The organism is Haloarcula amylolytica JCM 13557 (assembly GCF_000336615.1).
Lineage (GTDB): Archaea > Halobacteriota > Halobacteria > Halobacteriales > Haloarculaceae > Haloarcula > Haloarcula amylolytica.
The window spans coordinates 285,464-343,134 of sequence record NZ_AOLW01000035.1 but is presented as its reverse complement, the minus strand read 5'-3'; the positions used below and the strand labels follow the sequence as shown (position 1 = coordinate 343,134).

At 59.2% G+C, this 57,671-nt stretch carries 43 protein-coding genes (1 of these 43 cut by a window edge); 20 read left to right on the top strand and 23 right to left on the bottom strand.

All coding sequences use genetic code 11. The features are described 5' to 3' along the window. Window positions 1–1,052: the 3' portion of a carbon-nitrogen hydrolase family protein gene (locus C442_RS15455; protein WP_008312037.1), read on the top strand. Its footprint begins 49 nt before the window's first position; the window shows 1,052 of its 1,101 coding nt (coding positions 50–1,101); its start codon lies off the left edge, out of view; the stop codon is at window positions 1,050–1,052. Window positions 1,053–1,186: 134 nt separating this feature from the next. Here the strand turns inward: C442_RS15455 and C442_RS22270 are convergent, their stop codons facing one another. Beyond that, the gene (locus tag C442_RS22270) at window positions 1,187–1,354 is read right to left on the bottom strand and encodes a hypothetical protein (RefSeq protein ID WP_008312034.1); all 168 of its coding nucleotides are present in this window, start codon (window positions 1,352–1,354) and stop codon (window positions 1,187–1,189) included. Window positions 1,355–1,763: 409 nt separating this feature from the next. Here C442_RS22270 and C442_RS15450 point away from each other — a divergent pair, with 409 nt between their 5' ends. Further along, on the top strand, window positions 1,764–2,417 hold the full coding sequence (locus tag C442_RS15450) for a DNA-binding protein (protein WP_008312033.1): 654 nt from the start codon (window positions 1,764–1,766) through the stop codon (window positions 2,415–2,417). A 172-nt stretch (window positions 2,418–2,589) separates the two neighbouring features. Here C442_RS15450 and C442_RS15445 read toward each other — a convergent pair whose 3' ends face one another. Further along, window positions 2,590–2,865: a hypothetical protein gene (locus C442_RS15445; RefSeq protein ID WP_008312031.1), complete on the bottom strand. Its 276-nt coding sequence runs from the start codon at window positions 2,863–2,865 to the stop codon at window positions 2,590–2,592. 251 nt (window positions 2,866–3,116) lie between these two features. Between C442_RS15445 and C442_RS15440 the strand changes: the two genes are divergently transcribed. Both C442_RS15440 and C442_RS15435 read left to right on the top strand, forming a co-directional pair. Next, entirely contained in the window at window positions 3,117–3,614 is a 498-nt protein-coding gene (locus C442_RS15440; RefSeq protein WP_008312029.1) for a dihydrofolate reductase, read from the top strand. Between the two features lie 237 nt (window positions 3,615–3,851). Continuing rightward, window positions 3,852–5,228, top strand: coding sequence for an aminomethyltransferase family protein (locus C442_RS15435; RefSeq protein ID WP_008312027.1), 1,377 nt, complete (start codon window positions 3,852–3,854; stop codon window positions 5,226–5,228). 293 nt (window positions 5,229–5,521) lie between these two features. On the opposite strand, the gene C442_RS15430 is transcribed toward C442_RS15435, so the two are convergent. The 3 genes from C442_RS15430 to C442_RS15420 all read right to left on the bottom strand — a co-directional run bounded on the left by C442_RS15430 (window position 5,522) and on the right by C442_RS15420 (window position 8,746). Beyond that, on the bottom strand, window positions 5,522–6,382 hold the full coding sequence (locus C442_RS15430) for a methylenetetrahydrofolate reductase (protein WP_008312026.1): 861 nt from the start codon (window positions 6,380–6,382) through the stop codon (window positions 5,522–5,524). Window positions 6,383–6,460: 78 nt separating this feature from the next. Continuing rightward, complete coding sequence (locus tag C442_RS15425) at window positions 6,461–7,651, bottom strand: hypothetical protein (RefSeq protein ID WP_008312024.1); 1,191 nt, start codon at window positions 7,649–7,651, stop codon at window positions 6,461–6,463. Window positions 7,652–7,789: 138 nt separating this feature from the next. Next, window positions 7,790–8,746 carry a succinylglutamate desuccinylase/aspartoacylase family protein gene (locus C442_RS15420; RefSeq protein ID WP_008312022.1) on the bottom strand — a complete coding sequence of 319 codons (957 nt, stop codon included), beginning with the start codon at window positions 8,744–8,746 and terminating at the stop codon, window positions 7,790–7,792. 368 nt (window positions 8,747–9,114) lie between these two features. On the opposite strand from C442_RS15420, the gene C442_RS15415 reads away from it, so the two are divergent. The 4 genes from C442_RS15415 to C442_RS15400 all read left to right on the top strand — a co-directional run bounded on the left by C442_RS15415 (window position 9,115) and on the right by C442_RS15400 (window position 16,309). Then, on the top strand, window positions 9,115–11,685 hold the full coding sequence (locus C442_RS15415) for a GcvT family protein (RefSeq protein WP_008312020.1): 2,571 nt from the start codon (window positions 9,115–9,117) through the stop codon (window positions 11,683–11,685). Between the two features lie 217 nt (window positions 11,686–11,902). Then, window positions 11,903–14,455 carry a GcvT family protein gene (locus C442_RS15410; protein WP_008312018.1) on the top strand — a complete coding sequence of 851 codons (2,553 nt, stop codon included), beginning with the start codon at window positions 11,903–11,905 and terminating at the stop codon, window positions 14,453–14,455. 56 nt (window positions 14,456–14,511) lie between these two features. Continuing rightward, window positions 14,512–15,774, top strand: coding sequence for a threonine ammonia-lyase (gene ilvA, locus C442_RS15405; protein ID WP_008312016.1), 1,263 nt, complete (start codon window positions 14,512–14,514; stop codon window positions 15,772–15,774). 91 nt (window positions 15,775–15,865) lie between these two features. Then, complete coding sequence (locus C442_RS15400) at window positions 15,866–16,309, top strand: universal stress protein (protein ID WP_008312014.1); 444 nt, start codon at window positions 15,866–15,868, stop codon at window positions 16,307–16,309. 6 nt (window positions 16,310–16,315) lie between these two features. On the opposite strand, the gene C442_RS22265 is transcribed toward C442_RS15400, so the two are convergent. Continuing rightward, on the bottom strand, window positions 16,316–16,477 hold the full coding sequence (locus C442_RS22265; RefSeq protein ID WP_005533017.1) for a hypothetical protein: 162 nt from the start codon (window positions 16,475–16,477) through the stop codon (window positions 16,316–16,318). Between the two features lie 414 nt (window positions 16,478–16,891). Between C442_RS22265 and C442_RS15395 the strand changes: the two genes are divergently transcribed. Beyond that, the gene (locus tag C442_RS15395) at window positions 16,892–18,652 is read left to right on the top strand and encodes a BCCT family transporter (RefSeq protein WP_008312011.1); all 1,761 of its coding nucleotides are present in this window, start codon (window positions 16,892–16,894) and stop codon (window positions 18,650–18,652) included. A 79-nt stretch (window positions 18,653–18,731) separates the two neighbouring features. Here the strand turns inward: C442_RS15395 and C442_RS15390 are convergent, their stop codons facing one another. Beyond that, the gene (locus tag C442_RS15390) at window positions 18,732–19,340 is read right to left on the bottom strand and encodes a hypothetical protein (protein ID WP_049943031.1); all 609 of its coding nucleotides are present in this window, start codon (window positions 19,338–19,340) and stop codon (window positions 18,732–18,734) included. Window positions 19,341–19,443: 103 nt separating this feature from the next. On the opposite strand from C442_RS15390, the gene C442_RS15385 reads away from it, so the two are divergent. Further along, window positions 19,444–19,875 carry a hypothetical protein gene (locus C442_RS15385; protein WP_239642316.1) on the top strand — a complete coding sequence of 144 codons (432 nt, stop codon included), beginning with the start codon at window positions 19,444–19,446 and terminating at the stop codon, window positions 19,873–19,875. A 117-nt stretch (window positions 19,876–19,992) separates the two neighbouring features. Here C442_RS15385 and C442_RS15380 read toward each other — a convergent pair whose 3' ends face one another. Both C442_RS15380 and folP read right to left on the bottom strand, forming a co-directional pair. Beyond that, on the bottom strand, window positions 19,993–20,226 hold the full coding sequence (locus C442_RS15380; protein WP_008312006.1) for a hypothetical protein: 234 nt from the start codon (window positions 20,224–20,226) through the stop codon (window positions 19,993–19,995). 25 nt (window positions 20,227–20,251) lie between these two features. Then, a complete protein-coding gene (gene folP, locus C442_RS15375; RefSeq protein ID WP_008312005.1) occupies window positions 20,252–22,651 on the bottom strand; it encodes a dihydropteroate synthase in 2,400 nt (799 codons plus the stop codon). Between the two features lie 324 nt (window positions 22,652–22,975). On the opposite strand from folP, the gene C442_RS15370 reads away from it, so the two are divergent. Then, window positions 22,976–24,721: a formate--tetrahydrofolate ligase gene (locus tag C442_RS15370; RefSeq protein WP_008312004.1), complete on the top strand. Its 1,746-nt coding sequence runs from the start codon at window positions 22,976–22,978 to the stop codon at window positions 24,719–24,721. A 117-nt stretch (window positions 24,722–24,838) separates the two neighbouring features. Here C442_RS15370 and C442_RS15365 read toward each other — a convergent pair whose 3' ends face one another. Beyond that, window positions 24,839–25,432 (bottom strand): cyclodeaminase/cyclohydrolase family protein, encoded by a 594-nt coding sequence (locus C442_RS15365; protein WP_008312003.1) that lies wholly within the window; start codon window positions 25,430–25,432, stop codon window positions 24,839–24,841. A gap of 150 nt (window positions 25,433–25,582) precedes the next feature. Here C442_RS15365 and C442_RS15360 point away from each other — a divergent pair, with 150 nt between their 5' ends. Further along, the gene (locus C442_RS15360) at window positions 25,583–25,963 is read left to right on the top strand and encodes a cupin domain-containing protein (RefSeq protein WP_008312002.1); all 381 of its coding nucleotides are present in this window, start codon (window positions 25,583–25,585) and stop codon (window positions 25,961–25,963) included. 48 nt (window positions 25,964–26,011) lie between these two features. Here the strand turns inward: C442_RS15360 and C442_RS15355 are convergent, their stop codons facing one another. The 5 genes from C442_RS15355 to C442_RS15330 form a co-directional block, all read right to left on the bottom strand. Beyond that, entirely contained in the window at window positions 26,012–26,980 is a 969-nt protein-coding gene (locus tag C442_RS15355; protein ID WP_008312001.1) for an electron transfer flavoprotein subunit alpha/FixB family protein, read from the bottom strand. A gap of 2 nt (window positions 26,981–26,982) precedes the next feature. Next, entirely contained in the window at window positions 26,983–27,756 is a 774-nt protein-coding gene (locus C442_RS15350; protein ID WP_008312000.1) for an electron transfer flavoprotein subunit beta/FixA family protein, read from the bottom strand. A gap of 43 nt (window positions 27,757–27,799) precedes the next feature. Continuing rightward, window positions 27,800–30,334, bottom strand: a complete 2,535-nt coding sequence (locus C442_RS15345; protein WP_008311998.1) for a GcvT family protein — start codon at window positions 30,332–30,334, stop codon at window positions 27,800–27,802. A gap of 914 nt (window positions 30,335–31,248) precedes the next feature. Further along, entirely contained in the window at window positions 31,249–32,559 is a 1,311-nt protein-coding gene (locus C442_RS15335; RefSeq protein ID WP_008311993.1) for a hypothetical protein, read from the bottom strand. Next, window positions 32,556–33,248 carry a hypothetical protein gene (locus tag C442_RS15330; RefSeq protein WP_239642315.1) on the bottom strand — a complete coding sequence of 231 codons (693 nt, stop codon included), beginning with the start codon at window positions 33,246–33,248 and terminating at the stop codon, window positions 32,556–32,558. The genes C442_RS15335 and C442_RS15330 overlap by 4 nt, the downstream gene beginning before the upstream one ends. A gap of 310 nt (window positions 33,249–33,558) precedes the next feature. Between C442_RS15330 and rdfA the strand changes: the two genes are divergently transcribed. Beyond that, a complete protein-coding gene (gene rdfA / locus C442_RS15325; protein ID WP_008311989.1) occupies window positions 33,559–34,155 on the top strand; it encodes a rod-determining factor RdfA in 597 nt (198 codons plus the stop codon). A gap of 39 nt (window positions 34,156–34,194) precedes the next feature. On the opposite strand, the gene C442_RS15320 is transcribed toward rdfA, so the two are convergent. Beyond that, window positions 34,195–36,153 carry an archaea-specific SMC-related protein gene (locus C442_RS15320; protein WP_008311988.1) on the bottom strand — a complete coding sequence of 653 codons (1,959 nt, stop codon included), beginning with the start codon at window positions 36,151–36,153 and terminating at the stop codon, window positions 34,195–34,197. Window positions 36,154–36,385: 232 nt separating this feature from the next. Between C442_RS15320 and C442_RS15315 the strand changes: the two genes are divergently transcribed. The 5 genes from C442_RS15315 to C442_RS15295 are packed head-to-tail and all read left to right on the top strand — an operon-like array spanning window position 36,386 to window position 40,418. After that, entirely contained in the window at window positions 36,386–37,537 is a 1,152-nt protein-coding gene (locus C442_RS15315; protein WP_008311986.1) for a PTS fructose transporter subunit IIC, read from the top strand. Between the two features lie 14 nt (window positions 37,538–37,551). Beyond that, complete coding sequence (locus C442_RS15310; protein ID WP_008311985.1) at window positions 37,552–38,028, top strand: PTS sugar transporter subunit IIA; 477 nt, start codon at window positions 37,552–37,554, stop codon at window positions 38,026–38,028. Further along, window positions 38,025–38,312 (top strand): HPr family phosphocarrier protein, encoded by a 288-nt coding sequence (locus tag C442_RS15305; protein ID WP_008311983.1) that lies wholly within the window; start codon window positions 38,025–38,027, stop codon window positions 38,310–38,312. Before C442_RS15310 ends, C442_RS15305 begins: the two co-directional genes overlap by 4 nt. Next, window positions 38,305–39,990: a phosphoenolpyruvate--protein phosphotransferase gene (gene ptsP, locus C442_RS15300; protein ID WP_008311981.1), complete on the top strand. Its 1,686-nt coding sequence runs from the start codon at window positions 38,305–38,307 to the stop codon at window positions 39,988–39,990. Before C442_RS15305 ends, ptsP begins: the two co-directional genes overlap by 8 nt. After that, window positions 39,987–40,418, top strand: coding sequence for a PTS fructose transporter subunit IIB (locus C442_RS15295; RefSeq protein ID WP_008311980.1), 432 nt, complete (start codon window positions 39,987–39,989; stop codon window positions 40,416–40,418). Before ptsP ends, C442_RS15295 begins: the two co-directional genes overlap by 4 nt. A gap of 181 nt (window positions 40,419–40,599) precedes the next feature. Here C442_RS15295 and C442_RS15290 read toward each other — a convergent pair whose 3' ends face one another. Beyond that, window positions 40,600–42,396 carry a heparinase II/III family protein gene (locus C442_RS15290; RefSeq protein ID WP_239642314.1) on the bottom strand — a complete coding sequence of 599 codons (1,797 nt, stop codon included), beginning with the start codon at window positions 42,394–42,396 and terminating at the stop codon, window positions 40,600–40,602. Window positions 42,397–42,475: 79 nt separating this feature from the next. Further along, window positions 42,476–43,726, bottom strand: a complete 1,251-nt coding sequence (locus C442_RS15285) for a glycosyltransferase family 4 protein (RefSeq protein ID WP_008311974.1) — start codon at window positions 43,724–43,726, stop codon at window positions 42,476–42,478. A gap of 1,232 nt (window positions 43,727–44,958) precedes the next feature. On the opposite strand from C442_RS15285, the gene C442_RS15280 reads away from it, so the two are divergent. Further along, window positions 44,959–46,446, top strand: a complete 1,488-nt coding sequence (locus tag C442_RS15280; RefSeq protein WP_239642313.1) for a chitin-binding protein — start codon at window positions 44,959–44,961, stop codon at window positions 46,444–46,446. 99 nt (window positions 46,447–46,545) lie between these two features. Here C442_RS15280 and C442_RS15275 read toward each other — a convergent pair whose 3' ends face one another. The 3 genes from C442_RS15275 to C442_RS15265 form a co-directional block, all read right to left on the bottom strand. Continuing rightward, window positions 46,546–48,354, bottom strand: coding sequence for a hypothetical protein (locus C442_RS15275; RefSeq protein ID WP_049943029.1), 1,809 nt, complete (start codon window positions 48,352–48,354; stop codon window positions 46,546–46,548). Between the two features lie 257 nt (window positions 48,355–48,611). Beyond that, window positions 48,612–51,479 (bottom strand): Ig-like domain-containing protein, encoded by a 2,868-nt coding sequence (locus tag C442_RS15270; protein WP_049943028.1) that lies wholly within the window; start codon window positions 51,477–51,479, stop codon window positions 48,612–48,614. Between the two features lie 445 nt (window positions 51,480–51,924). Beyond that, entirely contained in the window at window positions 51,925–52,917 is a 993-nt protein-coding gene (locus C442_RS15265) for an alkaline phosphatase family protein (protein ID WP_008311966.1), read from the bottom strand. A gap of 219 nt (window positions 52,918–53,136) precedes the next feature. Between C442_RS15265 and C442_RS15260 the strand changes: the two genes are divergently transcribed. Beyond that, the gene (locus C442_RS15260) at window positions 53,137–54,354 is read left to right on the top strand and encodes a glycosyltransferase family 4 protein (protein ID WP_049943027.1); all 1,218 of its coding nucleotides are present in this window, start codon (window positions 53,137–53,139) and stop codon (window positions 54,352–54,354) included. A 16-nt stretch (window positions 54,355–54,370) separates the two neighbouring features. Here the strand turns inward: C442_RS15260 and C442_RS15255 are convergent, their stop codons facing one another. Continuing rightward, a complete protein-coding gene (locus tag C442_RS15255) occupies window positions 54,371–55,579 on the bottom strand; it encodes a glycosyltransferase (RefSeq protein WP_008311962.1) in 1,209 nt (402 codons plus the stop codon). Between the two features lie 308 nt (window positions 55,580–55,887). Continuing rightward, window positions 55,888–56,889 carry a glycosyltransferase family 2 protein gene (locus C442_RS15250; protein WP_239642312.1) on the bottom strand — a complete coding sequence of 334 codons (1,002 nt, stop codon included), beginning with the start codon at window positions 56,887–56,889 and terminating at the stop codon, window positions 55,888–55,890. Between the last annotated feature and the right edge of the window lie 782 nt (window positions 56,890–57,671).

The window sequence follows — 57,671 nt, the reverse complement described above, 5'->3', positions numbered from 1 at the left end:
ACCACGACAAGGAGGGAACGCTAGACAAGACATGCCGGTACATCGAGCAGGCGGGTCGGGACGGTGCAGACATCGTCGTCTTCCCGGAGACGTACTTCCCGGGATACCCATACTGGCGAGGCAGCGTCTCTATCTCCAGATGGACTGACCTGATGGTGGACCTCCAGAAGAACAGTCTCCACGTCGACGACGAGGCTATCGAGGTACTCGGTGAGGCAGTCGCGGAGGCGGACCTCACGCTCGTGTTGGGCACGAACGAAATCAGTGACCGGCAGGGAAGTGAGACGCTCTACAATTCGCTGTTTTACTTCGACAGTACGGGGGAGCTGATGGGTCGACACCGGAAACTGATGCCGACCCACGAGGAGCGTGCCATCTGGGGGCGCGGCGACCCATCCAGCCTGGCCACGTACGAGACGGCTGTCGGACGGCTCGGCGGCCTCATCTGCTACGAGAACCATATGACGCTCTCGAAGGCAGCGCTGACCGCAATGGGCGAGGAGATACACGCCGCCGTCTGGCCCGGCTTCTGGGAACAACACGGTCATCCAGGGGACAAGACCCGAGCGGAGACGAGCGAGGCCGTGGATACCTGCGATATCTATCCTGCCATGCGGGAGTACGCCTTCGAAACCCAGTCGTTCGTCGCCGCGTGCTCGGCGTACATGAGCGACGCTGTTCCAGACGGCTTCTCTGAGGACGAACTCGGGTTCAACGTCGCCGCAGGCGGGAGTATGCTCATCAACCCGGCAGGGATCGTCAAAGCCGGTCCGCTGGTTGGTGAGGAGGGACTCCTGACTGCCGAGTTCCAGGACGACGAACGGCGGGCGACGAAGGCGTACTTCGATGCGATGGGTCACTACACCCGCTGGGACGCAGTGAGCCTGTCTATCAACGACGAAACGTTGGCACCCTCACAGCCGCGAGAACCCAGCGAAAATGCAGTCGCCGGAACCGGTTCACTCTCGGCAGCACAGGCACAAGCGGTCGCCGACGAGTACGACGTTCCTGTCGAGGCTGTCGAAGCGGTCGCCGATAAACTGACCGACTAACCACGATTAGTTATAGTAGCCATTGAAGATCAACACACACCTGATCGCCCGATGGCAGTGCGATCAGTGTGTAAATCGTTCCAATTGTTACTATAGGTAACTCTCAAATAAACCACACATGCTACGCGGCTGAGTTACTTATTGTAACTGTCCGGAATCAGCACGACGCCGTGGAAGTCGAAGAGGTCGGAAACAGCCGCCTCGATACGACCGAAGTTCGGTGGTAGCGCGACTGCCGGTAGATAGAAATCGGCGTTTGAGAACTCGCTATCCGCGGTGGATTGGTTTTGTGGTTCACTCATATCAATATAATATACTGGGTACAGCCTTCTAAGCTCATTGTAGGATAATTACGGGTGTTTATTACGGGAAATTATAAACAATTGTTAATACAGATTCCGATATAGACGTATGCTGGTCGCCGAATTAAATGGGTCCATGACATATAACTTCTGAGTTATTTCTCGTTGCTTCGTCGCTTAGACTGCATCCATAGACTCGTTCTCATTGGCGAAAACACAGTCTCACGAACACGATAGGAGCTATTTGGGACGGCAGTCAGCTTTTTGTTTTTGCCTTCGTGTGTGCACCTGTGCATGTAAACATTGACGTGGAGACCCCGCGTACATACAGCAGTTCACAGATGATAGTGCTCCGTTGTCGAACTGACATTCATCTCTGACGCTTCGATTGTAATCTCCGCACCACAAAATGTCAATAACGACGAAAATACACATCGGACACGAACGCCTCGCTCTGGTTCCAACGTTACAGAACCTCGAAGACATAGCGATACGTGTCATCACACAGGGGAATACTGATCCGGGCTCCACCGTGTTTCCGTTCCTCATCGAGTATCGTGACAGAGACCGACTCGAAGAGATGCTCGATGCCGACCCGACAGTCCAGAGCTACGAACTCGTCGACTGGACCGACCAGACCGGCATATACTACATCGAACACACCCCCGAAACGAAACTCATCAGCTCTGTCGTCACGGATGTCAACGGATTTCTCGTCCATACCGAAACGAAGGGCAACGGATGGCTCGTCCGACTCCTCCTCCCCGACCGAGAGGCACTCAACACGATCTGGGAGTATGCCAACGAGAACGACATCTCGCTCGATATCATCGAAATCTACGGAAACACGGACACCGGCGGCGAGTCGTCGTACGGCTTGACCGATGAGCAGCGGACCGCACTGACAACCGCATACGAAAACGGTTATTTCGGAGAACCCAGGGATATCTCCTTGAACGAAGTCGCCGACGAAATCGGACTGTCCTCGACAGCGATGAGCGGCCGGCTCCGGCGGGGAATGCGGAACCTCATTGCGGCAACAATAATCGACAGAAAGGAGTGAGTCCACAGATCCGCCACTGGGAGCGCTCGGAAAGCGCTTCCAATCGTTTTACCGGTTTAAACCAACTCTCGTGATCTCGAACCGCATTTGAAACTGTATTCTGGTGTATGTACACAAAACCATCAAAAAGAGAGTCTTTGGGGCAGATACTGGACCTATCTAACCGTGGTGTTTACTCGGATCGCCCGCTCGAATCCTTTTGACGGTAGACCGGTCGCAATGCTGTCGCGTCTTTGTTGTATCCCAACCACACGCTCAACGCTGTTGCGGCGAAGACAAGATACACGGGGAACAGGAGAACGAGTGCGTATCCAGCTAACACCGGTGTCAGGACGTCTAACCAGTACAGCGTCGCGATCCCAGCGAGTCCACCGACCGCGCTCGCGATAATTCCCAGGCGAAACGCCTGAGCAGCGGCGGGACCGGGCGACAGGTGAATCGTATCCATACGGCATTTTATATGGCTGAACCCCATAAGTCGCGCGCGAGATACGCTATCAAGGTCCGGGCTAGCATTGGTGTAGCGACATCCCACTGATTCAGATCCAAACGGCAGGATTCCAGTTCCAGAATACGACTTGCTGTCACTTGAAACCGTGTCCCTAGCTCGGGCAGCGGAATTGATGCGTCGGTTTCGAGCGGTGGCCTCGCTCATCGGTGGGGCGGACTTATTACCAGCAGCCCGACAAAGGGGTACGTATGAAACTCTCGCTGATCGCCGCCGTCGCGGCTAACGGCGTGATCGGTGCCGGCGGCGACATTCCGTGGCAGTATCCCGAAGATCTGACACACTTCAAACAGACGACTATCGGTCATCCGGTGATTATGGGCCGGCGTACCTTTGAGAGCATCCGCCGTGATCTCGACGGCCCACTCCCGGAGCGATTGAACATTGTTCTGACTACGACGCCGCGTCACCTTCCTGACAGTGTCACGGCTGTCACCTCGACGACGGCGGCGTTGACCGAAGCGGCCAACAGCGGCGCATCTACGACGTACGTCATTGGCGGCGCTACTGCGTACGAGCAGTTTCTCCCACAGGCCGACGAACTAATCCTCACCGAACTAAGGGCAGCTTTCGACGGCGATACGGTCTTCCCGACGGTCGACTGGTCGCGCTGGTCCGAGACAGAACGAACGAACCACAACGACTTCGACATCGTCAAATACACCCGAGCCGGCAGTGACTCGGACTGATATCTGTCCGAACAGTCACACCAACCGCTCGGTCGTGTTCCGTGCCGGTCGTTTCGTACTACAGCTACCAGTTTCAGCCGAGTAACACGACACCGTATTCTGCTGAATATTCATGTACTGGGGCTGTTAAACAACGGTTCAGAGTATCATCAGTGCCCGCAAAGTCTCCCCCGCATATAAACCCCAGAAGCAAGTAACAATATCCTTTATTAGTATTTCACATCTTCTTTCATAGGCATGACCGGTAACGAGGAACATCCTAACCATCCCAGTGTCGACCAGTCAGATCGGACTGTCCCCCGTAACCTCCGCCAGACTGGTGACCCCAACATCGAGATGTTGGTGTCAACGCGCGTTCGAAAGTCCCCGTTCTTCCACAAGTCCTTCAACGAGGAGGGTGCCTGGCGGGCGACCGTCTACAACCGCCTCTATCATCCGCGCGGCCTCATCGAGCCCGAGGACGGCGGCGTGATGAAGGAGTACGACGCACTGACCAACACTGTCACCCTCTGGGACGTCGCCGTAGAGCGACAGATTCGGGTCAAAGGGCCCGACGCCGAGGCGCTGACGAACTACGTCGTCACCCGCGACGTGACAGGTATGGACGCCATGGACGGAAAGTACGTCATCCTCTGTAACGAGGACGGCGGGGTCCTCAACGACCCCGTTCTCCTGCGTCCCGAGGAAGACGAGTTCTGGTTCTCCATCTCGGACTCGACGCTGATGCAGTGGCTGCAGGGCGTCAACGTCGACAACGAGTTCGACGTCGAAATCGACGAAATCGACGTGGCTCCGATGCAGATTCAGGGCCCGAGGGCGCTCGACGTGATGGTCGACGTCGTCGGCGACAAGGTCAAAGACGTCCCGTACTACGGCCTGATGGACGCCGAAATCAACGGCTGTGATGTGTTGATCAGCCAGACCGGTTTCTCGGGCGAGAAAGGCTTCGAGGTCTACGTCAAAGACGCGATGGAAAACGCCGAACAGGTCTGGGACCCCGTCATGGAGTCCGTCAAAGACCACGACGGTCGCCAGATCGCACCGGGACACCACCGCCGGATCGCCGCCGGTATCATGTCCTGGGGCCAGGACCTCGACCACGAGACCTCGCCGTTCCAGGTCAACCTGGGCTACCACGTTCCCGACGACAAGGAGGCCGACTACATCGGCAAAGAGGTCCTCGAAGAGCAGAAAGACCAGATCGAGAACGGCAACTACCCGTTCGAGCACAAGCTCATCGGCCTGAAGATCGCCGGCGAGCCGATCCGTGACTACGCCCCCGACTTCTGGCTCATCTCTGACCCGGACACGGGCGAGGAATGCGGTTACCTCACCTCGCCGTGGTGGAATCCGGACCTCGAAACCAACATCGGGATGGGATTCGTCCCGGCTGAGAAGATTCAGGAAGTCACCGATACGCCGCTCAACGACGAGATCTACGACGAGGAACTGGATCTTGAGTTCCAGGTCCATCTCCCCGACGAGTACGCCGACGAACCCGGTGAGCCGGTGTTCGCGACCGCCGCGAAAGTGCCGTTCAAGGAGTCCGTCAACCCGAGCGCCCGTGAGCAGGCGAAGCTCAACGCCCGGAAAGAGGCCGAAAGCGACGACTGATCATCACTCCGTCTGTCCCAGCAGTCCGCACACCCATCTGTCGTCCGCTGCTGTTTTACCGCCCCGACTGCCGCGCCCGGTTTTCACTGATACCGTTGTAGCTCCGTCCCCCTCTCCTGCAGTTCCGAAGCGGTATAGATGCTGCCCCGAAAAGCTCACCTCACGGTTCTTGCTGGACTGCGTTGGGGATCTGTGGCCACAGTATGGCTCGCTGGCGGTCTCTGCCAGCGAGACGGTCGAAAACAGGTACTTGTAGCTGGGTGGCCCGAGTCCGGACAGTAAGTAGGTCGGTTTCAGGAGTCGAGACGGTTGTGCCGCCATTTCTCCGTGTCGGGCGTCTGATTGAACGTGTAGATGTGGACGCCGCGGATGTTGTACTCGTCGTCTCCGACGTAGGGCGCGAGTCCGTCGATGAGTTCGTCGGGTTCGTAGGTCCCGCGGGAGCCGACCAGTTGCTTGACGAACCCGAGAATACCCGTCGTCTTCCTGAGGAACTTGATCGAATCACCGACACCGACCTTTTGAGAGATTTGCATCAGGCGCTGGTAGTTCATCACGCCCGGGATACCGACTTCGACCGGGAGTTCGATACCGCGAGCACGGATGTCTTCGACCCACTCTAACACGGTCTCCGGGTCGTAACAGAGCTGGGTGACGATGTACGTCGCGTACGGCGCTTTCTGTGCCATCGACTCCGCCAGCGTCTCGTCGTCGATGAAGTCGTGGCCCTCGGGATAGCCTGTGATTCCTACTTCCGCGAATGAGTACTCGGTCTCTGCGAGCGCTTCGAGCAGGTCATGCGCCGACTCGTACTCACCGGCCGGTTCCTCGCGGTCACCTCCTGGGACGAAGATGTCCGTGATGCCTGCCTGCTCCAGTCGCTCGGCGATCGCTTCGAGTTGCGCCCGGTCTTCCACATACCGGGCCGCGATGTGTGGCACGACATCGAACCCCATATCCGCGGCTTCCTCCGTCTTTTCGACGGTTTTCTCGATGCCGAGCTGGGGCGAGGTCGTGATCGCGATTGTCGCGTCGTCGGGGAGGTGGGTGATCTCCTCGTCGAAGCTCTCGAACGGCATCAGTTCGAACCGGGCGCTCGTCAGCAGCGTCCGGACACCCTGACTGTCTGAGACAGCGCGTGTTCCGAGGGCCATGAGTTGCCAGAAATAAGGCGTACCCGTACTTTTCTCTGTGGGTGGGGCATCGAACCTATTTATAAGAGATCGCTTCTGTCACGCGCTATGAGGCGCACACTGCCGGATCCGACTGGCCACAGTCCCGTAGGAGACAGCGTGGTCCGGTTCGTCTGCGAGCCGGCACAGGACGAGATCTAGCAGATTGAGTTCCTCCAGCAGATCCCGGGTCTGGCCACGGTCGAGACTCAGGCATCGCTGGACCTCGTACACCGTGTCCGAATCGACGACCGCGTTCGCGACGTCACGCAGTTGGACATCGGCTGGGAGTCCGATCCCGTCAGTGACCAGTTGCTCGTCTGGAAGTTCCCCGACCGAACTCTCGGAACCAACTGACTCGGCCGAAACGGGGTCGGCCACACTGACCTGTTCGTCCCCGGCATCGACTTCACCCTGACTCGCGGCGTTGTCAGACTGCCCTGATTTGGCCGCTTCTTCTTCGTCGTCGCTGGAGGTATTGTACGTGTTCGGGACGTGGATGTCCGCTTCTATCATGTAGCGTCGGACCGTCTCGGAGGAGACGTCCATCTGTATCTGCTCGGCGATCTCTCTGAAGTTGTCACACTCGTCGTACAGTGCTTGCAGGTAGTCGGTGTCCTCGTACGGTGGCACGGAGTCGTCGCGGACGGCGGCGAACGGGCCGGATTCAGAGTCGTTCTCGCCACCAGACTGAGGTGCCGCTGTAGCCGCGCCGTCCGACTGTGGGCTTTCCCGTGAACCGTCGTCTCCCTCACTGACAGCTTCTGAATCCGAGATAGCAGAATCAGCGAGTGAGGTACCACCGTCAGTGCCAGCCGCACTCGCTGTGCCGACTGTCCCCGCGTCGCCAGGGCTAGCCTGGTCAGGCCCACAGTCGACGCTGGCTGCCTCGTCTTGCGCTACTGTGGTATCGATTGTCAGCTCTACCGTCAGGAGCAAGCCGTCGTCAGTAACCGTCGCCGAGGCATCACCTATCGACAGTGAGATCCCAGCGGTCGACGGAAGTTCAGTGGCCGACGGTGAGAACGTGACTTCGAGGTCACCACTGTCGGTTAGATTCGCCGTCTCCGGCGTGAGACCCTTGTCAGCGCCGCCGCCGGAACGCAGCGAGATCGGCATCGCCACCGTTACATCGAGGACTGCATCACCGGTGTCGGCCGGCGATGCTTCGACGGTCTCGATGGACCGACCGCGGGATTCGTACGCATCGATGACCTCCGCGAGCGCCGTGAAAGCGGTGTGAAGTCCCATGTCATTGAGTGACTATGACACGTTATGGTGTAGAGATAGGTGTGGAATACCGAACCCATTTATAAACTTCCCCAAAACTACGGCTAGCAACACACGTCTGAAACAGTTCCCGCGGGCGGCTCCTCGGATACGTCTCGGTTATCGCGGTGTCGCGATGCCTGCGAGACGCTCTCCTTTCACGACGACAGACTCCCTGGCAAGCGAGAATATCACTCCTCGTTCTGTCGCTGAGACGACCTGTTGTTGCTCGAACGAGGAGGGTTCGTAGACAGCCCCCAGTCGCTCCCCGGCGTTGACAGCGTCACCGACGGCGATGTCCGGCCGACATTCGAACAGTCCCGATTCCGACGCGGTGACCGGCCCCGAATCGTTTCGGAGTACCGTCTGCTCGGCCCGGGGCTCCGGGTCCGCCGGGAGGACTGCCCGCTCGCGCAGGAGATTCTGTATCCCGTCGACACCAGCCGCAACCGCGTCCTGTGCTATCCGGCGACTGTTCGATAGCTCCGCCGTGATAACCGGAATTCCGGCTGCCGCAGCCGCAGCGCGGAACGTCCCGCCCGAGCCGTCGTCGCCGGCCTCCTCGGCTTCGTCGATGAGTCTGTAGGAAGTGCCAAACGCCTCGGCGAGTCGTTCGGCGGCCGGATCGCCCGCTTGGCACCTGACGTGTTCTAACATGTCTGCCGTGCCAGTGTGGAGATCGACCGCTGCGTCGGCGTCTCTCACGAGTTCCCACAGGCGAGCGGCGAACTGTTCTTGGAGGCTTCCCGAGTCGTCTCCCGGCCACACGCGGTTCAGATTCGGATTCATCACGTCGTACTCGCCGGGGGTCATGTACGACCGGTGATCGAACGCGAGCTGGTTCACGACCGGGATGACAAGTACTGTCCCGGCGATAGCCGCGTCGGTCAGGCGGTCGTGCAGTCGCCGTAACGCGGCCGGGCCGTTGAGTTCGATGCCGTGTTGCGCCGCCTGGATATACACTGTCGGTCCGGGGCCGCCGACGTACCGGTGGACAGTCACGGACACGTCTCGTCCCGATGGGAGTCTCCCGAGCCGTCGGTCAGTCGTCGTGTGCGTGACGGCGGTGTAGTCCATATCGATGCCCGGCGGCGCGCAGGCAAAAGCGCTGGGAGTAGGAGCATCGCTGGGCCACACGGAGCGGTGCTGTGATACTCCTTCGGAACAGAACCATTGACCGGTAGAGCGGCTGTCGCCGGTGTGAAAACCCCGTATCATAAAAATCACAGAGGGCTGTTAACATATAACTTGACAGTACATTAGCTTGTTGGACACTGGTCGGAGTTTCTGCCCGGAAGCGACAATCACCACAGGGGACCCAAATCTATTAACAATGGTACTCCTGTTATTCTGAAACACTACGTGATGATACAATGTCAGTTTGCAAAGGAGGTGGACCAGGCGGTAACTATATTGCCACGCCATAGCACGTTCTACTCAGAGTTATGGAGCCTACCGATAGCCTGCCGACCCAGGCCGACACCGTCATCATCGGTGCTGGAATCGTCGGCTGCAACATCGCCTACCAGCTGACAGCGCTCGGCCGAGAAGATGTGGTCGTGGTCGACCAGGGGCCGATGCCGACCACGGGTGGATCGTCGACGCACGCCCCCGGAATCATGTTTCAGACCGCGGAACCGAAGGTCCTGAGCCAGTTTGCGGACTACAGCCGGCGGCTGTATTCGGACCTCGAAGGGGCCGACGGGCAGCAGGCATACAACGAAACAGGCGGCATCGAAGTCGCGCGCAGCGAGGAGCGCATGGACTTCCTCCAGCGCCGCGTCGAGTACGCGAAGGCCTGGGGCATCGAAGACCCGCAGTTGCTCTCGCCCGAAGAAGTCACCGAGCACCTCCCGCTGGTCGATGCCGACCAGATCAAGGGCGGCTACTACTCCCCGACTGACGGGCAAGTCTCGGGCGTCGTCGCGTGTGACGCGCTGGCTCGTGAAGCGATGGACAGAGGCGCGAAGTTCGTGCCGCACACGCGCACCGAGGACGTCGAGACCGAGAACGGCTCGGTACAGGCCGTCGTCACGGAGAACGGCACTATCGAGTGTAACGAGGTCGTCGTCGCGACCAACATCTGGGCCCGCCAACTCGGCGAGAAGCTCGACGTGCACCTGCCGGTGACGCCAGTCGAGCACCAGTACACGATGACGGAATCCCTCGACGAACTGGCCGACAGTGCAGTGGACATCACCGACCACCCGCTGTTCGAGAACTACGAGAACGTCTCCGGGGAGAAGGCAAAGCGGCTCCTCGTCGGTCCGGACCGGCCGATTCTCCGCGACCAAGACAACGCGATGTACTACCGGAACCACGGGGATTCCTACGGCATCGGCTCGTACAACCACGAGCCAATCGTGCCCGATCCACAGGACCTCGGTGGCAACGACCCCGACGGCGAACAGGGGTCAGTCCACGAGTTCACCGACTACCACATGGACAATGCGACCCATCCGGACCGACCGGACAAGGCCCCCCGCCAGGCCAGCGACGAACTCCTCCCGGCGACGGCCGGCAAGGAACTCGAACACAAGTACAACGGGATGTTCGCGGAGTCGCCGAACGGACTCCCCGTGATGGGTCCCGTTCAGGAGTACGACGGCCTCTGGACGGCGGCGGCCATCTGGGTCACGCACGCCGGCGGTGCCGGTAAGGCGCTCGCCGAGTGGATGGAACACGGCGTTCCACAGCTCCCTGACGGCCCGATTGACCTCGCCCATTGCGACGTGAACCGCTTCGACGAGCACGAGGGGAGCTGGGACTTTGCCCGGGACATCGGCGGCGAGGAGTACCGCATCGTCTACAACATCATGCACCCCAAGTGGGTCTGGACCGACAAGCAGCGGGACATCCGCCGGACCCCGATGTACCACACCCACAAGAAGTACGACGCCGAACTGTGGGCCGAGGCCGGTTGGGAGGAACCACACTGGTTCGATTCCAACGCCGACCTGCTGGCGGAGTACGGTGACCAGATCCCCGACCGCGAGGGCTGGGAAGCGAAATACTGGTCCCCCATCGAAGGCGCTGAGGCGCTGAACGTTCGGGAGAACGTCGGGCTCCACGACATGACATCCTTCAACAAGATGGAGGTCATCGGGAGCGACGCCGGCGAGTTCGTCCAGTACCTCTGTACGAACGACATGGACATCGACGTGGGCGACGTGAAGTACACGCTGATGTGCAACGAGGGCGGCGGCGTCCGGGCGGACATCACGGTCACGCGAAGCGACGAGGACCGTTACCTCCTGTTGACGACGGGTCGCGAAGTCGGGAACAACCACGTCGCGTGGGTGCGCGAGCAGTCCCCCGACGACGTGGTCGTCAACGACGTGACCTCCAGCCTGGTGGCGATGGTCTGTACCGGCCCGAACGCCCGGAAGGTCCTGTCGAAGGTCACCGACGTCGACCTCTCCGACGACGCCTTCCCGTTCTTCACGAGCCAGCAGTTCTTCGTCAAGAACGTTCCCGTGACTGCACTTCGCGTCTCGTACGCGGGCGAACTCGGCTGGGAGTTCTACACGCCCTCGGAGTACGGCGAACGCCTCTGGGAGCACATCATGGAGGCCGGCGAGGAGTACGGCATCCGACCGTACGGCAACGGTGCGCTGAATTCGCTACGAATCGAGAAAGGCTTCCGCCTCTGGGGGAAGGACCTCCACACGGAGCACAACCCGTACGAGGCCGGCCTGGGTTGGGCCGTCGACCTCGAAACCGACTTCATCGGCAAGGAAGCGGTCGCGGCGGCCGCCGACGGCGACAACATCGACCACAAGGTCGCCTGTCTGACCCTCGACGACGAGGACGCCGTCGTGCTCGACAACAAGCCAGTCCTCGACGGCGACGAGACTATCGGTTACCTCCACAGCGCCGAGTACGGCTACACCGAAGGCGCTTGTGTCGCCTACACGTACCTGCCACCCGAGTACGCTGAACCCGGTACCAGCGTCGAAATCCTCTACGAGGGCGAGCGGTACGACGCGACTGTCCGCGAGGAACCGCTGGTCTGAGAGCGGTCCGGGACCCATCGCCGGTTCTATCGGGATTGTAACACGCTGTGGTTCAGTCCCGAACCGTCATTCCTTCCCGCCGACCGACGGATAGCAGATTTTCTGGTACCGGACGAAATACCGATCTCTGGGCGCTCTAACTGGCGCTTCCTTCTCAGAGCGGTTCCGGTCACCGGTGTATTTAAGATTATGACAGAAACAGTCCCAAACGAGATACATGAGCACAGAGACTCCCCCGTCTCGGGCGGATACAGTCGTTATCGGTGCCGGGGCCGTCGGGTGTAGCGTCGCGTATCACCTGACGGAACTCGGCGCGGAGGATGTCACGGTTATCGATCAGGGTCCGCTCCCGGTCACTGGCGGCTCGTCGGTACACGCCCCTGGGATTATGTTCCAGACGTCGCCGTCCAAGATACAGACGAAGACAGCCTACTACACCAGTCGGCTCCTCTCCGATGCCGGCGTCTACGACGAGGTCGGTGGCATCGAAGTAGCCCGGAGCGAGGAGCGGATGGACTTCCTCCGTCGGCGCGTCGAGTGGGCGACTGCCTACGGGCTGCCGGAACCGCAGTTGCTCTCGCCCGAGGAAGTCACCGAGCACCTTCCGATGGTCCACGAAGACGAAATCCTCGGTGGCTACTACTCACCGACTGACGGGCGCGTCGACGGAATCGGCGCGCTCCAGTGGTATATGGAACACTCTTCGGCGTCGTTCTACGGGAACACGGAGGTCACGGACATGGACGTTTCGGGGGGCGAAATCAACGCCATCGAAACCGACCAGGGCCGCATTGACTGCGAGCGCGCGGTCATTGCGACGAACAACTGGGGTTACCAGACCGGCCAACTGGCCGGGCTGGACCTGCCAATCGCGCCGGTCGAACACCAGTACGTCGTCACTGAACCGATGGACGAACTCGCCGACGCTGAGACCTCGGTGGGCGACAACACGACCGGACTAGAGGTCCCTGGGGACCGCTCTATCGCGGAGTACATGAGCGAAGGGCCACACCAGCCGGTCGGCCGCGACCAGGACCACTCGCTGTACTTCCGGACTCACGGCGACGCGCTCGGGATGGGGTCGTACAACCACGAGACGCTCTCAGTCGATCCCGAGGCGATGGGGAAGAACTCCGAGGAGCATCAGGCGTCAGTGAGAGGGTTCACGAAGGAGCACTGGGAGACGCCGACTCACCGCGGCCGGGACAAGTCCGCGAAGCAGGCCTTTGACGAACTGCTACCGGCGACGCAGGACGTGGAATACGAGGCCACTGAGAACGGTATCTTCGTCTTTACGCCCGACGGGATGCCGGCCGTCGGCGAGACGGCCCAGGTCGACGGCCTTTGGACAGGGCTGGCTATCTGGTGGACCCACTCCGGGGGCTACGGCCGCATCCTCGCCGAGTGGATGGAGAACGGCGTTCCGCGGTTGCCGTCCGGCCCGGTCGACACCGGCGGCATCCACGTCCGACGGTTCGAACCGCACGCGGGCGAGAAGGACTACTTCGTTGACCGCGGGGCCAAGCGGTACGAGCAGGTGTACAGCATCGTCGAGCCGCGGTGGCAGCCCGACGACCACCGGGGGCTCCGGACGAGTCCGTTCTACCACCAGCAAAAAGAACTCGGCGCGGAGTTCTACCAGAGCGGCGGCTGGGAGACGCCACAGTGGTACGAGTCCAACGCCGACTTGGTCGAGAAGTACGAGGACCGGATTCCAGACCAGGACGGCTGGCAGGGCATCAACCGCTCGAAGATCGAGGCCGCCGAGCATCTCCACACCCGCGACAAGGTGTCGATGTTCGACATGACGACGTTCAGTTCGATCATGGTCGAAGGCGAAGGGAGCCAGGCGTTCCTCCAGCGGGTCTGTAGCAACGACATGGACCTCGACGTCGGCCAGGTCCGCTACTCGCTGCTGTTGAACGAGGGCGGCGGCATTCTCGCGGACATAACCGTCGTCAAACTCGACGACGAGGAGTTCATGGTGACGACCGGTGGCGGGAACTCCCCCGGCATCCACGGCGGCCATCTGGAAGACGAAGCGCCCGAGAGGGTATCAGTCCACGTCGAGGAAGGCGCGAAATCCACAATCGGCCTCTGGGGGCCGAACGCGCGGCTCCTCCTCCAGCGGTGTACCGACGCGGACGTGACCAACGGTGGCTTCCCGTACTTCCGGGCCAAGCAGATGTACGTGGGCGAGGTGCCGGTCATTGCCCTCCGGGTCTCGTACGTGGGTGAACTCGGCTGGGAGCTGTGGGCCCCGACGGAGTACGGCCAGCGGCTCTGGGAGACGCTGCAGGACGCCGGAGAGGACCTCGGCCTCCGACCGATGGGCGGCGGCGCACTCAGTTCAATGCGGTTAGAGAAAGGCTACCGCCTCTGGGGGACGGATATCGACACGGACTCGAACCCCTTCGAAGCTGGACTCCCCTTCGCTGTCGACATGGATACAGACTTCATCGGCAAGGAGGCACTGGAGACGGCCCGCAGCGAGGGAATTGACAGCAAAATCACACCGCTCACGCTCGACGACTCGACAGATATCATGCTGAGTGGGCGGCCAGTGATGAAAGACGGCGAGGCAATCGGCTACGTGCAGGCCGGAAACTACGGTTACAGTCTCGACGAATCCATCGCGTACACGTACGTTCCGATCGAATACGCCGAAGCCGGCACATCGGTCCAGATCCAGTGTGAGGGCGAGACCTACGTAGCGACGGTGTGCAACGAGCCGCTGTTCGACCCAACCCGAGAGCGCATCATCAAATGACAGGACAGCGCACTGACCCACCAACTTTGACATAAGGCCCGGGACGATACGAACACATGACACAAACCGAATCGGACACCCTGCCCGTCACATACGCGGACATCGAACGAGCCCGCGAACGACTGGACGACGACACAGTCGTCAAGCAGACGCCAGTCGAACGGAGTACGTCTCTCAGTGAATTCGTCGACGCCGAGGTCCACCTGAAGATGGAACACCTCCAGTGGACAGGCTCGTTCAAGACAAGAGGCGCGTTCAACAAGATCTCACAGGACGTCGCCGATGGCGTGGAGTCGTTCGTCGCCGCCAGCGCCGGCAATCACGCACAGGGCGTCGCCCTCGCCGCGACCAAATGCGGCGCGGAGTCGACGGTTTTCATGCCGGAGAACGCGCCACAGGCCAAGATCGACGCCACGAGAGACTACGGCGGGAGCGTCGAACTGGTGGGTAACGACTTTCAGGAGACGATGTCTCACGCCAAAGCCGTCGTCGAGGAGACCGACGCCGAGTTCGTTCACGCCTACGACGACCTTGACATAATCGCTGGCCAGGGGACCCTCGGTACCGAAATGTACCATGACTGCCCGGACGTCGACACAGTTGTCGTCCCTATCGGGGGCGGTGGGCTCATCAGCGGCGTCTCGACGGCAATCAAACACCTCTCGCCGGAGACGCGCGTCGTCGGTGTCCAGGCGACTGGCGCGGAGACGGTGCACGAGAGCCTCGACAAGGGGATTCCGGTCGTGCTCGACGAGGTCGACACAATCGCCGACGGCATCGCCACCGGCGGCATCTCGGAGACGACGCTCGACATCATCGAGGCGAACGTCGACGAGGTCGTGACTGTTTCGGACACCGACATCGCACAGGCGATTCTCCTGTTGATGGAACGGGCCAAACAGGTCGTAGAAGGTGCCGGGGCCGCCTCCGTGGCCGCTGTACTGAGCGACGGACTCGACGTGTCGGGCGAAACGGTGATGCCGCTGCTCTGTGGCGGGAACCTCGATATGACACAAATGCGTGAGGTCCTCATCCACGCGCTCACGGAGCGCCAGCAGCTCCTTCAGCTTCGGGTTCGCATCGACGACCAGCCGGGTGTGATGGAGGAGATCTCGGGGGTCATCGCCCGGCAGGGAGCTAACATCCACGACGTTCGCCACGAGCGGTCCGTCGAGAACCTCGAAATCGGGGAGGCGTACCTCGTCTTTAACGTCGAGACGAGCGGTGCCGAGCATGCACAGACCATCATTACGGCGATACGCGACGCGGGCTACCCCGTCGACAACGTCGCACGGAAGGCCCAAAACGGCGCACTGTGAGCCGGAATCGGCATTCAGATCGACGGATCGACGCCACGAGCGGGGAAACCTATAACAGGTGTGTGGGGGAATTACACATGAGTCAGGCACCATGTACGACCACATACTCGTCCCGTATGACGGCAGTGACGAGGCCCAGAGAGGGGCAGAACACGGCATCGAACTCGCCGCTGCGCTCGACGCGACAGTCCATGCATTGTACGTCATCGACCTGCCGGGCACGCCGCGTGCGCTCGCGCTCAGAGATGACGAAGAGGAGATGCGCGAGGAGTATCGAAACTACGGGGAAGAGGTTCTGGCGAATCTCGGGACCGTCGCCGAAGAGCACGGCGTCGAGTACAAGACGCATTTCAAAACCGGCGCACCCAGCGAGGAAATCGTCGAGTTCGCTGAAAACGAAGACATGGACGCGATTGTCCTGGGCTCGGCGTTCCGTGGAAAGCTCGGGAACCTGCTCGGTGGGACAACGGATAAAGTGGTCCGGACGTCGAGCATTCCAGTCATCAGTCAACGGATGAGTGTCAACGACATTTGACATCAGCTACGCGTCTATCAGTCGCGTCTCACGTATGTAGATCACCAGGCTGGCGCTGAGGAAACTGAATCCTGCGAGTCGGAAGTCTCCGACTGTCATCCCGACGAGGCCGACGCCCATCAGCAGTGCTGCCACCGCGGCTGCCCCTGTTGCCAGAAGTCGTGCCATACTGATGCTAAGTGGGAGTCCGAAATAAATACGCACCCATCAGGCGGTGAGACAATCGAAGACTCGTCGACAGCCAGCAAACCTCAATGTACTAGATAGGAGAGATGTCTGCCGAGTCACAGCCGTACAGTGCTTGAGTCCGTGATATATTGGTGTCTAAGGTGAAGTTTTATTACAGTTGCATCAGTGCATAAGTATGAGACTGTGTAGCACATAAAACACGCCGACAATAGCCCTGCGGGCACGTCGTGTCCGCCCGAGCGAGTACAGTGAGACAAACAGGATGCGAATGCTGTAGACGCGCTACGCCGGGATGTCGTTACCATGACGGTGGCAACGGACCACGACAGAGGACGACCGCGACTACGACAATGAGACACCACAGACCAGTACCGCGTTCGAGAGGGGTAACGTATGGCAAACAGTGACGATCAAACCGGGGAAATGTCTGACGGGCTTCAGGTCGAGTTGTTCCATCCGGAGTCCGACCGCGAACCCGGTGATACGAACATTCAGGCGGCTGGATTCGACATCCATCCGGTGGTATTCCCGGTGGCGCTGGTGATCATTGCACTGTTCATCGCAGTGACGATACTGCTCGGTGACACCGCAGCCTCCGCGTACACATGGCTGTTCAATACCATCGGGGACACCTTCGGCTGGTTCTACCTGCTAGCGGTGAACGTGTTCATCATCACACTGCTTTACTTCGCGTTCAGCAAGTACGGCAATATCAGAATCGGCGGCGTCGAGGCCGAGAAGGAGTTCAGCGACTTCTCCTGGATGGCGATGCTGTTCAGCGCCGGCATGGGCATCGGCCTCATGTTCTTCAGCGTCTCGGAACCGCTGTACTACTTCCAGAACCCCCCGAGCTTCTTCGGGGCCGAAGCCGGAACCGGCGCGGCGGCGTCCGCCGCGATGGCGCAAACGTTCTTCCACTGGGGCTTTCACCCGTGGGCGGTGTACGGCCTGGTGGGACTCGGCCTCGCGTTCTTCTCGTTTAACCGGGGGCTCCCGCTCACCTTCCGGTCGATATTCTGGCCCCTGCTGGGCGAGCGAATTTACGGCTGGCCGGGCCACATCATCGACCTCGTGACGGTGTTCGCGACGCTGTTCGGGCTGTCAACCTCGCTGGGCCTCGGTGTCGCACAGGTCAACACGGGGCTCTCCTACGTGGGCGGTGACATGCTCGGAGCGGTGAGTATCCCCACGGGGACCTGGCCACAGGTCGCGCTCATTGCCGGCATCACGCTCATCGCGACTCTCTCGGTCGCGGCGGGTCTCGACGGCGGCGTCAAGCGGCTGAGTACGCTCAATCTCTATCTGATGTTCGCACTGCTCGGGTTCCTCGTTATCGTGGGTCCGACGGTGTACATCTTCGGGACGTGGGCAGAGGGCCTCGGCGCGTACTTCGGGAACATCCTCGCACTCGGGTTCTTCACCGGAACGCTCAACGAAGCGGCGAACGGAACAGTCACCGCATGGACCGTGTTCTACTGGGGCTGGTGGATCGCGTGGTCGCCGTTCGTCGGGATGTTCATCGCGCGCATTTCGAAGGGCCGGTCCGTTCGGGAGTTCGTCCTGGGCGTGCTGTTCCTGCCGTCGCTGTTCTCGACGCTCTGGCTGTCGGTGTTCGGCGGCAGCGCGATGTTCAACTCACTGATGGGGAACGGACAGGCGCTCGCGACCTACAACGAGGTCGGCCAGACCGTGGCGATGTTCGCCCTGCTGGAGCAGTTCCCGCTCGGCGTGGTCAGTGGACTGATCGCGACGCTGCTGGTCATCACGTTCTTCGTCACGTCGTCGGACTCGGGGTCACTGGTCATCGACCACCTGACCTCGGGCGGAAAACACGACGTCCCGCGGACGCAGCGGGTCTTCTGGGCCCTTACCGAGGGGCTTGTCGCGTCCATCCTGCTCATCGGCGGCGGGCTGACGGCGCTCCAGACGGCCGCAATCACGACAGGACTCCCGTTCGCGTTCATCCTGTGTCTGATGTGTTACACGGTGTATCTTGGCCTCGACAACGAGTACCAGATACTCGAGTCCGAAGAGTTCGCAGAGACTATCCAGGACCTCTCCGAACGGGATGATGTCGACGTCGTGACCGCCGGCGACGAAATGGTGACAGATATCTCCGACCCGGGAGACGACACGGCGACGGGTACCGACTGAAGCGCCCTCGTTTTGGCGTTTTCCGACGCGACCGGTAGTATCAGGACGCTATCGCCAACAACGGTCGAAACCGTTCACGCTACCGGCCGCCGAGTTCTGTTTCGACCGTCCGTTCAGAGTGTATCCAGAGCCGGGCGGAGCCCCCGATTCCGAACGCGGCGATGGCGAGACTGGACACGATACTGCCGGCGGGTGAAAGCAGGACCCACGAGACAGCGCTGAGAGACGCTCCAATAAGCAGCCCCAACGTCGGTTGTCGGTTGCGCAGGATATCTGTGAGGAGCGTCCCGACGACGAGAAACCCGAAGCTCGTGAGTACCAGGACGAACGCGCTACTGATGAGAATCGCGGTACGGACGAATATCCCGCCAGCGACGCTGAGACGGGCCAGCGTCGTCGCCCCGTAGAGGGCGACGATTCCGACGATCACGTACCCAGCGACCCCGTAGAGGACGGCCGTCGCCGGGCTGTCCGAAATCGCGTCGATCGACTCGTCGACGTAGTTCCGCCGCAGCCGAAGTATCAGTGCGCCGGCCACGAGCACGAGAACGAACGAAACCACTGCCCGGAGTGGTCTGGACAGCCCGGCGGCAACGCCCGGGTCCAGCTGTCCTGTAACTGATGGCCCAACGACTGCCGCCAGTCCAGCCACGGTCGGCACGGCACTGACAACTGCATCAAAACCCATGCGTCACATACCGTGGGTCACCGTGAAAACCTGTCGGCGACATCGGCGCTCTGAGCGGGATCTGCCCGGAAATTTAAGCCATCAGAATACATACCGTGTCACAGTGTCTGGATGGCTCGCAGTTCTAATCTCGAAGCTTGTCTGGGTCGGCAAGCGGGTCGCCGGACCACTCCAGCGGAGTGACGGGCCGAACAAGTTTAGGCTGTCGAGCATGGACACGGCAACGACGACGTACGACGGTGACATTGGGTGGGTGAGACGGCCGCCAGCGACGGTCGAATGTCCGCGATGCGAGTCGGAAATCTTCCAGCACAACGCGCGTGACAGCATCGACTGTCCGCGGTGTGTCGGCGAATACAGCCACGACGAGTTCGCCGACCTGCAGCTCCTGTATCTCACCTGCCCGGTCTGTCGGAGCCGGATGGAGCACGGGCAACGCCACCCCGAGCGGTTCGACATCCCCGAATGGGCGACCTGTACGGACTGTCGGTACCACTGGGAGTTCGAACACTCCTACGAACACGGTGCCGGTTGAGCCGATAGGTACATTGATCACACTACGACCGTTCGACGGGCTGTGCGTTGCTTCGGAACGGCTACGAGATCAAGCGCAGGGTGATAACCAGTTCCAACGCGCAGTGGGATGCCGCCGTCAGTAATACTTCCAGTCGTCCTCACGGCTCCCCTGTACGACGCCGTCGTCCTCCTCACTGTCCGCTTCTTCCTGCTCATCGGGCCAGCGAATGCCGTCTCCGACGAGGCTCTTGTACGCGAAGGCACCCAGACCGACGAGCATCAGCAGGAGGACGACGGTTCCAGCGACCGCAGCCACCTGCCCGACGGATTCGAGCAGGCCCGAACCGAGCTGAACCGGAAACTGTAGCATACATACTGTTCGGGCTGGACAGGTATCACTGTTGTCGAAGCTGGGACGGTCGTGACGCCGTCGCTGAGACCGTCTTGAGCACGGCGTTGTTCTCGGAGACGTCGTGGACCCTGACGGCGTCAGCCCCGCGTTCAGCGGCCAGCGCTGTCGTGGCCAGGGTCGGTGGCAGCCTGTCTGCTCCTGCCTCGCTCATGTCGGCGAACATCGACTTCCGGGAGTGCCCGACCAGCACCGGACAGCCGAGCGCGTGGAACTCGTGGAGGCGGTCGACGAGTTCGAACGATTCGGCGGCGTCCTTCCCGAACCCACAGCCGGGGTCGACGATGACCTGCTCGCGGTCGATTCCGGCTTGCTCGGCAAGCAGTATCTGTTCCGTGAGGTCTCGAAGCACGTCATCGACGACATCGTCGTAGGTCACAGTTCGGCCTGGGTCCACTGGTGCGGACAGGCTATGCATCAGGATAACGGACGCGTCGTGGTCGGCAACCACGAACCGCATCTCGGGGTCCGACAGTCCCGACACGTCGTTGACGATGTCGGCACCGGCGTCCAGCGCCGCGTCAGCGACGGCGGCCTTGCGGGTATCTACGGAGACAGTGGTGTCGAGCGAGGACACCGCCTCGATAACGGGCACCACGCGGTCGATCTCTGTTTCGACGGACACCGGGTCAGCCCCGGGACGCGTGCTCTCACCGCCGATATCGACGATGTCCGCCCCGGACTCGATCATCTGTTCCGCGTGACTGACCGCGAGGTCGCGACGGTCGTACTCGCCGCCGTCGTAGAAACTGTCCGGCGTGACGTTGAGAATACCCATCACAGCCGCCTCGTCACTGTCGAACGGCGGCGGGAACGACCTGTCAGACAGCGCGCCTTCGAGCTGCGTGGCGAGCCGACCGAGCCCCAGCCCCGCCGAAGCCAGTCGGCCAGTGAGCCGTTGAAACTGTCGCGGCGTTCCCGACAGCGTCGTGTCGACGAGCTTCTCCGGCATTCCGACAGCTGAACGAGTACAGGTGCCGCCGCAGTCCTCGAACGCCTGTTTGACGACGCCTGCCTGTTCGCGCCGCAACGTGACCGAAAGCATCTGCTGGTGGATTTCCGATTCACTTCCGGCTTTAGCAGTCTCTCCCGTCGACGCCTGCTGGAGGTTGTCCCCGGGAACGACCAGCCGGCACCAGCGGTCCCGAGCTTCGGCGACTGCGTAGAGCGACCCGGCTACGAGCACGAAGTCGTCCGCGTCGGCCGCCGCTATCGCACGTTCGGTGGCCTCGGGAACGGACTCGACCTGCTGTACCTGGGCTGCCTGGCCCTCGAACGCGGCAGCGAGCGATTCGGTGCTCGCGGCTCGGTCGACTTCCGGTCGCGCAGGGAACGCCGTCTCGACGGCCGGAAGCGTCGCAATCATCCGTTCGTACTCCTTGTCCTGCATCGCGGCGAAGACGACGTGGAGGTCATCGTACTCGTACCGTTCGATGAGTGCTGTCAGCGTCTCCATCGCGCCGGGGTTGTGGGAACCATCGAGGACCACCATCGGGTCCGTCGACCGGATCTCGAACCGCCCCGGCAGCGTCGCGGCCCGAAGCCCCTCGGATATGGTTTCGGTGTCCACGTCGATGAGTTGTCGGGCCAGTGTCGCGGCGACGCCGGCGTTCTCCGCCTGATGCTGTCCGAGCAGCTTGAGGTTCGATTCGAGGGCCCAGTCCGGCCCAGTGAGTGCGATCCGGTTCTCGACGGCCGAACGCATGCCGTTTTCGACGGCGGTGACAGCAGCCCCCTCACCACCGACAGTGATGGTATCGGTAACCCCCTGAACCGCCTCGAGGGCAGCGCCGGTGGTTCCGGTCACGAGCGGGGCGTCCCGCGGCGCGACTTGTGCTTTGTCGCGGGCGATCTCCTCGACCGTGTCGCCGAGCAGGTCGGTGTGTTCTAAACTGATGCTGGTGACGGCGCTTGCGACGGGATCGACCGCGCTCGTGGCGTCGTACCGGCCGCCGATACCGACTTCCAGTACTGCCACATCGACGTCTTCGACATCGAAATGATAGAGCGCAAGCGCGGTGAGTACCTCGAAATGCGTCGGCTTGTCGTCCTCGGCGGCCAGGCGGTCGATACATGGCTCGATCTGTTCGACGAACTCCGTCACCCGCTCTTTGGGTATCCGGCCGCCGTTGACCGTGACTTGCTCCCGAAAGCCGTTCAATCCCGGCGAAGTGAACAGGCCGACGTCCAGCCCGGCGGCCCTGAGCACGCTCTCGGTCATCTGGGCGGTGCTTCCCTTTCCGTTCGACCCGGCGATCTGCACGCTATCGAAACTGTCGTCCGGGTCCCCGAGGTGTGAGAGCATCCGCGCCGTCGTATCGGTCCCCAACTTGGGCCGACGGCGTTGTAGCGACTGCAGGTAGTCCGCCGACTCGTGGTACTCCATACCATAATTGGGCGGCGGCGGCCTGATTAATTTATCGCCGGGGGTTCTGCGTCGATAGCGCGTACCGAGGTAGAGCAGCCCCTTCGGGCCGAAACCGACGGGAAATTCTTCAATGAGGCCCGGAGACAGTGATCGAGTCGTCTCCTAGCTCCAGACTTTGCGGCCGCTGCCGTCCGGCCTGCTGTTGGGCCACGGAACCGATCTCGTAAGCCGAGAGACATGATGTGGCTTACGCGGTCTGTAACAGCGGCTCGAACACATCCTATCCCGATAGTATCAGGTTCACTAACATTATTACGACGCTGCAGGGAAGGGCTAGTCGAGATGTCTTCACAGGATGAGCAATCCGCGGCCGAAGAGACACAGGAGCCGATTCCGACGGACTACGATATCGCCCAATCGACCGACATGGAACCGATCTGGGAACTGGTCGAGCCGTGGGGACTCGGCCTCGACGACCTCCAGTACTTCGGCGAATACACCGCGAAAGTCAAACAACACGCCATCGAGCGCCTCCGTGAACAGGCCGAGGACAAGGAGCAGAACCTCGTCCTGGTAACCGGGATGACGCCGACGCCGAAAGGCGAGGGGAAGACGGTAACGACCGTCGGTCTCGGACAGACGCTCAACCACGTCGGCGAGGAAGCGATGATCGCTATCCGGGAACCGTCGCTTGGCCCAGTGTTCGGTGTCAAAGGCGGCGCGGCAGGCGGCGGCCGGTCGCAGGTCCTTCCGATGGAGGACATCAACCTCCACTTCACCGGCGACCTCCACGCGCTCACCTCCGCGCACAACCTCATCGCCGCGATGCTCGACGCGAAGATCTCGCAGGGTGACGACCTTGACATCGACATCAACAACGTCTCCTGGCCGCGCGCTATCGACATGAACGACCGCGCGCTCCGGGAGACGGTCGTGGGCCTGGGCGGGAAAACCGGCGGGACGCCGCGGGAAGACAGCTTCCTCCTTACCGCCGCTTCAGAACTGATGGCCGTGCTGTGTCTGGCAAGTGACCTGGGCGACCTCAAAGAACGAGTCAGTCGCATCATCGTTGCCTACAACGAGGACGGTGACCCGGTCACTGTCGACGACATCGAGGCGACCGGCCCAGCAACCATGCTACTCCGGGACGCGATCAAACCGAACGTCGTCCAGACCATCGAGGGGACGCCGGCGCTGGTCCACGGCGGGCCGTTCGCGAACATCGCCCACGGGACGAACTCCCTGGTCGCCGACAAGACTGCCTTCGGCATGGGCGACTACCTCGTCACCGAGGCTGGTTTCGGCTCCGACCTCGGGGCCGAGAAGTTCATGGACGTGGTCTGTCGCAAAGGCGATATGACGCCGAACGCCGTCGTGCTAGTGGCGTCGGTCCGCGCACTCAAATACCACGGACTGGACCAGTGGCCGGTCGACTACGACGAAATCGACGAAGCCGGCGTCGAAGCCGTCGAAGCGGGCTTCTCGAACCTCGACAAGCACGCGACGAACCTCCAGAAGTTCGGCGTCCCGGTCGTCGTCTCCGTCAACCGCTTCCCTGACGACACCGACGAAGAGATCCAGGCCGTGCTGGACCACTGCCGTGAGGACCTCGGCGTCAGAGCGGCCGAGTCGAACGTGTTCTCGGACGGCAGCGAGGGCGGCGTCGACCTCGCGGAGAACGTCATCGAGGCAACCGAGGAGAGCAACGAGGAGGACTTCCGGATGCTGTACGACGACGAGGACAGCATCAAGGAGAAGATCCACACTGTCGCGACCGAGATTTACGGCGCTGACGACGTGAAATACACCGGCGGCGCGCTCGACGACATCGAGCAGATGAACGACCTCGACTTCGACGACTACCCGGTCGTCATGTCCAAGACGTTCCACTCGCTGAGCGACGACGCGAGCCAGAAGGGTGCACCCGAGGGCTGGGAGCTCGAAATCAGCGAAGTGTACCCATCTGCCGGTGCGGGCTTCCTGGTCGCTCTCACGGCCGACGCGCTCACGATGCCTGGCCTGCCGGCCCGTCCAGCCGCGGCCGACATGGACATCGACGAAGACGGCAACATTTCGGGCCTGTTCTGACAATCCGGTCCTGCGTCCCAGCTTTCGCGTTTCGCCGCCTCGACTTTTATTGGACACCGCTCAGCGTTCGATGAACGGACGACGCTCACCGCTCAGCGTTCGATGAACGGACGACGCTCACCGCTCCGCGTTTGCGACCGCTTCGTCGAGCGCCGCTTCGCCGGCCGCTTCTGCCTCGTCTGCCCGCCGCTTCATGGCTGCCACGAATGATTCGTCGTCTATCATGTCGAGATTGGCCCGAACGGTCGAGACGGACGCCTGTAGCGCCGCCGCCGCGAGCAGCGCCCCGACAGCCGCGTCCGGGACGGCGACCGGCGTCCCCTTCGCAGTTACCGTGCGGGCGTGCTCGACGACGTTGAGACAGACCTCGGCTGTCTCCAGTGGCACCTCCGTCGAGCGTTTCGAGGCCGCCTGCATCCGGGCGACGTCCCCGGATTCAAAGGCTTCCCCGACCGCGTCGACCGCTGCCGCGTCCTCGTCAGCGAGGTCGAGCAGCCGTTTCCGGTTATCGGCCAGACCGTCCGCTAGAGCCGATAGCTCACCGGACTCTGTACCGGACCCGTCTGTGCCGACAGTGTGGATACAGACCATCCCACAGAGCGCCGCGCCCATCGCGCCGCCGACGGCCGCGACCGCACCGCCGCTCGGAGTCACCTGGCCCGACGCGACATCAGCAAGGAACTCGCCGATTGGCTGGTCCGCGAAGGTCATCTGTCGGACTCAATTCCGGTCGTCTCTGGTGATTGACTGTCCATACGGCGGCACTCTCGGCCCACTCGCCTAATGATTTCCCTGGAGGTATTCGGTCCGTGTGGGCCATCCCGTCACAAAGGCTATGACTGGACTGTGTCAAGACGATATATGGCGTCTCCGTACGAAATCGTCCAGCCAGCGACGGTGCCGACGGAACAGTTCAATACCTGCGATACAGAGGTCCGGAAGCTCACGGACCCGCTCGGCTGTGAGGAGATGCGGGTGAATCAGGTCATCGTCGAACCGGACTCCGTGACGACGCCGCATACACACGACGGCCAAGAAGAGGTGTTCGTCGCAACGACCGGTGGCCAGATATCCGTCGAGGGTGACGTTCACGAGGTACCCGAGGGCGGGGTCGTCCGCGTCCATCCGGACACGGTCCGGAACCTCTGTAACCACACCGATGAAACACACGTCTGGCTCGCCTTCGGTGCGCCGCCGGTGGGAACTGTCGACAACTTCGGGGACTACGTTGTCGAGAAGTGAGACGAGTCGGCCAGTGTCCTTCTCCGTGCAACCTGAAGACCGGTCGTCTCAGCGCTCGTCAGCCAGCGCGTCGTTCAGTTCCGGCACGACCTCGTGGAGGTCGCCGACGACGGCGTAGTCGGCCTTCTGCATGATGGCCGCCTCGGGATCGGTGTTAATTGCCAGGATGTTGTCCGCACCCTTACAGCCAACCATGTGCTGCACTGCGCCGCTGATGCCACAGGCGACGTAGAGGTCCGGGCTGATCTTCGTGCCCGTCTGTCCGATCTGGTCGTCGTGTGGTCGCCAACCCTCGTTGACGGCGGCCCGTGACGCGCCGACGGTTCCGCTGAGGCTATCGGCCAGCGTCTCCAGTTTGTCGTAGTCCTCCGGATCGCCGACGCCGCGCCCGCCGCCGACCACGACGCGTGCCTCACCGAGCGACACACCGGTCTCGTCGGACTCCTCGACGCGGTCGACGGTGACCCGGAACGCGCTCTCGTCGAGCGACGGCTCGAACGGCTGGACGGACGTGTCAGTGGGTTCAGCCGCCGTCTCCGGCGAAAACTCGTGTTCCGCCACAGTCACCAGTTTCGTGTCACTATCAAGGCATGCGTGTTCGACGAGGCTACCACCCCATCGCTGGCGCGACAGTTCGTACACGTCGCCGGCCTCGACGTCGAGACAGTTGGCCGCCATCGGCAGGTCGCGCCTGGCACCGACGTGGGCCAGCACCTCCTGTCCGCGGTCAGTCCCCGGGGCGACGACTGCTTCCGGGTCTGTGGCGTCGAGCAACTGCGCGATACTCTCCGCCCAGGCCTCGGGTGCGTACGTGTCAAGCCGCTCGTCACCGACGTGGTGGAGCGTCTCTACGCCGTAGTCGCCGATTTTCTCCCCGAGCGCCGCCGATTCTGCGCCGAACGCGACGGCTTCGAGCGCCGCGTCGGTCGCCGTCGCCAGTTCACGGGCCAGCGTGAGCGCCTCTAGCGAGGTTTCTTCGGGCCTCCCGCCCGCGTGTTCGACGAGGCTCAGTATCACGGTCAGATCACCTCCAGATCATCGCGGAGCAGGTCGACGACTGCGGGTACGGCGTCCGGTCCCTCGCCGAGCACCTCGGCCGCGCCCTCCGTGCTCTCCGGCGCTTCCAACCGGACTTTCTCGATACCCCCGTCGAACTCGCCGGCGACCGGGTCCTGCCGCCCGATTGACTGTTTGCGCGCCTGCATCTTGGCGCGCATCGAAGCGTAGCGGGGCTGGTTGAGCCCTTCTTTGACGCCGACGGCCGCCGGGAGGTCGAGTTCATACACCTCGGTTCCGCCGGTCACGTCGCGCTCGGCGACGGCTATCCCGTCCTCAATCGTCAGATCTGACACGCCCGCGACGAACGGCATGTCTAGCCGCTCGGCGACGCGGACGCCGACCTGGTGGTTCGCCACGTCGGCTGATTCGTTGCCGAACAGGAGGAGGTCGAACTCGGGGTCGGTCCCGGAGTCGGCGCTGAGGGCGTCCGCGAGCGCGGCCGCCGTTTCGCGAGGCCGCCACTCCTCCCCGTCGGTTTCCAGCAGCGTCGCCTCGTCGGCCGTCATCGCGAGCCCGGTCCGGAGCTGTTCGTCGGCGTCCACCGATCCGAGCGACATCACGGTGGCCGTCCCGTCGTGGTCGTCGGCCACCTGAATCGCTTCCTCGACGGCGCACTCCTCGTGGGGCGATATCGTGAACCCAAGATGGCTCGTGTCTATCTCCTGTTCGTCGTCGGTCAGTGTGAGTTTCGCGCCGGTGTCCGGCACGCGCTTGATGCAGGCTACGGTGTCCATGTCGTGTCTCCGTCGTTCGATTGCGGTCGGTTCACTGGCTGTGCTAGCTCCTGATGCGCTCGTTCTCCGGGTCGAACAGCGGCCGGCTCCCGACGACTTCGACCGTCACCGGGTACTGCTGGCCCATGTACTCGACCTGGAGGCTCTGGCCTTCCTCAGCGAAGGACTGCGGGAGATACGCCATGAGGAGGTGTTTTCCGACGCTCGGACCGGTCCCGGCGCTGGTCACGTACGAGCGCCGGCCCTCGTCGTCGACCAGAACGTCCCCGTTCATGTCGAGGACCGGCTCGTTGCCCAGCATGAAGCGGCGCTCGCCGCCCTCCGGGGCGTGGTCGTCGACGGACAGCGTACACAGCGTGGCCGCGTTCTCCTCGTCGATGGCTTCGGCGTAGGCTTCCTTTCCGATGAAATCGGCGTCCTTGACGCCGTGGAACGTCAGCCCGGCCTCCGCGGGGTTGTAGTCCAGTTCCAGTTCGTGGCCGAACAGTCGGTACCCCTTCTCCAGGCGACCGGTCGTCCCGTAGACACCCATGCCGGCCGGTCGGACGTCGTGGTCCTGCCCGGCCTCCCAGAGCACGTCCCAGAGCCGGCGGCCCTGGCCCATCGGGGCGTAGATCTCCCAGCCCTGCTCGCCGATGTAGGAGAGCCGCATCGCCCACGCCTCTACTTCACCGACTGTGAGCTCCTGTGCCGTGTATGGCTCGAAGGCGTCGTGAGACATGTCCTCCTCTGTGACACTGGCCACCAGGTCGCGGGCGTTCGGCCCCCAGACGCCCAGCGTACACAGCGACTCGGACTGGTCGATGAGGGTCACGTCGGCACCGTCCGGGATGTGGTCGCCGAACCAGGCCCGGTCGGCCCCGCCCGCCGCGCCGCCGGTGACGACCCGGTAGTGGTCGGGACCGAGGCGGGCGATGGTCAGGTCCGAGACGAAGCCGCCGTTCTCGGCGAGTATCGGCGTGTACACGGTCTTGCCCACGTCAACGTCGACGCGGCCCACAGCCATCCGTTCGAGGTAGTCGACGACGTCCGACCCGCGGAAGTCGAAGATGCTGAAGCCCATGTCACCGATCATGGAGACGTGCTCGCGGGTGTGGAGATGCTCTGCGAGGATGATCGGCGACCACCACCGCGAGTCCCACTCGTTCGGCCGCTGGAACTCGGCGAGTTCTTCCTCGTACCGGTCCAGCAGGTCGCCGTTCGACTCGTACCACTGCGGCCGTTCCCAGCCCGCCGCCTCGAAGAACTCCGCGTGGAAGTTGGCCTGTTTCTCGTGGAACGGGCTCGTCCGGAGTTCCCGCGCCGACTGGTACTGTTCGGCCGGGTGGACGATGTCGTAGATTTTCTGGAACCCTTCGCTGGCCCGGTCTTTGACGAACGAGCGGGAGGTCCCGTACTCGTAGAACCGGTTCACGTCGGCTCCGTGAAGGTCGATGTCCGACCAGCCACGCGTCATCCACTGGGCGACCGCCTCGCCGATGGCCGGGGCCTCCTTGATCCAGACCGCGGCACACGACCAGAGCCCGTCGACGTCCTGCAGTGGGCCCAGAAGCGGTGCACCGTCTGGCGTCTGCGAAAGTAGGCCGTCGATTTCGTGGCGGATGCCGGCCTCGGGGTCGTCGAGGAGTTCCGGGACGATCTCCAGCGCATCGGCCATCGACTGCTCGAAGGCGTCGTCGGTCAGCGGCGGCTGGGTCGGCGAGAGCGGCGCTTCGTCGATGGACGGGATGTCCTCGACGTCCCACAGTATCGGCCGGTGCTGATACGACCCCACTTCGAGGTCGTTCCCGTGCTGGCGCTCGTACATCTGCGTGTCCATGTCGCGGACGACCGGGAACGAGATTTCGCCCTCGTAATCCTCGAAGAATGAAATCGGGCCGACGCTGACCATCTGGTGGACTGCCGGTGTAAGCGGAATCTCGACGCCGGCCATCTCGGCGATTTTCGGGCTCCACAGTCCGGCCGCGATGACCACCTCGTCGGCCGTGACGGTCCCGCGGTCGGTCTCGACCGCCTGTATCGACCCGTCTTTGACGTGAAGGTCGAGCACTTCGGTGTTGGGCGAGACGTGTAGCCCGCCGTCGGTGTACTCGTCTGCCCGCGCTCGCATCACTTCGCCGGCCCGGAGCGGATCACAGGTGCCCGCACCGGTGCTGTAGAACCCCGCTTTGATGAGGTCAGTGTTGACGTAGGGTACGAGCGCTTCGACTTCCTCGGGGGTCAACAGCTCCGCCGGTTCCCCCCACGCCTTCGCTGACTGGACGCGCCGTTTCAGCTCCTCGATCCGTTCCTCGGTGCGTGCCACCTCGATACCGCCGCTGTTGGTGAACGTGTCCATGTCCTTGTACTGCTCGATGCTCCGTCGGGTGAGGTGGGTCATCTCCTTCGAGTGTTCCACCGGCATCAGGAAGTTCGAGGCGTGACCGGTCGACCCACCGGGGTCGGGCAACGGCCCCTTGTCCAGAATCGCGATGTCTTCTCGCCCCATCCGGGCGAGATGGTACGCGAGACTGTTTCCGACGATACCGCCACCGATGATTACTGTCTTCGCCGCTGACGGCAGCGAGTTCGAACTCATCGCGGTCTCACCCGTATGCTGGCGGACCGAACTGTACTCTCGCTGCTCGTGGTGATAGCTCTCAACATCATCCGTTTTGAGCGTGGCCCCTCTCGGGAAAGAAGCAGGGACCACAGTTCTGCGGCGATTTATATACGGCTGGGACGCAGAACGCCGGGAATCATTCGTTGTTCAGGGTGTCAGCAGCTACAAACCCCCTGTTTCTGTTCGGTAGTCGCGTCGACAGGGCCACGCTCACGTTTCAGAGTCGGAGGGACGGGCAGAATACTCATTCTATCAAAAAACCAATGGTATGAGTTTTGTGCCGTCCGTTGGAATGGTTTCGACGCGCTCTCTGGTCGTCGTCTCGGTCTCCGGACCGAAGGCACGCATGACCGGTTTCGACCCGGCCTGAGAGTCCTCCGTCAGTTGGGTCACAGTATCGTATTGGTGTGCAGGATCCTGTTCACGGGAATCCATTGCAGCCAAACGGGATGACGTGACGTACCACGCATCTCTCCTCACTACCCCGTTGCTCGAATGACAACGGTGACGTCGTGATTTCACGCCACGAGATATCACCGACTGTTACTGTCGTGTATTACACCCGCTGAGTAATACTAAGTGAGCAGGTCGAAGGCATTGCCTGAACCTTGAGAGTCCGCTCTGTCACCGGTCTCCCGACATCACTCGCGCTGATAGCGGTGGGTGCTGCTTCGGTCCCGATTTCTATAGGGCGGTGCAGCTCAGGAATAGCGACAGCCCATTCGATATCGGGGTGGCCGTCCACGGGACCGAGAATAACAATCGTACCAACATTAGCTCACAGAGCCTATCAGTATCAGAGGGATATTGTGAAGAAGGAACTACATAACAGTGTGGCGGCGCGTGGTCGACGACCGCCGAAGCAGTTGTGGCGCTGTTGTCATGCCGTTTCAGTCGGCCTGCAGCGCCCGGACTGTCTGTTGCGTCGCTGCCAACGCTGAACGGGCGAGTGCTGTCGCGTGCCAGTAGTCCGCAACGCTTCTATCGAGCGTGGTGGCCGATATCTCTCCCTGATGATGTGTTAACTCACGGTCAGCGGCCATGACCCTGTGGCCGGCGTCGACGAGAACCGTCCGGACCAGCTCCGGCTGCGAACTCGATTCGAGGGCCGCGGTGAGTGCATCGTACGCGGTCTGTCTGATTTCGCGAACCGCTGTCCCATCGGATGGCCGAGCGAGTTCGTCCGCCTCCCGACGTGACTGAATGCGGTCGAGCGCTCGGAACCGGGCGAGCCGACCGTTCGCATTGACGACGGCGCTCGCGGGCCCGACGGCGTCCGTGAGGCGGCTGGTACCGCTCTCGGCTTCCCAGCGGAGCTCTTCGAAAACCATCTTCCTTGGAGTGCGGTCGTCAGCGGCCGTCTCCGGCGGCAGGTCCGCCTGCCTGTCGCGGATGTCCGCCAGCAGTGCTTCCGCTGCATCACTCAGTGTCGGCCTGACCGTCCCGGTATCGGATGGAAGCGAAGCAGCGAACCGCGCCCGCAGGTGGCGAGCGTCGTCGAGATACGCCTGTGCCGACTCGGCCGTCTCACCCCATTCGGCGACCGACAGTAACTCCGACTCTTCTCTGGGTAGGACGTCCATGTCACTGGCCCGCTCCAGTCCCGTCTCGATACGGGCGTGGACCAGCGCCGCGCGCACCGGGTCCATCCCGACGTATTCGTGCTCCTGTCGGGTTTCGCGGGCCGCCGACACAGTTCGGCTGTGTTCGTCTCGGAGCGGCGCAGCGGTACGGCCGCTCTCGACAACACCCCACCCCGCAGCGGCGTAGCGGGCGTTTTCGCGGGCCGAACGTAGCGACCGGAGCGCCATCAACCCGGTTCGGGCCGTCCGCGCATCGTCGAGGCCGTCCGAGGCGTCACTGGCGGCACCTGTCAGGTGCTGGCGGATGTGACCGTTCGGGATTTCTTCTGGACCGAGCGGGGTCGGAAGCGTCGCCAGCAGCGAGCGTACCCGCTCCCTCACGGCGTCGAAATGGCTCGTTTCGATGTCGACCGGTATCACCGGGGGGATTGGGGCTTCTCGCTCTTCGTCGCGCGGGACATCGGGCAGATTGTAGGCATCGATAGTTGCCTCGCGTTCCCCACCCAGACTGTCGATACTGCTACAGCCAGCGATAGCACTGGCCCCAACCAGGGCGAGCACACCACGGCGGGTCATCCGACCGGACTCCCCGCCCGTCGCGGACGTGTCGTCGGTCATACCTGCTCACCACCAGTCTGGGTTCGGCGGTCGCTATCTCGGGCTGACCCGCCCCCGCCCTCGCCCTCGGCATCGACTCGCTGGCTGTCACAGGCGCTCCCACCGATGGAGGAGGAGTAACTGGAGATGTCGTCGGCGTTGACTGTCTCGGGAATCCGGATGAACCACACCGCGTACACCTTGTTGCCTGCTGTGCAGGGTTCGTCGTAGGGACGACTCACTCGGCCGTAGTCGGTCGAGACGCTGTTAGTCGTCCAGCTGACCTGACAGAGCGTTAGTCGAAAGCACTCCTCGATCATCACGTTCTGGACGTAGACGGTTTCCGTGTCGAAGTCAGTCTCGTCGAGGAAGGTCTCAGTCAGCGAACTGTCCACGTCTTCAGCGACGGTAAGTCGGTCTGCTTTGGATGCCGTATCGATAATCTTGGACTCCAATCGACGGGAGTGTCGGCTTTCGGTTGGCCGACTGTCTCCATCGTCGAGCCAGACAGGCTGACGGTCGGCGTCAACGCGTGTGACAACTGCCTCCGGGTCGGATTCTATGCCAGTTCCCGGAGCGGCCGAGCCATCGTTTTCGGAAGCGGTGCGCGTTGATTCGCCGCTGCCCTCGAACAATCCACTACAGCCGGCCAGTATCGCCGCTAGCCCGCATGCGCTGTGGAGGAGGGTACGTCGAGTGGAGGGGACCATCGTGTGATTTCCCGCTTGTAATGTCAGGTATAAAATTCTCGTGGTAGATGGGCGTTACCGAAAGCGTATCAGATATCCCGAAGAATAGATTCAGGAGTGGCTCTCTGTCGTAGTCGGTGCTTATATGTCTATAAATACAGTCATTATACATCTATTTGCGGCCCTATTGATATATATCGCACATATCTGTGGCTAAATACACTCGTATGAGTGTGCACTCTGTAATCAAGAAGTATGGCTGCCAAGTTGTGGATAGAGACGCAGATATCGCAACAAAACGGCTAAACCGGCTCGACGCGTTCTGGCGATAATGGGGTCAGCGCAGTCGAAAGTCGCACAGTTGATCGAAACGTACGGACTGACGTCGATGGGAACGGAACTGGAGCACGCGTGGCTCGGGAAGAATGGGGAACGACAGAGTCTCCGTGACCTCGCTGACCGGTTCAATCAAGCGCTGCTCGTGGCTGCGATTCGCGATTCGAGCATGGACGTCATCGACGGCGAACCGGCGAACTTCTATCGACTCCTGACGGACGACGACGTCAGTGCGGGCAAACGGATCGAAGCGCGGAACCGACTCGAACGGGCAGGCATCGACGTCGATACGCTGGAAAGCCAGTTCGTCACGTATCAGGCGATTCGGTACTACCTCACAGAGGTTCGTGATGTGAGCTACGAGCCTGAATCCGAAACTGAACAGGTCGAGCAGGAACGCGGGACAATAGACCGCCTCCGCAGCCGCGTCGAGACAATCGTCCGGGATACGGTCGACCGACTGAACACCGCTGACAAACTCACTGTCGGCGAGTACCGAGTGTTCGTGAGCATCGATATTCGCTGTCAGGACTGCGGGACGCGCTACGGCATCAGTGACCTTCTCGACCGCGGCGGCTGTGACTGTGAGTGAGCGCTCAGTAAGTTCGGTCTTTGGGGGACCACAACCGGATCAGATATCCGTAATCCGGTTGTAACTATCCGGAAGCGCCTGTGCGTCCTCGGGGAGCAACGCGACGACGAGATAGGCGGGGTACTCCGCGAAGTACTCGACTAGGGAGGCGATGCGCTCCGCGTCGATGGCTTCCAGTGAGTCAAGCAGCATGAATGGGACTTCCTCGTACACGTCGTGGACGAGGTAGCCGGCGAGTCCGAACACGAGCCCGGTTACTTCCCGCTCACTCTCGCTCAGATGGCCGACAGTGTCCTCGTAGACAGTTCCACCGTCGGTACTCCTGACGACGTGGAGCGTGAACGTCGACCCAGTGACGCTGTCGTCGCTGTTATGGACCGGGTCATCGGGTGTGTCGGTCCGTTCGAGCCAGATCCGTTCGATGTTGCCGTAGCTCAGAATGTCGAGCAGGTCGTCCATCTTCTCGTTGAACTGGTCGGTCGCATCGGCTTCGAGGCGGTCGATGCGAGAACGGAGGTCGATCAGCTCGTCAACCACGTCTTCCCGTTGGGCAGCCAGTTCGTCGTTCCGGCGGATTTCCGACTCGATGTCGGCGATCTCCTCGCGTACCTCGTCTCGTTCGGATTCGAGCCGGTCCAGTTCCAGCTCCAGTTCGTTCGCTTTCGTATGGAGTTCGAGCACTTCGTCGAACTCTTCGGTTCGGAGCGAGGTGACCCGCTCCTCGAGTTCCTCGACGCGGGCGGAGAGGTTGTTGCGTCGCTCTCGGAGGTCGACAACAGTCGTCTGCCGGCGCTCGATTTCGGCGTCGACCTCCTCAATCGTGACGGTGAGTTCTCGCGCTCGCGTGCGCGTCTCCGCAATTTCGTCACGTCGGTCGGTCAGTTCGTCGAGTTCATCGTCGATATCGTCGATCTCCGTGACCGTCTCCTGAAGGTGGTCACGCATGCTCTGGAGCGTCGACTCGATACGGTCCGGTTTCACTCGCGAGCCACAGGTCCAGCAGGTCGTCTTTGACCCCTTATACAGCTGGTCCGTGATGTCACCCACGCTCTCTGGCTTTGCGTCGATAGCATCGGTTATCTCCCGGTGCTCGCCGGACAGCAGTTCCTCGTTGAACCCGACGACGTTCTGCAGTCGGGTGGTGTACTCTGAGAGCTCTCGTTTGCGCTCTCGAAGCCGCTCGATGTCCGATTCGAGCGCTTCGAGTCGTTCGTCCGGCGATTCCGGAAGCCCGGATCGTTCGACCGCGAGGCTCCCTCGCTCCTCGCGCAGTGCCGCGATACTCTCCTGTTCTGACTGGATATCGTTTCGCACACGTTTCAGTTCGGATCGAGTCGCCTGGAGTTCATCGAGGGCCGTTTCGAGTTCGTCCCTGTTTTGCTGGGTCGTCTGGAAATCTACGTCCCGCTCGTCGATTCGGTCCTCCACGCGCTGGAGGTCGTCTCTGTTCTCGGCGATCTCGTCGCGCAGAGTTGCCTGTTGCCGTTCGAGGTCCGGGAGGTCGCGCTTGAGCGCCGCGATACGGTCGAGTTCCTCGTCGATCTCCTCCTTGCGCTGCTCGGCCGCACGTATCTGTCGGTGGATAGACGCCACGTCGACCGGCCGCATAATGATCTCTCGAAGGTTCTCCCCTCGTTCGACGGCTCGCCTGGCCGCGTTGTCTTCGAGCAGGAACGCGAACAGATCCGCAACCGTCGGGTCAGTGAGAAGGCCAAGGCCCGACCCAGCAACCCCGTCGTCGGTTCTGGTCAGTGTTCGGGTGTACGTCTCCTCCCCCAGTGAGAGTTCGACGTGTCCCTGGTCGGCGTCACCTTTGATGCTCGCCCACTCGCTCCCGTGAGCGGCCATCACCGCCTGTAGAAACGATGTCCGATTAGTCGCGTTCCGGCCTCGGAGCACAGTCACCCCTGATGGGACCTCGACTGTCGTCTCGTCGATCCCCCCGATCTTCTCGACGGTGAACGTAGCTACCTCCCCGGATACCGAGAGCGAACCCATATTTCGGTGTGTGCGAGTGACGGATATAAGCACTATGGCGCGTGTGGCACCACACATTCCGTTTTCTATCCCAATAGTTGCATGCGGCTAACAAGCATATGTCTGTTATTCCAACGGATTCGCGGACCTAGTTCCGTGCAGAAACAATCGCCTAAATACATATAGCAAACAATTTCGGTAAATAACACTCTCAAACGTGTACCTTTATATCACACAATGGGCGTAGCTGTCGATGTCGTTGACCATGACAGATCAAGACCGGGCCGAGAGTGCGCTTCGCGCTCACGTAACCTCCGTCAAGGAGGACCTGATGACGGGCGTATCGTTCATGATCCCCTTCGTGACTATCGGGGGTATCTTCCTCGCCGTCGCGTACGCGATAGGGGACACACAGACAGTGTTCGAGAACACCGGCTCGGCAGGCTGGTTCCTGGCACAGGTCGGTACCGCCGGGCTGACGATTATGGTTCCGATTCTCGGCGGATACATCGCGTATGCCATCGCCGACCGTCCGGGACTCGCCCCGGGATTCCTGCTGGCATACATTCTCCAGCAAGGGAACGTCGTCGCCGAAGCGGCGACAGTAATCGGTATCTCCGGCGGTGAGGCCGGTGCCGGCTATCTCGGCGCAATCGTCGCTGGGCTGCTGGCCGGGTACGTCGCGCGTTTCTTCAAGAACCTCGACGTCCCGGAGTTCATCCAGCCGATGATGCCGGTACTGCTGATCCCTGTCGCGACGATGGCGGTTCTGACGCCCATCATGCTGTTCGTGCTGGGCGTCCCCGTCGCACTCGCTAACGAGGGTCTGACTTCCTTCCTGCAGTCGATGCAGGGAGGTCAGGCTATCGTCGTCGGCCTCATCCTCGGTGGAATGATGGCCTTCGACATGGGTGGCCCGGTCAACAAGGTCGCCTACGTGTTCGCAACCGGGCTCATCACCGAGGAAATCTACGCACCGATGGCCGCGGTGATGATCGGCGGGATGGTTCCGCCGATCGGGCTTGCGCTCTCGAACTTCATTGCGCCGCACAAGTACGCGGCGGAGATGTACGAAAACGGAAAAAGCGGTGTCGTGCTCGGCCTGTCGTTCATCACCGAGGGTGCGATTCCGTACGCGGCCGCGGACCCGCTGCGCGTCATCCCGGCTATCGTGGCCGGTAGCGCTGTCGGCGGTGCGACCTCGATGGCCCTCGGCGTCACGATGCCCGCCCCCCACGGCGGTATCTTCGTGGTCCTGCTGTCGAACCAGCCACTCGCATTCCTGGGCAGCATCCTGCTGGGATCACTCGTGACGGCCGTCGTCGCGACAGTGATCAAACCGGACTTCGAAGATCGTATCGACGCTGGGGTGGAGACGAGCACCACGCAACCGACGGACGACTAACTACTGTGACTACAATGACAGACGCAATCGCAGCGGACGATATCGAAGAACTGATTCCGGCCAGCCACATCTCGCTGTCCGAGCCACCAGCCGAGAAGGAAGCGTGTATCGAGTTCTTGCTCGACCTACTAGTCGACGGCGGCAAGGTCGAGGACCGCGACCGCGCACTCGACGCGCTGCTGGAACGCGAATCGGAGACCACTACGGGCGTCGGCATGGGGATCGGGATTCCACACGCGAAGACTGACGCTGTGAACCGCCCGTCACTGGCGTTTGCCCGCTCCGAGGAAGGCGTCGACTTCGGCTCGATGGACGGCGAGCCGGCGACGCTCATCTTCATGATTCTCGTCCCGGAGGCCGGCGGCGAGAAGCATCTCAACATCCTCAGCTCCCTCTCGCGAACCCTGATGCACGACGACGTTCGGGACCGACTCCACGAAGCAGAGGACGAGGCGACTGTTCAGGACGCGCTCCGGGAGGCAATCGCATGACGGTCGAACGCACTGTGACGATTGTCCCGGAGGCGGGCCTGCACGCGCGGCCGGCGTCGGCGTTCGTCCAGGCCGTCAACGACCACGAGGCCGAAGTCTCGGCCGGTCGTCCGGACGGTGACCTCGTCCAAGCGGCGAGTATGATCGCCGTCACCAGCCTCGGCGTCGGACAGGACGACGACATCAAACTGGTCGCCGACGGACCGGATGCAGAAGCAGTGCTCGACGAACTGGAGCGGATACTGACAACGCCAGAGGCGGAACTGGACACTGACGATGGCTGAACGCACGCTTCACGGTACCGGTGCGACGCCGCGCTCCGGCGTCGGGTCGGTTGTCTGGTACGGCCGAGACATCTCGCTCCTGGACCCGGACGGCGTGGAAGTCGATCCCGAGACTGAAATCGAGCGGTTCGCTGACGCCGTCGACACCGCCCGCACCGAACTGGAGTCCGAGCGCGAGGCGACCGCCGAACGCGTCGGCGAAGACGAGGCCGCGGTGTTCGACGCGCACATCCAGTTCCTCGAAGACCCGACTATCGAGGACAGCGTCGAGACGATGGTCGGCGAGGGGCTTCCTGCGCCAAACGCCGTCGACGCCGCGTTCGGCGAGCATATCGAGCAGTTCGAGGGCATGGACGGTCGAATGGCCGAGCGCGCGGACGACCTCCGCGACGTTCGCGACCGACTCCTCCGTCTGCTGACCGACGGCGAACGGGTCGATCTCGGTGACCTACCAGAGGGAAGCGTCGTCCTCGCCGAGCGGCTGACCCCCAGCGACACGGCGCAACTTGACCCGGAACGCGTCGCTGGGTTTGCCACGGTCACTGGTGGACGAACGTCCCACGCGGCTATTTTCGCCCGCTCGCTGGCCCTGCCGGCCGTCGTCGGTGTCGGCGACGCTCTCGAATCCGTCGAGGGGGAGGAAGAGGTCGTGATCGACGGCGACAGCGGCGAGGTGGTAGTCAGCCCCGACGACACCGAGCGAGCGGCCGCAGCAAGCGACTCGGGAGCTGCTGTCGTCGATGAGTCCGTCGAGACAACCGATGGGCGACACGTCGAAGTGGCGGCAAATATCGGCCAGCCGGCGGAACTGGACCCCGCAGCAGAACGGGGAGCTGACGGCGTCGGCCTCTACCGGACCGAGTTCCTCTTTCTCGACCGGGAGACGCCGCCGTCGGAGGATGAACAGTACGAGGCCGTCCGCGAGGCGCTCGATACGTTCCCGGACGGGCGCGTCGTCGTCCGGACGCTGGATATCGGGGGCGACAAGCGCATCTCGTATCTGGACCTGCCAGAAGAAGAAAACCCGTTCCTTGGAGAGCGAGGGATACGACGCTCGCTCGCCCCCGATTCGGACCTGTTCGCCACACAACTCCGTGCGCTCCTGCGCGCTGGAGCGGATGGGGCTGGAGATCTTGCCATCATGTTCCCGCTGGTCGCCACTGTCGAGGAACTCGATGCTGCACTGGACACGCTGGACGCAGCGGCGGTCGATGTTGAAGGCCGCGACGCTGACGCCGTTGATCCCGAAGTCGGCGTTATGGTTGAAACACCGAGCGCCGCCTTCATGGCGGACGAACTCGCCGCGCGAGTGGATTTCCTCTCTATCGGGACGAACGACCTCACGCAGTACGTGATGGCCGCCGACCGGGAGAACGAGCGCGTCGATGACCTGCACGACCCGACGCATCCGGGCGTCCTGCGCGCGATCCATCGGACAGTTACCGCAGCCCACGCCGAAGACGCCTGGGTCGGGATGTGCGGTGAGATGGCCGGCGACCCCGCTCTGACGGAACTACTCGTCGGTCTCGGCCTCGACGAACTCAGCATGAGCGCCGTGACGATTCCGGAGGTCAAGACGGCTGTCAGCGAAACCGAGTACAGTGCCGCGAGCGAGCGCGGGGACCGCGCCCGACTCGCCGCAACGCGAAGCGAAGTCCACACCACAGTAGACACATGAAACTCGTCGCAGTCACCTCCTGTCCGACTGGTATCGCACACAGTCAGATGGCAGCCGAGAATCTCGAACAGACAGCGGAAGAACACGATCACGATATCAAGGTCGAAGTCCAGGGCGCGATGGGCGCGGAGAACGAACTCTCCGACGCTGACATCGAAGCCGCCGACGCCGCCATCATCGCCGCAGACACGTCGGTCAGTCAGGATCGATTCAGTAGCGTCCCGCTAATCGACGGCACCGTCAAGGACGCCGTCAACGACGCCGAGGGGATGATCGCCGATGCCATCGAGGCCGCCGACGGCGACGCGCTGGCCACTGGGAGCGAAGAGCGGTCCGAGTCCGCAGATACTGGGTCTGATCAGCAGCGCCGCCGTGGCGGTGACCGTTCGAAGAGCCTCGTGGCCCGACTGAAGCGTCTGCTTAGTTGATACGGAGTTAGATCGCTCCGACGCAGGCGACTTCTCGCCCACCCCCTACGATTGAATCATTCCCTTAGCCACGAAACCAAATGGAAAGCGGGTGGTCCAGTTTCGAGTTCAGGATTATACATACTCTGAAGTGACCGAAATCGACTGTATCAGAGGGCTAGCGGTCGTAGCTCGCTGGCGGTTATTCCTCACCATCGCCCGAGGAGCCAGATATATCGCCACCGCTGGCTCCCGGGGCGAGAAGATACCCGAAAGCTGTTGTCCCTGATTCGGGACCGGACCGTAGTTCCACTGTCTGTCGCTCCTGGGCGACGCCAAACTCGGGGAAGTATTGGGTTGTAGTGGTGCGAACGTCGCTGGTACCCAGCGGGTAGACACTCAGCAAGGGCGGGTCATCGTCGGTGGCTGCCCGGTGGGACGCACGTATTGGTCCAGACTCGTCGACTGTGACGGCAATGTCCGGGTGGAAGTGGAGGCGGGAGATGCTCGGCTCTGTCTCAGTGTCGGGTCCACTGAGCATATCGCGAACAAGCCACCAGCCGTCCGCCGCAACGATTGTCCTGTTGTGTCGATACGACGCTGGTGCATCAGACGCTGTCTCGTAGCATCCGTCGAAAACCGCCGGTTCTGTCTCCTCGTAGCGTACCGTCGGTTCCGTTCGCGCCCCCATCAGATACTTTCCACCGATCTCTATCGGCTCCGTATCGCCGACCTGAACCGTATTGTGTCCAGCAACACTTCTGACGTACTGTCGCCGTTCGTCGCTGGCATAATCATACACACCCGTATCAGTAAGCACACGGTGTCCATCGACCCAGAGCAAGACACTCAGCATATCGTTATGTGAGTGACCGGGTAAATGCGGGGGTCCGACGGGGCCGCCGTCCACTAACAGACGTCCATGGTTCGTATCGAGCCAGTAGTACCCTGACTCCCCGCTCGCTGGACTGTGAGCCGGAGCGGGACGGTCATCGGAACCGAACCCGGCGGCAGCAGCGTACTCCAAACAGTCGGCAAGCGGAAGCGCCTGACCGAACACGGCGTCGTTACACAGCGGGAGCCGCTCGTCTGGGGGACAGAGGTATCGCAGATACGCTACAGCCTGCCTTGTCATCGCTGCCAGCCAGTTGGGGACCGTGCGATCACTGGCGGTCAGTACGGAGCACGCTGTCACGTATCGCGTTGTAACGATTGCATGATACATCGGCGACCGCTCGTAGTGCCCCCCGTCGGAGAGAAACTGTTTAGCCCCTGTACGGCCGAGAATAGAGATTCCCTTTGAAACCCATGAATTATTATCCTCTGAGAAGGTGAGTCCGGCCATGAGCAGTGCAAGCCCGTTCTCGACGAGGTGATTGCCGCCGACATCACCCTCAATGTGGTTCGTGAGGAAGAGCGAGTTCCGATATATCTCTCGAGCAAGCACCTCAATAAGTCTCGCTGGAACGCCTTCCTGGGTGCCCCCAGTTCGCCACGCGAGGTATCGAACGAGAGTTTGAATACGGAGGGATACTGCCCACGGCGTCCACGCATTTCGAAGGTAGCCCGGCTGACCGATTTCGATACTATCGGCCCAGTCCCGCACCCACTGGTCGAACACCTCGACAACCCTGTCGGGGGCCGCCTGTGGGTCTTTGAACCCCAGCGTCGCCCAGCGGAGAGGTTCGAACGCGTATAGTTTCAGCGGCCAGAGCAACGGATAGTCGTCAAACCGGTCGTCGAACCAGTTAGGCTGGTCTGGCGACCGAAACTGTATCCTCCTGTTGAGGAACGTCAGGTTGCCGTCGGCCGCCTGGCGACTCCGTTGCTGGAACATCCGGACGGTCGACTTTGAAAGTTCACCCCGAAGCAGGTCGAGGTCCGTTTCGACCGGACTGGTCGCCACTGAGAGGGCTCGGGGAATCGCGGCGTCGTATCGCCCGTCGAAGTCGAGCGGGAGTCGCGTGAGGACGGAGTTCCGAGTCGTTCGCTCAGCCATTCCGAGTAGCTGAGCAGGCTCCAACTGTGTGAGTGTGTGTCCGTACAACCTGACCGCTTTCGGAAGCGTCTGCAGGGACTCAGTCATCGTCAGTACTTGGGGCCGTGTACAATTCTTGCTGTTCGCACGTTGTCACCGTCCGGAACACCTCACCCAGTCGGCCCGCGATGGCCTGCCGGTCATACTCTTCGGAAACGACTCGGTGTCCGTCTCGACCCATCGCCACCCGCTGATCGGGGTTTTCGAGGAGGGTGTCAATCGCTGCCGCAATACTCTCGGGATCGGGTTCTGTGTGGACACCTGCGTCTGTATCCGTCGCGAACCGCTTGATTTCCCCCCTCCCAGTAACCACGACGGGTAGCGAGCACGCCATGTACTCGTAGAGCTTCGTGGGTATCGCGTAGTCCAGCTCTGGACTGTCTTTTATCGGGGCCAATCCGACAGTTGCGCTGTCAAGGATCTCCGGGATTCGTTTACGGTCCACCAATCCGACAAACTCCACGCGGTCTTCAAGATCGAGTCGCTCCACTACACCCTTGAGCCGAGACACCTCATCCCCGTCACCGACCAACTGGAGTACGGCATCGTCACTTGAGACGTGTTGCATTGCCCGGATACACGGTTCGAGTGCCTGTGCACTCCCGATATTCCCGGTGTATACGATTCGCGAGTCGTTTTCTTCAGCGGTCGAAACTGACGAGAACCGGTCGGTGTCTACACCGTTTGGGATGACTCGGATCCGATCCCGGAGATCGTTGCCGTACGTGTCAGCGACTGCATCTCCGAGCGTCTCAGTCGTTACCGTGATGCGATCAGCGGAGCGTAACGCAAGACGCTGGAACGTGCGACCGGCTTTTACCAGTGGACTGTCTGCTGTAATGTATCCAAGGGCGATCGAGTTCTCAATCCACAGATCGCGGACATCGATTACCCAGGGGTTCCCGATGGCAGCAGCCACGAGTCCGGGGAACCCAGTAGTGATCGGTGGCGTAGATGTCATGACAACGTCGTACTGCCGGAAATTCATGACTAACCAGAGTGCCGCATGGACTGCGAATATGAGGTAGTAAGGGAGCCGCCGGAGCAGAGAGGGGTTCTCTCGCTGTGGCTGCCACGTCCACAGTCGGTGGACGACGACTCCCTTATCGCATTCTATCTGCTTACGCTTCCAAGTCCGTTCGAAGTTTCCCGGTGGGTAACAGAGGGACGGCGCCAGGACTGTCACGTCGAAGTCGTCATCAAGATTAACAGCTGTGTCGTGAATTCTGGAGGCATTGCCTCCCTTTTCCGGGGGATACCGCTGAGAGACGATGACACAGTCAGTCGTCATCGGAGCGGATTATGTACGGCGGCTGTCCCAATCTTAGATGCTTCTCTCCATCTCGACGATGGTACCGTGTCCGTTGGCCTATCGCTGCTCATCGACATCGAATCGTTGCACTGTATCCTTGACGGGAATATTAGTATACATCTGATACTCCCGAGGCGTGCCGAAGCTGAGTCCGTTATGTGTTCTCTTGAAGTTGCTCTATCTCGGTCTGTAACATTGCTTTGTTTCGAGTAAACCGGTCTCCCCACCTGCACATAGCAGATCTCAGCCTCTAAACCACATCAACCCGCCCCGACCCGCCCGGTAACTATATCCTACTGTAAATATAATACAATTACCATATTATATCTAATTGTCTTGCGTATCAAGTCGATGGGTTTTGAGGGTATAATTGATAACTACTCTAAGTACATGGGAAGTAAAGACACACGTAGTACGTTTATACCGTGTGAGAACGGCTAATTAGTATATACCTACTCCACTCATATGTGTATGTCCGATAAGCACAAACCAACTGCTGACGATAACAAGATTCCGGGACGCACAACCACTCTAACAGCAAATGAGAGAGGTAAAGTTCATCTTAACCGGAGATCTTTCTTCCAGTTCGGGCTAGCAGCGATAACCGCAGCCATCGGAGTGGGGAGTCTAGGTGCAAGTACCTCGTTCGGTCAAGAGAGCAACACTCACATGACGGATTTTAGTGAGTACGTGTAAGGGAACTTACAGTCCTTCGTTTAACGAGTTGCCTCAGAGCGATGCAAAACGTTGTTCTGAACTGAACAGTGACCCCGGTGCATGGGCCAGAGTCGAGGAGAACTCATAAGAGGATTCCAAGTATGCCTTTCGTTTGATATTAATATAACTGACCGATATCATTTCCACTATACCAAAGATGGAAGCTATTCAGGCTTCAGTACATCTCAGCAACTCTCTCAACCGTGCCATGTGTATTTAAAACCAGCATTTGAATTTTGAAAGTGAGTTTGGCTCCCGTCGAAGGGAATGCGAAAGATAGGACTGAGGACTTTATTCGAGTTTCTATGTAGGAAGCCTATACTAATGTCCCGAGCATATTACCTTGAGACGAGAGCAATGATCACGTTCCTCCATCGTTTGTACCACTCCAATCGATCCAATATATCGGGTATCACAACTCTCGCATATTTGATATGACAAGTGGCTCTGGGGAGGTCAGTCGACGCAGACTTATCGCTTTCGTTGGAAGTATAGTGACTATCATCACAGGCCTACTCTACACCTGGTTACCGGGTTTCGATAGGGGTGCTGGTGAACCACCAGACGGGAGCAGGACTGAAAAGTCTGCTAAGGCGTCGGTTCAGCAGACTGCAACGCCCACGGGACCGACTGATGAGCCAGAAGTAGTCCAAGACGCCGAAAATATCAGTGACTACGGTTCGGAGCCGAATCCGAACGATCTCAGTGCGGCAGCAGCGAAGCGAAATCTCAACGCCATTCTCAAGGCTGCAAGGGCTGCCGGCCATGGAGGAACAATATTTGTTCCTGAAGGAGAGTACTATTTTGGCGGTGACGATTCAGGCTATAGCCCGTACGTGGAGTTCGGTGAAACCGTGCCTGCTGGTATTTCTATCATCGGAGAGGGGGCGAACAAATCAACATTGGCAATTACCAGACACGCTTCTGGTGAAAATCGTCCAAACCAGAGCGGCTTTATCTGGTACGACGGATACGATCACGGGACCGTCGAGATCGCAGATGTCAAACTGGACGGGAACTACGAAAACGTCAGCGGACTCGCCGAGAACAACGGGGGCTCCTGGGGACTCCAAATGTCGAAAAACGGTAATTTCCATCTCAAGCGCGCATGGATACGAGGGTGGCATTTAGCGGGGGTTCGTGGCCGTGCTGTCCTCAGATCAGTCACAAACTGTACGTTCCAGGATAACGGAATCGGGCGCCACAACGCGACCAACGGAAAATCGAACTCTCACCATATCTCTGTCCGACCGCAGGCAGGCGACGAGTTTACTGTCAAGAACAGCTGTTTCATCGACTGTGCCGGAAACGCGATCAATATTAGATTTGGCGATGGAGTCACCAAAATTCACAACTGCTATATCAGTGGTACGGGGTCTGGGCTGTGTAAAATGTCCGCGGGCAAGGTCATAGAACTGAAAAACATCTATCACAGAGCGAACACCCCCTCTTTAGAGCAGAAGGTCGATAAGCGGGATATCGGGCCCGATTTCCACGGCCGGTTTTTCATTAATAACCTCGGGAACCGAGGAACCACTCCGACGACCGTCATCATGGACAACGTTCTCTCTAGAGACATGTCTGATTACGCGTTCCAAGCACAGGACGCCATCGGAGATGGCCCGATGAACGTGATATGGAAGGGAGACATGATTGCGATTTATAATACCAACCGTGTTCGGGACGAGGCAGTCATTCGCGACCATGGCGTTGGGAAGTTCTCCAACATCGACATTGATCGGCTATCTATACACAATTCGAAGGCTAAGGCATTCATGTTCACCAGTTCTCAAGGCACGATAGATACATTCAACCACTCCAACACAGATGGAATTGGGAACGCAGGTGACGTTACCATCAACGCAAACAACCAAGGCCAAGAACGCTTCAGTCCATCGGTTCCCAGCATAAAAGAGGTAGGAGTGAGCTCAGTCGCCTCCGGTGAAGACGTAACCGTAAATTCGGGTAACCGGAAGAGGTGATCCAACTCCTGTTCAGGAGGTGATTGAAGTGGCAATTAAATTGAATGAGAAAATCCAGTCTGGCATACTCAGACAGGATTCGATCCTGTAGTGGTTTTGCTACGTCCCCTCCATCTTGGTTCCGTTAGCCAGATAGATCCTGATATCACCGTTGTCGTAGGATCGGTCAACTGTTCTGTCCCGATTAAAACGCTGGAAATCCTGTGACGTGTATTTCCACCGCTGCGGATAATCCGGGTACGTCTCCTGATAGAAGATTCGGCCTTTTCTGTTGATCATCACGTACTTACCGCTACCGTAGTTCTGGCCGAAGTACTGACTGGTTGTGTAATTGAAATGGGGTGGGAGAAACACCTCCCAGAATGGTAGCCCTTCGCTCACACCGTGTTCTGCGTGGTGGAACCGTCGGTACTCTATATCGAAATGATAGAGCTCTCTGTTTCCGGTCTCGTGTTCGGTGAGCCACTCGCTGCCCTCGACTTCCATCGCTGTGACCTGGTCGTTAGTCATTCCTGACAGCGGTGATGGAAACAGTGTGAGCGTGGACAGTACAATGAGTACCAATACTGTAAGAGTGATCGCTGGCTTTGTGCTGCGGGCAAGTAACGACCGGCTGGGTTGCCCGAGGCGGATCCGAATTATGTGGAACAAGGGTCCAAGCAAAAGCACCGCGCCAATTTTGGCCACCTGCCAGGGGCGCTCCTGTGTGACGATCAGGTCGAGAAGAAGGAACAAGAGTCCACTAGTGCCGAACACGCCTACAACTGCCCCCATCATAGTGGTCCGCGTGTCCAGCACGTCTCCCTTTTTAAGACCGAACAGAAGAGCGACTCCGAACAGGCCCCCGCCAAGACCAAACAGTACCATTTCGGTCCCAAATCTGAACGTAATGAACTGAACAATATCGATCAGGGATGGTGTGGCCTCCTGTGCAGTTTGGGCGTACGCCTGAACGGGTGCATCGCTGCTATCCGACCCGAAGAGGACACGATAGATAGTATCGAACCGCAGTATAACGCCAGGGAAATTCGAGTACCAACTCATGATAACCGCAAGCGAGAGCCCAAAGGCGCTCGTCGGACTCTGATATATCGTCTGTATTCTTGGAATATACTGAACAATATAGTACAGCATAAAGATTGCTGTAACGAACACAGCGGTTAGCGGGTGATAGAGGAGAGTACTCAGGAGTGTGAGTACCAGAACCGCTCTAATTGCAGGAGTAGGATGCCGCTGGCTCTTGAAAAAGAGGTACAAAACAACCGGGATCAACAGGATGCTAAAGTCGAATGGACGAAACAGCGAATGGCTGTATCCAAGTATTGGTAGCAAGACGAAGGGGAGACCCAGAAGGAAACCACTTCGCGAATCGGCTACCTGAAACAAGAGGTAAACCATTCCTCCAAAATATACCGCGGAAAAAATCACCGGCGTCAGCATCGCTAATGTCATAGCCTCCAGTCCAGTAGCGTCGGCAGTAGCGAGCACAAGCAGGTGAGCGAGAGGGTAGATGTTAGCCCCAGTAGTGCCTGTGTTGACGATGTCCTGTACGTATCCGAGGTGCGTCAGCGGGTCGGCATCTCCGTACATCACATATCCCCGTATGAGAGGCATCAGTAGCAGTAACGCGTCGGTAGCCAACATAAGTGAAGTGCCGAAGACCCACGACCGTTCGTTCGAATTCCCGATGCTTCGAAATATCAACAGTGACCCGGAAAACAGAGACCCGATGATACAACCCCAGAATGAAGTCGGATATGATTCGTAGAGCGATATCTCGTACTCGGTGGCTGGAGGGGAAATTACCGCAATAGCCGTTGATATCGAAAGTAGCAGGACACCGACAACTGCAATGGCTCCCGTAGTTCTCGAGTGAGTGAAAACGGTCTGTTCGGAGTTTTCACTCATGAATTGTTACCCACAGGTGTTGCCCAGCGAATTGATATCTGTATCGACCGGTCTAGTATTCGTCGAGAACGTATGCACCATTTGTATTGTACGCCCATAGAATGGTCAATATGATTGTTAGTGCGCTCCTAACCTGTTTTGGAGCGCCTATCCTGTACTGTAGCGTTTTATTGTTCTTCCGAGAAAAATGCAAACAGAGCCTACATCCCACACAGATTATCGCGGAGATACGAGACGAATGACAGTGTGTCCCGCTGTTAGACGCTTACCGATTTGGTTGTAGAGACAGACTTCCCGCTACTATTGACCACTGTGAGTGCGATGCTGTAGTTGCTCTCGGTGACCTGCTCGATGTTGAACATATCGATGTCTGAAGCCGTATTTCCGCTGACTTCCCACTGGACGCTCTCTACCACGGCATCTGAATCAGCGACATCGATGTCAACTGACCGGAGTTCGCTATCACTACTATGCACGTCCCACACGACAGTGATATTAGCTTTGCCGTCACCTTTTTGGGATTCAGAGACACTGAATCGTCCGATCTGCGGTTTCAAGCCGTCACCAGATGCGGACGCTGACGCGGTAGCAGACGTGCCGTTTCCATTATTGTCTGTCGCGGTCAGCACAATGGTGTACTCGTTTCCAGTTCCGTCGTCTCCACTCGCTGTGAGATCCGTTGTTCCTGTAGCTGAGCCACCCGAGACATCAACACTCTTCGTATTTTCCTGCTCGTTGTTGGTTTCATCGTACAGGCCCAGATCGACGGTTGAGAGATCTCCGTCCGAATCGCTGACCTCCCAGTCAATCGCAAAGGCCGCATCCGTAGTATCTGTCTCGACCTGTGAAACAGATAGACCGTTGACAACAGGACTGGCCCCACTATTGTCAGTGGTAACGGTAATGCTGCTCGAATCGGTGTTCCCGGCTGAGTCGGTCACCGTGGCATCAAGCGTGTGGGTTCCGTCTGATAGCCCTGAGGTGTCCCAGCTGGCCTCATAGTATCCCGTATCCGAGTTGAACGACGCAGTCGACCACGTCTCACCGTCGACGCGATATTCGACGGTGGGGGTGCCAGCAGCGTCTTCGGCATCAGTTACGCTGATTTTCAAGGTGACTGTACCGTCTACTGTTTCTTCAGAAAGGGGCTGTTGCCACGCGATTTCCGGCCTGGCGTCGTCGAGCCTGGCTGGTTCACCGCTGGTACCGACGCTGAAGAAGTCAAACATCTGAGTGTCACTCGACCAAGAGCCGATCCCAGTCCATCCCGGATTAGTGACGTCCCCGTCAGTTACGTCTATGTCCCACGAATCAGGCTCGGTTGCGCCATAGCTCCAGTTTTTGGCTTGCACAGATGAACCATTGATACGGAGCCGGAGATAGCTCCATTCATCAAGGGGGTTTGAATTGGCTACAGTTTCGCCAAGTGTGGTTTGTGACCCATTGAAGTCCTTCTCAACTCGGAGCTTGACGCTCCCATCGCTTCGAACAAACCAGGCCGAATAACCGACCATGTTTCCGCTGGCGTCGGTGCCTCCCCGGCCGATCAAACGGCCCCAGCCGTCGCCATCGCTGTCTTCCGAGCTGACACGGACCAGTCCAAGTACCTCGATATCGGTATTTTCACCGACATCGTCCCAAGACATTGCATGCGAATTAACTGAGCTGGCACTGAACTCGACATATGCGTCGCCCGTTGTTGAATCATTCGAGACGACTGACCAATCCGAAGGGTCACCGCCCCACCGGGCTGTCCAGTCTGGGAGGTCGTTCTGTGAGTCGTCTACGGTCTCAGTAGTAGTCGTTTCCTCCTCTGTACTACTCTGGCTCTTCACTCCTACCTCGTCCTCGCTTGGGACATCCACATTCAGCTGGCTCCCTCCAGAGAGGTGACTGCCTACATTGATGTCCCCCATACTTCCGACACTACCGACGTCACCCGTGGAGAGCGTGGCGATAGAGCCGTACGAGTCCTCGGTTTCAAACACCTTCGCATCGGTGTCGTGAACCGATATCTCGCCAACATCAACGTTCTTGAACGCTGCCCCCTGTCGGTCGCGGATGACCTCATCATCAGTGTACATGTTCGAACCGGCGAACGCGATCCTATCGCCGATCCATGTGATGTCAGATGGGCCGCCCACCGAATCACGGACTTGGAATGCATACGAAGTGTGGTTCTTCGTCGACACTTGTTCCATATCCAATGTGACGCTGGTGTCCCCACGATCCCCCAGGCTCTGGATGAAGTGTCGACCCAGGAATCCATCGTTCGGCTCGTCCGGGAGCAGCGATTCCAGTTCCGCTGTGTATGCTGTGTGGTTGATGCGGCGCAGTTCGACCCTCTCTCCGGCGGAGAGTTTGAGGAACTGACTACCTGTCCCAGCGGCGTACACGTTCCGGATTCGGTAGGTTCCGTCACCGTATCGAATATTTATTGCACTGCCCGGACAGTTCTTTATTTTACAGTTTTCGATGACAGTGGTGCTGCCTTTCGGCGTCTGCAGCGAGTCAAACGGATGTGTATTTGATCCGCTGTCTTTGTGATATTCGATGCCGATCCGGTCGAAGGTACAGTATTTCGCGGATGAGAGGTACTGCCTGCATCTAATACCCCGCGTATAGGTGTCCGTAATCCGAACATTGTATAGCGAGAACGATAGTGGATCACCAGCAAGCGAGAACCCATCTGCTCCGCCGCTGTGCTGGTTGAGATCGCCCAGATTGGGAGCGTTTACGTCCAGCGTAAGCCCACGAATCTCGACATCCCCATGGTCTGCGTCCCCGTCGTAGATAAACGCCGTCTGGTTCGAGATAACCGCAGGATCCATGTGTTCAGTCACTGCAAGTGTGGACTTAGCAGGCCCCTCGCCGTAAACTGAGATGCCACGTGGCTGACTTCCACCCAGATTGATGAGGGAGTAGACGTCCTCACTACCGAAGTAGTAGGCCCCTTCCGGAACAAATATCGATCCGTTCGGACCAGCAGCGTCCATAGCACTATGAAGCGCGTTTAAAACTTCTCGTGCGGCAGAGAGGTCTGGATCATTCGGGTTGTGATCGCGACCAACACCGTGATTCGTGATGTCTTCAGCACTATCGGGCACGTAGGCTGGTCTACTCATTGGAAACCTCCCGGTTAGTCTCCTCAGACTTGTCTGCCCTGTTGTCAGAACCCATCCACGCCTCGGCGGTAGTGGTTGCGATCTTTCCAAGTGAATTTCTCACGACCGGTTCTACTGTTACCGTTTTTCGCTCGGTAAATAGTTCCTTAATGGTATTTCTCGGGCTGAGACGGCCGTATCTCCCCGAATTCACTTTGCTCGTTTCACACTGATTTCCTGCCCCAGTAACGACTTCCTTCTCAAAGTAGTTCGCTCTTAACATGCTGTACCGAATTCGACCCGACTATGGTATTATAAATTGTTACTTTATATAGGTATCTGGTTATTCGATACAAAATCTTGTGAACTGCATACTTACCATTTGATAGTCCCCACTACTGACCTAACAGTCGAAAATCGCCTGAAACGAATAATTCAGCTCTTCAACAATCAGCAAGGATAGACATTATATATATCCAAGATGCTTTAGACGATCCTCGACGTCTGACTTCGATGGTTTTTCTTGTTCTGCAACGCTCGCGCACGGGTTGCTGGTTTTTTGATCTGTGGCAGATGTAATAGCCCATGGGACCTTTTTGAGATGAGGGTGTGGTATCCCCTCCGGATGTCCGTACTGTTTCATCTCTCCGAACAACTCACCGTGGTCAGCAGTGATGGCGACCCGCTCCGCATCTATGTTACCGAGAAGGCGACGGATTGAGCCAAGGACTAGTCGAAGGTTATCCAGATAATTCTCCCAAGCCTCTTGCTTGGATATCTCCCCACGTTCGATAGCTTCCCATGGATGATCCTCAGCGTCAGTGATATCCCGCTGTTCCCTGTATGCGGATGCCACATGCGGACGGTGTGGTTGATAATAGTGAAGAATCATCCGCTCGAAGTCGAGCTTTCGTCCCGCAAGAATCGCTTGGTCGGTCACGATATTCGGCGGGATCGTATCGAAGGAGTCCTCGTACCTGTGGTGGCGAGAAAGCTGTTTCAGGAGTTTGAACTGGCTTTCGTCCACTACGTTCCAATCTGCCCAAGTAACCGGCACAACGTACTTGCGCGGTGGCCGTTTCCCGTCTTTAAATGTCGGCTGAGTATGCGGATTCGTAGAGAGATATACTGTGTCGGAGATCTCGTCTGCGTGTTCCTGGGTGAAGGTTTTACACAACCACTCATGAGAAGAGCTTCCTGTGGACCACACGCTATCAACCCTGTCGATAAACTCAAATTCGGGTGCGACTTCCCGCAACGCGTCTACACGACAGGCGTCTAGTACGATCAGTAAATCCCACTTTTTTTCATAGATGTTCGTGCCGAGAGGGTACTGAGTGGTCAGTGAGAAATATAGGCCATTATAAGCTCCACCTAAAAAATATCGGAGTCCCTCCTCGCCCCCATCTACTTGGTCTCCTGTAAGGGTACGTAGCCACTCGTGTATATTAGTCTGCACAGTGCAGACTTTTTGCAGTGGATGGTATAGTTATAAATATTCTACCCACAGTATCGTGAATGGACCATCCCAAATGTAGTTACGCAGTTCAATATAGATAGTATACAAGTAAACTTATGTGGATTTTATCTGTTGTTTTCAGATTTCAACAAGGATGACACAAACAGGACAGCCAGTACCGGCTGCATACTTAATGAGACCCACTTCCAGTTAGTATTCATGTACGATGCGGTCGTAAGCGCGATGAACCATCCAGACCCCTTTAATCCCTATATGGGGCTGTTCAATTTCCGATCCATCAGGGCGCTCAGTATGACAGACACTAGTCTAGATGTCGTTACTCCTCGTCCGAGAGCGCCTCCGATAGGTCCCTACTCCGAGTTCGGCGACATACCGAGCCGACATGATTACAGTTCTCACGAGGTCCATTACCCTAGATTCCTCTACTTATTACCGCAAAAGTTATTTAAATACACGTTGTCGTCACGGTCGTTTTCCAAAATGCTCCCGGAGTATCTCTCAACGAACTTTGAGACGCCGGATATCTGCCATGCTGGCCACATCCATTACGATGGCTACGGGTTAGTGCCGTACTGTAGGAGCAACGATATCCCGCTGACAGTCATGGGGCGTGGGAAAATTTTAAACAGCTTCTATGAACTCTCACAGATCAGTCGGAGAAAAATCAGAGAGACTCTCAATTACGCGGACGGCATCTTTTGCGTGAGTGAATCACTCGCACGAATCGCCAACAGTATTACCGAAACACCGAAAGCTACTGTGCTCCCAAACGGGGCGAACCCAGCGCGGTATCCAACGGACAACGAGGCGACGATTCGGCGAGAACTGGGAATTGAGAGAGATACCACACTAATCATGTTCTGTGGCGGGTACACGGAACGGAAAGGGATTAACGAGATTTGTGAAGCCCTGGATGATATTCATAACGACGACGTAGCCTTCGTTTTCGTCGGTCATTACGGTGATCTCCGCACAAACCTCATCGCTGAACTCAAAGATAGCCACCACGAGGACTATCGGGTCCTCTGGGAAGTCCCACCGCTGGGTCTCCGGCGGTGGTTCGCTGCCGCAGATATTTTCATGCTCCCAAGCCACGCAGAAGGCCGACCGAACACGATATACGAGTCGATGGCCAGCGAAACTGCGGTTGTCGCCTCGGCCGTATCCGGTATCCCAGAACAGGTGGTAGACGGAGAGACAGGCCTCTTGATCCCAAAAAAAGACTCCGATGCGCTTGCCACCGCCCTGAACAGTCTCATCACCAATCCAAAAGAGCGAGAACGGATGGGAACAAACGGTAAGGAACGGTTGGTATCGAAGGGATGGACGTGGGAAGCACACGGTCAGCGACTTGCGAACCTCCACGAATCGATCATCGCTGATGGACAGCTCCCCATGTCTGAAGTCCTGGACTAATGCCCGCCAGATAGTGTTAGGTTGTGAAGACGTGCTCTTCGAGGAACCGCTCGTACTCGTCAAACACAGGTCGCGGCGAGAAGTCGTCGGCGCGGGACCGCAACCGGTCAGGATCGGGAGGATCAGCAAGCGTGTCACGGACTGCGTTAGCCAATCCATCCACATCATCCATGGGGACAAGTGTCCCATACTCTCCATCGGAGAGAATTTCTCTTGGGCCGCTCGGACAGTCCGTTGAAACGATCGGACATCCAACCGCCAAACACTCGATCAGGACCGTCGGTAGCCCTTCATACCGGGATGAGAGGAGAAAAGCGTCTGACCTTGCCATATATCGATACGGGTTATCGACGAATCCAGGAAGCGACACCACGTCTGACAGGCCCAGTCGTTCGACCGTCGCCTGAACTTTCGCTCGGCACGGTCCTTTTCCTGCTATGATTGCACGTGCATTCGAGTTCCTACTGACTACCTTCTCGAACGCACGGACCCATCCATCCAAGTTCTTTTGACGTGCGTGCCGCCCAACAAATAGGACGACATCCCGATCATCGTTCTCTACCCAGTCGTGATCGACTGTTTGGCTGGCCCGCCCACGAATCTGTTCGACATCTACTGGGTTGTAAAGTACTGAGATGTCCGAGCGTTCGACTGGAGTACTGTCAGTGAGGCTGTCTGCGACCCCCTCAGAAACACTGATGATTTGATCCGAGGCGGGGTAAAGCCGAGGGACGATTCGTCTGACAATCTGATCCTTTGGTGTCGCCTCAACTTCGTGTCCGAACGCAGAGTGCTGCGTCGGAATCACGGTAGTCTCGATGTCAAGGAATTTATTGAGAGCGAGCGAGACAATGCTTGGGTGTTCAAGATGTGGAAACAACGCTGCCGGCTTGTGTTTATTTAAATATGTAGCTAGGAAGGGCAGATGTGCGGCCACCCCAACCACTGGCGTCGTCGATGGTGGAAGCTCGACGATAGAGACCTGCTCAGACAACTCTGACCGGAGTTCACCGCTCGCCCGTGACAGGAGAAGGTCAATGTCGTACCCCCGGGTGGCCAGCCCGTTCGCGATTGTGATCGCGACCTGCTCTGCACCACCGACAGAGAGATCCGGAATAAAGAAGGCCAGCAGTGGTCGGTCGCCGTCCGTCGCAGCTGAGATATTCTGTTCGGCTACTGTCGAGACAGCAGAACCAGCACCGTCTGAAGGCGTCGGCTCGTCCATTATCGTGTTGGACCCGTCAGATAGACTTTGTTAGTCACTGGATTCGTTCGGTACCAGACTTAACATCGCCGATGGCATCGAAGTAGCACAGACTGTGTATTAGAAATTGGTATCAGGCGGAAGCTATCCGTTCAAGTTAATCGGTACCGTATTCTAGTCGGTGTTACCTACCAGTTTGTCGATGTAGCGTATTCATACGGATATCTGTAATCATTTCAAGGGGATAGGCTTTGTTTGAGCGGACAGAAATGTTGTCAACTGAGAACCGGTACGAGTGGGGTTCCAAAGCCCAATACCACAGAACGTCCTCATCTTGCAGGTATTGTCTCTGTCAGTTTCCGACGCAAGGACGCAACACCCTCGTAGGTCCACTCTCCTCCCAAGGAGGGTAGCAGATGGGGGTGGACAGGACGGTAGAGTGGGTTGGCAAAAAATGCCAGTAAGAAGTATTTACGGGCCTCGTCGTACCGTCCAGCATGGATTGCTGACCGTGCAAGCGAGCGTCGCATGGACGCGAGAAAGGTCTGCTTGTAGTATTTCCCGTACTCCGCTGCGAGGCTGGCGTGCTTCTCGACAAACAGAGGATAGGCGACGTCGCGCTTCTGTTCGAACTTTGCTGTGATGCTATCCTCTCGGCCAGTTTGGCGATACGTAAGTGTCTCCGTGACCGGTTGGAACTCGCAAGCCTGTGCGAGCCGGAAGAACCACTCACGGTCCTGCCACGCGGGAAATCTCTCGTCGGGCATCCCGGCATCGGAGATCACATCAGTGTCGACTAGAACCGAAGAGAACTGTCCGAAGTTTGCGCCGGTCAGCAGATCTGTGACCACCTCGCCCGCCGCAGACGGGGTTGAAACCGTTGTTCCAGTCGGGCTCTCTCGTTTGACCCATGTGTAAACGACTCCTGTTTCGGATGATGATTCAATGAACGTATCGACCTGTTTCCCGATCTTCGTCTCGTCCCACCGGTCATCATCGTCAAGGAACGCGACATAATCACCATTTGAAGTCTGAATACCCGTATTTCGGGCGACGTTTGCACCCCTGTTTTCTTTATGCCGGATAGTTTTCACACGCCCGTCACTCAAAATATCCTCGGGTAATGTCGTCGCTACAGGTGTCGGTGACCCGTCATCAACGACCAGAAGTTCGATCCGGTCGTACTGTTGGTTAAGTACACTTTTAATCGCGGCTGGCAGGTGTTCGTCTCTCCCATACGTAGGTATTACTACACTCACAAGCGGATTCTCACCGTTCGTGTCGCTTTCTCCCGACATGTCAATTTTGAATTGTAATTTGTATGCCGGCATAGTTAAGTACAACATTGCTACCGACAGACAAGAGTGCTTTCTGGACGAGGTGATACCCCCCAAGGTGGCAGATCTGAATTGGTATTATACAGACAAGATCGTCTTTTGATTGCGGAGGGGCTACCGTGTAATAATAAAGACAGCGTATCGTTAGCCGGTGTCTTATCGACCACAACCATAGCTTTTCAGGGGAATTACTATTTGTCAGGTCTCACTATGCTTTAGTACGTAATCCATATGCCGGGGGCCAAGTGGGTTTCATCCATGTCGATGTCAGCGCCTAGCCAGAGTCGGTTCCAGTGGTTTCTCGTATCGTTTGTGACTCTAGGAACGCTCTCACTAGTCACCATCTGGGTCGTTGGCATCACTGGTCTTCGAGTTTACCTTGTCGGACTGTTTCTGATCCTACTCGTAACTAGTGAGGTGTTCCCTCCGCTGGCAGACGGGCAGTGGTGGCGTCGGCTACAGGTCGTCAAGCTTGTCGGTTGGCTTATTACTTTCTCCCTCCTGTTTGAGCGGGTCATTGAAGTAGTCTGATCCTTTTCGGTGTTTTTGAAGGCACGACGTGATAGAGGTGCGAACGGTCTTCGCAATTCATTTTCTCCTTCAGAAATCATGGCGGCGGAACTGTATTAAGTTTAAAGGAGAAGGCATCTGGCTTCAATGCCTGTGGTATCCCGTCTAAAATAGTCGAGATTCCTCCTGACTTGGGAGACCAACGTTTTGACACTATCCTGTATTAGAAAACAATAAGCGCTTGTCACAGGTGTACTGTGCCAAGC

Bases quoted from the DNA above. Each gene is read 5' to 3' on its own strand.
- C442_RS15365 (WP_008312003.1), bottom strand. From the start codon at position 25,432: ATGACCTTCGCGGACCAGCCAATCGGCGAGTTCCTTGCTGATGTCGCG.
- C442_RS15285 (WP_008311974.1), bottom strand. From the start codon at position 43,726: ATGACGACTGACTGTGTCATCGTCTCTCAGCGGTATCCCCCGGAAAAG.
- C442_RS15435 (WP_008312027.1), top strand. From the start codon at position 3,852: ATGACCGGTAACGAGGAACATCCTAACCATCCCAGTGTCGACCAGTCA.
- C442_RS15390 (WP_049943031.1), bottom strand. From the start codon at position 19,340: ATGGGTTTTGATGCAGTTGTCAGTGCCGTGCCGACCGTGGCTGGACTG.
- C442_RS15425 (WP_008312024.1), bottom strand. From the start codon at position 7,651: ATGGGACTTCACACCGCTTTCACGGCGCTCGCGGAGGTCATCGATGCG.
- C442_RS15335 (WP_008311993.1), bottom strand. From the start codon at position 32,559: ATGACCGACGACACGTCCGCGACGGGCGGGGAGTCCGGTCGGATGACC.
- folP (WP_008312005.1), bottom strand. From the start codon at position 22,651: ATGGAGTACCACGAGTCGGCGGACTACCTGCAGTCGCTACAACGCCGT.
- C442_RS15395 (WP_008312011.1), top strand. From the start codon at position 16,892: ATGGCAAACAGTGACGATCAAACCGGGGAAATGTCTGACGGGCTTCAG.
- C442_RS15345 (WP_008311998.1), bottom strand. From the start codon at position 30,334: ATGAGTTCGAACTCGCTGCCGTCAGCGGCGAAGACAGTAATCATCGGT.
- C442_RS15250 (WP_239642312.1), bottom strand. From the start codon at position 56,889: ATGCCGGCATACAAATTACAATTCAAAATTGACATGTCGGGAGAAAGC.
- C442_RS15450 (WP_008312033.1), top strand. From the start codon at position 1,764: ATGTCAATAACGACGAAAATACACATCGGACACGAACGCCTCGCTCTG.
- C442_RS15380 (WP_008312006.1), bottom strand. From the start codon at position 20,226: ATGCTACAGTTTCCGGTTCAGCTCGGTTCGGGCCTGCTCGAATCCGTC.
- C442_RS15305 (WP_008311983.1), top strand. From the start codon at position 38,025: ATGACGGTCGAACGCACTGTGACGATTGTCCCGGAGGCGGGCCTGCAC.
- C442_RS15360 (WP_008312002.1), top strand. From the start codon at position 25,583: ATGGCGTCTCCGTACGAAATCGTCCAGCCAGCGACGGTGCCGACGGAA.
- C442_RS15410 (WP_008312018.1), top strand. From the start codon at position 11,903: ATGAGCACAGAGACTCCCCCGTCTCGGGCGGATACAGTCGTTATCGGT.
- C442_RS15290 (WP_239642314.1), bottom strand. From the start codon at position 42,396: ATGGCTGAGCGAACGACTCGGAACTCCGTCCTCACGCGACTCCCGCTC.
- C442_RS15420 (WP_008312022.1), bottom strand. From the start codon at position 8,746: ATGGACTACACCGCCGTCACGCACACGACGACTGACCGACGGCTCGGG.
- C442_RS15260 (WP_049943027.1), top strand. From the start codon at position 53,137: ATGTACGATGCGGTCGTAAGCGCGATGAACCATCCAGACCCCTTTAAT.
- C442_RS15440 (WP_008312029.1), top strand. From the start codon at position 3,117: ATGAAACTCTCGCTGATCGCCGCCGTCGCGGCTAACGGCGTGATCGGT.
- C442_RS22265 (WP_005533017.1), bottom strand. From the start codon at position 16,477: ATGGCACGACTTCTGGCAACAGGGGCAGCCGCGGTGGCAGCACTGCTG.
- C442_RS15445 (WP_008312031.1), bottom strand. From the start codon at position 2,865: ATGGATACGATTCACCTGTCGCCCGGTCCCGCCGCTGCTCAGGCGTTT.
- C442_RS15275 (WP_049943029.1), bottom strand. From the start codon at position 48,354: ATGAGTGAAAACTCCGAACAGACCGTTTTCACTCACTCGAGAACTACG.
- C442_RS15255 (WP_008311962.1), bottom strand. From the start codon at position 55,579: ATGGACGAGCCGACGCCTTCAGACGGTGCTGGTTCTGCTGTCTCGACA.
- C442_RS15330 (WP_239642315.1), bottom strand. From the start codon at position 33,248: ATGGTCCCCTCCACTCGACGTACCCTCCTCCACAGCGCATGCGGGCTA.
- rdfA (WP_008311989.1), top strand. From the start codon at position 33,559: ATGGGGTCAGCGCAGTCGAAAGTCGCACAGTTGATCGAAACGTACGGA.
- C442_RS15370 (WP_008312004.1), top strand. From the start codon at position 22,976: ATGTCTTCACAGGATGAGCAATCCGCGGCCGAAGAGACACAGGAGCCG.
- C442_RS15400 (WP_008312014.1), top strand. From the start codon at position 15,866: ATGTACGACCACATACTCGTCCCGTATGACGGCAGTGACGAGGCCCAG.
- C442_RS15320 (WP_008311988.1), bottom strand. From the start codon at position 36,153: ATGGGTTCGCTCTCGGTATCCGGGGAGGTAGCTACGTTCACCGTCGAG.
- ptsP (WP_008311981.1), top strand. From the start codon at position 38,305: ATGGCTGAACGCACGCTTCACGGTACCGGTGCGACGCCGCGCTCCGGC.
- C442_RS15310 (WP_008311985.1), top strand. From the start codon at position 37,552: ATGACAGACGCAATCGCAGCGGACGATATCGAAGAACTGATTCCGGCC.
- C442_RS15295 (WP_008311980.1), top strand. From the start codon at position 39,987: ATGAAACTCGTCGCAGTCACCTCCTGTCCGACTGGTATCGCACACAGT.
- C442_RS15415 (WP_008312020.1), top strand. From the start codon at position 9,115: ATGGAGCCTACCGATAGCCTGCCGACCCAGGCCGACACCGTCATCATC.
- C442_RS22270 (WP_008312034.1), bottom strand. From the start codon at position 1,354: ATGAGTGAACCACAAAACCAATCCACCGCGGATAGCGAGTTCTCAAAC.
- C442_RS15350 (WP_008312000.1), bottom strand. From the start codon at position 27,756: ATGGACACCGTAGCCTGCATCAAGCGCGTGCCGGACACCGGCGCGAAA.
- ilvA (WP_008312016.1), top strand. From the start codon at position 14,512: ATGACACAAACCGAATCGGACACCCTGCCCGTCACATACGCGGACATC.
- C442_RS15430 (WP_008312026.1), bottom strand. From the start codon at position 6,382: ATGGCCCTCGGAACACGCGCTGTCTCAGACAGTCAGGGTGTCCGGACG.
- C442_RS15270 (WP_049943028.1), bottom strand. From the start codon at position 51,479: ATGAGTAGACCAGCCTACGTGCCCGATAGTGCTGAAGACATCACGAAT.
- C442_RS15315 (WP_008311986.1), top strand. From the start codon at position 36,386: ATGTCGTTGACCATGACAGATCAAGACCGGGCCGAGAGTGCGCTTCGC.